The sequence below is a fragment of the Kitasatospora sp. NPDC094028 genome (assembly GCF_049543595.1).
In the GTDB taxonomy this organism is placed as follows: domain Bacteria; phylum Actinomycetota; class Actinomycetes; order Streptomycetales; family Streptomycetaceae; genus Kitasatospora.
This window is the reverse complement of sequence record NZ_JBMVFA010000017.1, coordinates 1-54,893: the sequence shown is the minus strand read 5'-3', so window position 1 is coordinate 54,893 and position 54,893 is coordinate 1. Positions and strand designations below refer to the sequence as shown.

At 75.0% G+C, this 54,893-nt stretch carries 53 protein-coding genes and 1 pseudogene (1 of these 54 running past the window's edge); 37 read left to right on the top strand and 17 right to left on the bottom strand.

Annotation, left to right across the window (positions count from 1 at the left end; all coding sequences use genetic code 11):
* A protein-coding gene (locus tag ACPC54_RS24385; protein ID WP_498967648.1) for an FAD-dependent monooxygenase crosses the window boundary here: on the bottom strand, positions 1-738 show its 5' portion. Its footprint begins 447 nt before the window's first position; the window shows 738 of its 1,185 coding nt (coding positions 1-738); the start codon lies at positions 736-738; its stop codon lies beyond the left edge, outside the window.
* 171 nt (positions 739-909) lie between these two features.
* Here ACPC54_RS24385 and ACPC54_RS24380 point away from each other — a divergent pair, with 171 nt between their 5' ends.
* Positions 910-1,509 carry a TetR/AcrR family transcriptional regulator gene (locus tag ACPC54_RS24380; protein ID WP_498967647.1) on the top strand — a complete coding sequence of 200 codons (600 nt, stop codon included), beginning with the start codon at positions 910-912 and terminating at the stop codon, positions 1,507-1,509.
* A gap of 33 nt (positions 1,510-1,542) precedes the next feature.
* Here the strand turns inward: ACPC54_RS24380 and ACPC54_RS24375 are convergent, their stop codons facing one another.
* On the bottom strand, positions 1,543-2,217 hold the full coding sequence (locus ACPC54_RS24375; protein WP_498967645.1) for a TetR/AcrR family transcriptional regulator C-terminal domain-containing protein: 675 nt from the start codon (positions 2,215-2,217) through the stop codon (positions 1,543-1,545).
* Between the two features lie 136 nt (positions 2,218-2,353).
* On the opposite strand from ACPC54_RS24375, the gene ACPC54_RS24370 reads away from it, so the two are divergent.
* Both ACPC54_RS24370 and ACPC54_RS24365 read left to right on the top strand, forming a co-directional pair.
* On the top strand, positions 2,354-2,686 hold the full coding sequence (locus ACPC54_RS24370; RefSeq protein ID WP_498967643.1) for a hypothetical protein: 333 nt from the start codon (positions 2,354-2,356) through the stop codon (positions 2,684-2,686).
* Between the two features lie 254 nt (positions 2,687-2,940).
* Positions 2,941-4,554: an alpha/beta hydrolase gene (locus ACPC54_RS24365; protein WP_498967642.1), complete on the top strand. Its 1,614-nt coding sequence runs from the start codon at positions 2,941-2,943 to the stop codon at positions 4,552-4,554.
* A gap of 393 nt (positions 4,555-4,947) precedes the next feature.
* Here ACPC54_RS24365 and ACPC54_RS24360 read toward each other — a convergent pair whose 3' ends face one another.
* A complete protein-coding gene (locus tag ACPC54_RS24360) occupies positions 4,948-5,673 on the bottom strand; it encodes an ABC transporter ATP-binding protein (RefSeq protein ID WP_498967640.1) in 726 nt (241 codons plus the stop codon).
* Between the two features lie 397 nt (positions 5,674-6,070).
* On the opposite strand from ACPC54_RS24360, the gene ACPC54_RS24355 reads away from it, so the two are divergent.
* From ACPC54_RS24355 to ACPC54_RS24345, 3 genes are all read left to right on the top strand, one after another.
* Positions 6,071-9,472, top strand: a complete 3,402-nt coding sequence (locus tag ACPC54_RS24355) for an ABC transporter permease (protein WP_498967639.1) — start codon at positions 6,071-6,073, stop codon at positions 9,470-9,472.
* Positions 9,469-12,264: a hypothetical protein gene (locus ACPC54_RS24350; RefSeq protein ID WP_498967638.1), complete on the top strand. Its 2,796-nt coding sequence runs from the start codon at positions 9,469-9,471 to the stop codon at positions 12,262-12,264. The genes ACPC54_RS24355 and ACPC54_RS24350 overlap by 4 nt, the downstream gene beginning before the upstream one ends.
* Before the next feature lie 136 nt (positions 12,265-12,400).
* A complete protein-coding gene (locus tag ACPC54_RS24345; protein ID WP_498967637.1) occupies positions 12,401-13,393 on the top strand; it encodes an ABC transporter ATP-binding protein in 993 nt (330 codons plus the stop codon).
* 44 nt (positions 13,394-13,437) lie between these two features.
* Here the strand turns inward: ACPC54_RS24345 and ACPC54_RS24340 are convergent, their stop codons facing one another.
* Positions 13,438-13,650 carry a hypothetical protein gene (locus ACPC54_RS24340; RefSeq protein WP_498967636.1) on the bottom strand — a complete coding sequence of 71 codons (213 nt, stop codon included), beginning with the start codon at positions 13,648-13,650 and terminating at the stop codon, positions 13,438-13,440.
* A gap of 153 nt (positions 13,651-13,803) precedes the next feature.
* Positions 13,804-15,360 carry an AMP-binding protein gene (locus tag ACPC54_RS24335; RefSeq protein WP_498967635.1) on the bottom strand — a complete coding sequence of 519 codons (1,557 nt, stop codon included), beginning with the start codon at positions 15,358-15,360 and terminating at the stop codon, positions 13,804-13,806.
* A gap of 133 nt (positions 15,361-15,493) precedes the next feature.
* Here ACPC54_RS24335 and ACPC54_RS24330 point away from each other — a divergent pair, with 133 nt between their 5' ends.
* From ACPC54_RS24330 to ACPC54_RS24250, 17 genes and pseudogenes are all read left to right on the top strand, one after another.
* Positions 15,494-16,231 (top strand): AAA family ATPase, encoded by a 738-nt coding sequence (locus ACPC54_RS24330; protein WP_498967634.1) that lies wholly within the window; start codon positions 15,494-15,496, stop codon positions 16,229-16,231.
* On the top strand, positions 16,228-16,803 hold the full coding sequence (locus ACPC54_RS24325) for an O-methyltransferase (RefSeq protein WP_498967632.1): 576 nt from the start codon (positions 16,228-16,230) through the stop codon (positions 16,801-16,803). The genes ACPC54_RS24330 and ACPC54_RS24325 overlap by 4 nt, the downstream gene beginning before the upstream one ends.
* A 107-nt stretch (positions 16,804-16,910) precedes the next feature.
* Positions 16,911-18,146: a serpin family protein gene (locus ACPC54_RS24320; RefSeq protein WP_498967630.1), complete on the top strand. Its 1,236-nt coding sequence runs from the start codon at positions 16,911-16,913 to the stop codon at positions 18,144-18,146.
* 78 nt (positions 18,147-18,224) lie between these two features.
* The gene (locus ACPC54_RS24315; RefSeq protein WP_498967629.1) at positions 18,225-18,989 is read left to right on the top strand and encodes a thioesterase II family protein; all 765 of its coding nucleotides are present in this window, start codon (positions 18,225-18,227) and stop codon (positions 18,987-18,989) included.
* A 156-nt stretch (positions 18,990-19,145) separates the two neighbouring features.
* Positions 19,146-20,384 carry a styrene monooxygenase/indole monooxygenase family protein gene (locus ACPC54_RS24310; protein WP_498967627.1) on the top strand — a complete coding sequence of 413 codons (1,239 nt, stop codon included), beginning with the start codon at positions 19,146-19,148 and terminating at the stop codon, positions 20,382-20,384.
* Positions 20,385-20,522: 138 nt separating this feature from the next.
* On the top strand, positions 20,523-20,930 hold the full coding sequence (locus ACPC54_RS24305) for an archease (protein ID WP_498967625.1): 408 nt from the start codon (positions 20,523-20,525) through the stop codon (positions 20,928-20,930).
* 20 nt (positions 20,931-20,950) lie between these two features.
* Positions 20,951-22,411, top strand: coding sequence for an RtcB family protein (locus tag ACPC54_RS24300; protein ID WP_498967624.1), 1,461 nt, complete (start codon positions 20,951-20,953; stop codon positions 22,409-22,411).
* Between the two features lie 87 nt (positions 22,412-22,498).
* Positions 22,499-23,446 (top strand): ABC transporter ATP-binding protein, encoded by a 948-nt coding sequence (locus tag ACPC54_RS24295; RefSeq protein ID WP_498967622.1) that lies wholly within the window; start codon positions 22,499-22,501, stop codon positions 23,444-23,446.
* On the top strand, positions 23,443-24,276 hold the full coding sequence (locus tag ACPC54_RS24290) for an ABC transporter permease subunit (RefSeq protein WP_498967621.1): 834 nt from the start codon (positions 23,443-23,445) through the stop codon (positions 24,274-24,276). Before ACPC54_RS24295 ends, ACPC54_RS24290 begins: the two co-directional genes overlap by 4 nt.
* 367 nt (positions 24,277-24,643) lie before the next feature.
* Positions 24,644-24,799, top strand: a complete 156-nt coding sequence (locus ACPC54_RS24285) for a hypothetical protein (protein WP_498967619.1) — start codon at positions 24,644-24,646, stop codon at positions 24,797-24,799.
* Positions 24,800-25,145: 346 nt separating this feature from the next.
* Positions 25,146-25,820 carry a DUF1963 domain-containing protein gene (locus ACPC54_RS24280; RefSeq protein WP_498967617.1) on the top strand — a complete coding sequence of 225 codons (675 nt, stop codon included), beginning with the start codon at positions 25,146-25,148 and terminating at the stop codon, positions 25,818-25,820.
* 365 nt (positions 25,821-26,185) lie between these two features.
* Positions 26,186-27,760, top strand: coding sequence for an adenosine deaminase family protein (locus tag ACPC54_RS24275; protein ID WP_498967616.1), 1,575 nt, complete (start codon positions 26,186-26,188; stop codon positions 27,758-27,760).
* Positions 27,761-27,909: 149 nt separating this feature from the next.
* Positions 27,910-29,001 (top strand): TIGR03617 family F420-dependent LLM class oxidoreductase, encoded by a 1,092-nt coding sequence (locus tag ACPC54_RS24270; RefSeq protein WP_498967614.1) that lies wholly within the window; start codon positions 27,910-27,912, stop codon positions 28,999-29,001.
* A 189-nt stretch (positions 29,002-29,190) separates the two neighbouring features.
* Positions 29,191-29,385, top strand: a pseudogene (locus ACPC54_RS24265) (GMC oxidoreductase); the annotation flags it as partial.
* Between the two features lie 143 nt (positions 29,386-29,528).
* Positions 29,529-30,371, top strand: a complete 843-nt coding sequence (locus ACPC54_RS24260) for a hypothetical protein (RefSeq protein ID WP_498967613.1) — start codon at positions 29,529-29,531, stop codon at positions 30,369-30,371.
* Positions 30,372-30,442: 71 nt separating this feature from the next.
* A complete protein-coding gene (locus ACPC54_RS24255; protein ID WP_498967612.1) occupies positions 30,443-30,892 on the top strand; it encodes a hypothetical protein in 450 nt (149 codons plus the stop codon).
* A 90-nt stretch (positions 30,893-30,982) separates the two neighbouring features.
* Entirely contained in the window at positions 30,983-32,104 is a 1,122-nt protein-coding gene (locus ACPC54_RS24250) for an alpha/beta hydrolase (RefSeq protein WP_498967611.1), read from the top strand.
* 51 nt (positions 32,105-32,155) lie between these two features.
* On the opposite strand, the gene ACPC54_RS24245 is transcribed toward ACPC54_RS24250, so the two are convergent.
* A complete protein-coding gene (locus ACPC54_RS24245; RefSeq protein ID WP_498967609.1) occupies positions 32,156-33,028 on the bottom strand; it encodes a class I SAM-dependent methyltransferase in 873 nt (290 codons plus the stop codon).
* A gap of 187 nt (positions 33,029-33,215) precedes the next feature.
* The gene (locus ACPC54_RS24240; RefSeq protein ID WP_498967608.1) at positions 33,216-33,764 is read right to left on the bottom strand and encodes a PadR family transcriptional regulator; all 549 of its coding nucleotides are present in this window, start codon (positions 33,762-33,764) and stop codon (positions 33,216-33,218) included.
* Positions 33,765-33,980: 216 nt separating this feature from the next.
* On the opposite strand from ACPC54_RS24240, the gene ACPC54_RS24235 reads away from it, so the two are divergent.
* Together ACPC54_RS24235 and ACPC54_RS24230 are read left to right on the top strand one after the other, a co-directional pair.
* The gene (locus ACPC54_RS24235; protein WP_498967607.1) at positions 33,981-35,363 is read left to right on the top strand and encodes an MATE family efflux transporter; all 1,383 of its coding nucleotides are present in this window, start codon (positions 33,981-33,983) and stop codon (positions 35,361-35,363) included.
* A 322-nt stretch (positions 35,364-35,685) separates the two neighbouring features.
* Entirely contained in the window at positions 35,686-36,393 is a 708-nt protein-coding gene (locus ACPC54_RS24230) for a DinB family protein (protein WP_498967606.1), read from the top strand.
* Here the strand turns inward: ACPC54_RS24230 and ACPC54_RS24225 are convergent.
* Entirely contained in the window at positions 36,380-37,708 is a 1,329-nt protein-coding gene (locus ACPC54_RS24225; protein ID WP_498967605.1) for an MFS transporter, read from the bottom strand. The two genes, ACPC54_RS24230 and ACPC54_RS24225, sit on opposite strands and share 14 nt — an antisense overlap.
* 56 nt (positions 37,709-37,764) lie before the next feature.
* Positions 37,765-38,355 (bottom strand): TetR/AcrR family transcriptional regulator, encoded by a 591-nt coding sequence (locus ACPC54_RS24220; protein WP_498967604.1) that lies wholly within the window; start codon positions 38,353-38,355, stop codon positions 37,765-37,767.
* A gap of 75 nt (positions 38,356-38,430) precedes the next feature.
* Here ACPC54_RS24220 and ACPC54_RS24215 point away from each other — a divergent pair, with 75 nt between their 5' ends.
* The 4 genes from ACPC54_RS24215 (at position 38,431) to ACPC54_RS24200 (ending at position 42,547) form a co-directional block, all read left to right on the top strand.
* Positions 38,431-38,589: a hypothetical protein gene (locus ACPC54_RS24215; RefSeq protein WP_498967602.1), complete on the top strand. Its 159-nt coding sequence runs from the start codon at positions 38,431-38,433 to the stop codon at positions 38,587-38,589.
* 193 nt (positions 38,590-38,782) lie between these two features.
* The gene (locus tag ACPC54_RS24210; protein WP_498967795.1) at positions 38,783-40,264 is read left to right on the top strand and encodes a M28 family metallopeptidase; all 1,482 of its coding nucleotides are present in this window, start codon (positions 38,783-38,785) and stop codon (positions 40,262-40,264) included.
* A 200-nt stretch (positions 40,265-40,464) separates the two neighbouring features.
* Positions 40,465-41,871 (top strand): dihydrolipoyl dehydrogenase, encoded by a 1,407-nt coding sequence (gene lpdA / locus ACPC54_RS24205; protein ID WP_498967601.1) that lies wholly within the window; start codon positions 40,465-40,467, stop codon positions 41,869-41,871.
* A 235-nt stretch (positions 41,872-42,106) separates the two neighbouring features.
* Positions 42,107-42,547 (top strand): DUF5709 domain-containing protein, encoded by a 441-nt coding sequence (locus tag ACPC54_RS24200; RefSeq protein ID WP_498967793.1) that lies wholly within the window; start codon positions 42,107-42,109, stop codon positions 42,545-42,547.
* Between the two features lie 45 nt (positions 42,548-42,592).
* Here the strand turns inward: ACPC54_RS24200 and ACPC54_RS24195 are convergent, their stop codons facing one another.
* The 3 genes from ACPC54_RS24195 to ACPC54_RS24185 form a co-directional block, all read right to left on the bottom strand.
* Positions 42,593-43,348 (bottom strand): sigma 54 modulation/S30EA ribosomal C-terminal domain-containing protein, encoded by a 756-nt coding sequence (locus tag ACPC54_RS24195; RefSeq protein ID WP_498967600.1) that lies wholly within the window; start codon positions 43,346-43,348, stop codon positions 42,593-42,595.
* Positions 43,349-43,652: 304 nt separating this feature from the next.
* Positions 43,653-43,991 carry a GNAT family N-acetyltransferase gene (locus tag ACPC54_RS24190; RefSeq protein WP_498967599.1) on the bottom strand — a complete coding sequence of 113 codons (339 nt, stop codon included), beginning with the start codon at positions 43,989-43,991 and terminating at the stop codon, positions 43,653-43,655.
* Positions 43,992-44,079: 88 nt separating this feature from the next.
* Positions 44,080-44,433, bottom strand: a complete 354-nt coding sequence (locus ACPC54_RS24185) for a zinc ribbon domain-containing protein YjdM (protein WP_498967597.1) — start codon at positions 44,431-44,433, stop codon at positions 44,080-44,082.
* A gap of 278 nt (positions 44,434-44,711) precedes the next feature.
* Between ACPC54_RS24185 and ACPC54_RS24180 the strand changes: the two genes are divergently transcribed.
* A complete protein-coding gene (locus ACPC54_RS24180) occupies positions 44,712-46,340 on the top strand; it encodes a SulP family inorganic anion transporter (RefSeq protein WP_498967791.1) in 1,629 nt (542 codons plus the stop codon).
* Positions 46,341-46,356: 16 nt separating this feature from the next.
* Here the strand turns inward: ACPC54_RS24180 and ACPC54_RS24175 are convergent, their stop codons facing one another.
* The gene (locus ACPC54_RS24175; RefSeq protein WP_498967596.1) at positions 46,357-46,842 is read right to left on the bottom strand and encodes an FBP domain-containing protein; all 486 of its coding nucleotides are present in this window, start codon (positions 46,840-46,842) and stop codon (positions 46,357-46,359) included.
* Positions 46,843-46,922: 80 nt separating this feature from the next.
* Between ACPC54_RS24175 and ACPC54_RS24170 the strand changes: the two genes are divergently transcribed.
* Positions 46,923-47,492: a TetR/AcrR family transcriptional regulator gene (locus tag ACPC54_RS24170; RefSeq protein WP_498967593.1), complete on the top strand. Its 570-nt coding sequence runs from the start codon at positions 46,923-46,925 to the stop codon at positions 47,490-47,492.
* An 18-nt stretch (positions 47,493-47,510) separates the two neighbouring features.
* Here ACPC54_RS24170 and ACPC54_RS24165 read toward each other — a convergent pair whose 3' ends face one another.
* A complete protein-coding gene (locus ACPC54_RS24165) occupies positions 47,511-48,590 on the bottom strand; it encodes an AI-2E family transporter (RefSeq protein ID WP_498967592.1) in 1,080 nt (359 codons plus the stop codon).
* Positions 48,591-49,725: 1,135 nt separating this feature from the next.
* On the opposite strand from ACPC54_RS24165, the gene ACPC54_RS24160 reads away from it, so the two are divergent.
* Positions 49,726-50,193 carry an ATP-binding protein gene (locus tag ACPC54_RS24160; protein WP_498967590.1) on the top strand — a complete coding sequence of 156 codons (468 nt, stop codon included), beginning with the start codon at positions 49,726-49,728 and terminating at the stop codon, positions 50,191-50,193.
* Positions 50,194-50,446: 253 nt separating this feature from the next.
* Here the strand turns inward: ACPC54_RS24160 and ACPC54_RS24155 are convergent, their stop codons facing one another.
* Positions 50,447-50,713, bottom strand: coding sequence for a hypothetical protein (locus tag ACPC54_RS24155; protein WP_498967589.1), 267 nt, complete (start codon positions 50,711-50,713; stop codon positions 50,447-50,449).
* 165 nt (positions 50,714-50,878) lie between these two features.
* On the opposite strand from ACPC54_RS24155, the gene ACPC54_RS24150 reads away from it, so the two are divergent.
* The 3 genes from ACPC54_RS24150 (at position 50,879) to ACPC54_RS24140 (ending at position 52,401) form a co-directional block, all read left to right on the top strand.
* Positions 50,879-51,223, top strand: a complete 345-nt coding sequence (locus ACPC54_RS24150) for a hypothetical protein (RefSeq protein WP_498967588.1) — start codon at positions 50,879-50,881, stop codon at positions 51,221-51,223.
* Between the two features lie 11 nt (positions 51,224-51,234).
* A complete protein-coding gene (locus ACPC54_RS24145) occupies positions 51,235-51,513 on the top strand; it encodes a DUF6296 family protein (RefSeq protein WP_498967587.1) in 279 nt (92 codons plus the stop codon).
* A gap of 135 nt (positions 51,514-51,648) precedes the next feature.
* Positions 51,649-52,401, top strand: coding sequence for a VIT1/CCC1 transporter family protein (locus ACPC54_RS24140; RefSeq protein ID WP_498967586.1), 753 nt, complete (start codon positions 51,649-51,651; stop codon positions 52,399-52,401).
* A gap of 45 nt (positions 52,402-52,446) precedes the next feature.
* Here ACPC54_RS24140 and ACPC54_RS24135 read toward each other — a convergent pair whose 3' ends face one another.
* On the bottom strand, positions 52,447-53,406 hold the full coding sequence (locus tag ACPC54_RS24135) for a DUF6098 family protein (RefSeq protein ID WP_498967790.1): 960 nt from the start codon (positions 53,404-53,406) through the stop codon (positions 52,447-52,449).
* A 73-nt stretch (positions 53,407-53,479) separates the two neighbouring features.
* On the opposite strand from ACPC54_RS24135, the gene ACPC54_RS24130 reads away from it, so the two are divergent.
* Entirely contained in the window at positions 53,480-54,094 is a 615-nt protein-coding gene (locus ACPC54_RS24130; RefSeq protein ID WP_498967584.1) for a hypothetical protein, read from the top strand.
* Entirely contained in the window at positions 54,091-54,624 is a 534-nt protein-coding gene (locus tag ACPC54_RS24125) for a PB1 domain-containing protein (RefSeq protein ID WP_498967582.1), read from the top strand. The genes ACPC54_RS24130 and ACPC54_RS24125 overlap by 4 nt, the downstream gene beginning before the upstream one ends.
* Positions 54,625-54,713: 89 nt before the next feature.
* Here the strand turns inward: ACPC54_RS24125 and ACPC54_RS24120 are convergent, their stop codons facing one another.
* Entirely contained in the window at positions 54,714-54,881 is a 168-nt protein-coding gene (locus ACPC54_RS24120; protein WP_498967789.1) for a hydrophobic protein, read from the bottom strand.
* Positions 54,882-54,893 lie beyond the last annotated feature (12 nt).

The window sequence follows — 54,893 nt, the reverse complement described above, 5'->3', positions numbered from 1 at the left end:
CGGCTCGTGCCAGCGGGCGAAGCGGCGGCGGAGCACGGTGAGCGGGTCCCTGGGGCGGACCCCGGCCGGGGCGTTCAGCACGGCGTGCCACTCGGCCCGGCCGTCCGGGAAGGCGATGTGGCCGAACTCGGCGCCGGGGCCCCAGGTGAGTTCGAAGTCGGCGGTCAGGCCCTCGATCGGACGGTCGGTGATCGCCCGCAGGACCGTCGAACCGCTGTACACCGCGCCGGGGTGGCCGGGGAACAGCCGGCGCCGGATGCGGCTGTGGATGCCGTCCGCGGCCACCACCAGGTCCGCGTCGAGGGTCGTGTCGCTGAACCGGACCCGGGGGCGGTCGGGAGTCCCGGATACCTCGGCCGGTTCCCCGCTGATCACCAGGGCCCCCGCGGGCAGCGCCTCGCGCAGGATGCGGTGCAGGTCGGCGCGCGGGATGCCGACGATCGGGGCGCCCAGTTCGCGCTCCAGCGCCCGGCCGTCCATCGCCGCCAGGCGGCGGCCGTCCGGCGTGCGGGTGCCGCCGGTGTACTGGCGGCGCGAGGCCGCCTCGATCCGCTCGCCGACCCCGAGGGCGGCGAGCGCGCGCATCCCGTTGGCGGCCAGCGAGATGCCGGCGCCCGCGTCGTCCAGGACGGCGGCCCGCTCGACCACGGTGACGTCCCACCCGGCCAGGCGGAGGCCGATCGCGGCCGCCAAGCCGCCGATTCCGCCCCCGACCACCACCGCGCTGTTGCTGCTCATGCCCGGTCCTTCCCCTGTTGCGGCGCTGTTTTCTACAGCTGTAGAAGGAGCGTACTCCCGGCTCGTCGGGCAGTGATCGAGGGGGGTGGGGCCGGGCTCCGGGCGGTGCGGGGTACGGGCGGCGGACGGCCGGTTCCGCGGGGGGGCGGGTGGGGCCGGTAGAAAGGGGGCATGCGGCGAGAAGAGGAGCAGGGTGCGGGGCGGCCGGATCGGCGGACGGTGCTCGCGGACGCGGCGATCGGGGTGCTGGCCGACGCGGGGGTGCGCGGGCTGACCCACCGGGCCGTCGACGCGGCGGCCGGGCTGCCGATCGGCACCACCTCGGCCTACCTGCGGACCAGGCAGGCGCTGCTGACCGCGCTGGTGCGGCGGCTGGTGGAGCTCGACCAGGGCGAACTGCAGGCCGCGGGGGAGCGGGCGGCGATCCGCTCGGCGGAGGAACTCGCCGGAGGAATCGGCGAGTTGATGCGTCAGCGGCTGACCGGCGAGGGGCGCCGGCGCTCCCTCGCGCGCTACGCCTGCGCGGTGGAGAGCGTGCGGGATCCGGAGCTGCGGGAGATCCTCGTCCCCCGGGAGAACGCGGGGCGCGCCGCCGTCCGGGCCTTCCTCGCCGGGCAGGGGGTGCCGGACCCGGACGGGCGGACCGCCACCCTGCTGGCCTGCGTTGACGGCCTGGTCTTCGACCGCTTGGTGGGCGGGGGAGGGGTGCGGGCCGAGGAGATCGAGGGGCTGGTGGCGGCCGCGCTGCGCCCGGCGGTGGCCGGGCGTTAGGGGCCGGGCCCTGGGTGCCGGACGCCGGGCGGCTCAGGCGCCGTCGTCCCGGGGGCGGTCCAGCTCGGCGGCGTAGCCCGCGAGCAGGATGGTGAGGGTGCGGTGGAAGCGGGCCTCGTGGTCCAGGCCCGCGCCGGTGTCGAAGGCGCGGGTGAGGTGGGGGTAGGCGTCCGGGTCGAGGGCCGCGAGCTCTTCGGGGGCGGGTTCGGTGTCCTCGTGGTGCGGGGTCCGGCCGGCCTCGGCCAGGGTGTGGCCGAGGGTCCACTGGACGACGGAGTTCAACACGTCGATCGCGTCGCCGAGTTCGACGCCGCTGTCGGTGAGCAGGGTGATGCCGCGTTCGAGCAGGGCCATCGCGGCGGGGGTGGCGGCCGGTCGGGTGGCGAGGACGGTGAGCATGGCCGGGTGGGCGAGCAGCATCCGGCGCAGGGCGACGGCGAAGTCCCGGATGGTCTCGGGCCACGGGCCGGTGGGTTCGGTGAACAGGTCGCCGGCGGACAGTTCCAGGAGGCGTTCGGCCATGCCGTCGAGCAGGGCGGCCTTGCTGGGGACGTAGTAGTAGAGCGTCATGCCCTCGACGCCGAGCGCCGCGCCGAGCTTGCGGTTGGAGAGTGCGGCGAGGCCGTGCCGGTCCACGTGGGCGAGGGCGGCGTCGATGATCTTCTCGCGGGTCAGCCCGGACCGGGGGCGGGTGCGGCGGACGGTCATCTGCGGTGTCTCCTCCGATTGGTGACGGTCCATCCGGCCGTTCCGGAACGGATCTTGACAAGTTTTGCACTGCAAGAGAACACTAGTCGACGTCAACTTCTTGCGGTGCAAGAAGTTCCATTGGGGGAGGAAGCACATGCGACTGATCGCCGTGATGGTGCGCAAGCTCAACGAGGGCGTCTCGTACGAGGAGTTCCGCAAGGCGTGGATCCCTGACGAGGTCCTGGAGGGTGACCCGCGCACCAAGGTGATCTCCGCGACCGCGCTGGAGGACTCGCGGGAGCTCATCACCGTCGCGCTGATGGAGGGGGACCACACTCCGGCGTCGATGCAGGAGTGGATGGAGCGGATGGCCCCGTCCGAGGCGCGCCGCTACGAGCGGATCAAGGACCTGGTCGGCCCGCCGACCCTGAACGCGGTCTACCAGGTGCAGGCCGACGACAACCTGGCGCAGCCGCTGACCGCCTGAGGACGCCTCAGCAAAACCGCCCGCCGACCGTGGAGCGCACCGAGCGCCACGGCCGGCGGGCGGTTCGGCGTTCCGGGCCCCGGGCCACGGAGGATCAGTGACCGTCGGGTCAACGGAGCGTCAAGCTCGTTCATTCACAGAATATTCAGGTGCGTTTAAGGCTGCTCATAAGAACATTTGTGATGTCTCAAGGTCTTCACACGGAGATCTTCGGCTGACAGGCTTGGGCCGCCCTTTCCTACGGAGGAGGTTCCTTGACCCGCATATCCACGTTGGCCGGTGCCGTCACCTGCGCGCTCGCCCTCGTCACCGGCACCGCCGTCGCCGCGTCCGCGGCGCCGATCGACCAGGCGCCGGGCACGGCCGAGGCGAAGGTCGATCCCGTCGCCTGGAAGCCTTGCAACCCCGACCCGAGCAAGCCGGACCCGGGCATCTACGACTGCGCCGTCTACCCGGTGCCGCTCGACTACGACAACCCGGACGGCGAGAAGGTCGGCATCGCCATGATGCGGCGGCGGGCGAGCGACCCGTCGAAGCGGATCGGCTCGCTGTTCATGAACCCGGGCGGGCCGGGCGGCAGCGGCTACATGTGGGCGACCACCACCCGTTTCGGCGCCGAGGTGCAGTCGAAGTTCGACCTGGTCGGCTTCGACCCGCGCGGTGTGGCCCGGAGCAATCCGCTCAAGTGCTTCAAGACGCAGGAAGAGGCCGACGCGGTCAACAACCGCATGGTCGGCGTGCCGGTCACCAAGGCCGAGATCGCCGAGACCCTGGACGCCGACCAGGACTACACGGACGCCTGCAGCAAGAACGCCGGCCCGCTGATCGAGCACATGTCGACCATCAACGTGGTCCGCGACCTCGACCGGATGCGCCGCGCGGTCGGCGACTCCCAGCTGACCTTCGCGGGCTTCTCCTACGGCACGCTGATCGGCGCGACCTACGCCAACATGTACCCGAACAAGGTGCGGGCGATCATCATCGACGGCAACGTCGACCCCAACCTGCGCCTGCACAACGGCCTGGAGTACGACCGCCAGCGCGCGGGCGGCTTCGAGCTGGCCCTGGACGAGTTCCTGAAGCGCTGCCAGACCGCCGGCGCCCCGCGCTGCGCCTTCGGCGAGGGCGACACCCGGGCCAAGTTCGACGAGCTGCGCGACCACCTGCGGACCAGCCCGGTCACGCTGCCGAGCGGCAAGACCGTGACGCTGAGCAGCTTCACCAGCGAGGTGGCCAGCGCGCTGTACTCGCAGGCCAAGCTGGCGCCGCTGGCCAAGTCGCTGCAGGCCTCCTACCAGGCGATGACGCCGGCCCCGGCCGCTCTGGCGGCGCCGAAGGCGGTCGCCGCGGACGCCGACGCCGACCTGCTCTCCGTCGAGGTGCCGCGCGCGCTGCGCGAGGCCCCGGCCGACTCCGAGTACGCCGCCGACGACTCCTACATGGGCGTCAACTGCCAGGACAAGCCGTACCCGTCGAACGACAAGGTCTTCGCCAACGTCGCCAAGGCGTGGGAGAAGGAGGCGCCGACCTTCGGCCGCTACCAGGCCTTCGACGCGCCGGCGTGCGCGAGCTGGCCGGCCCCGGCCCGGGACGCCGAGCGCTTCAAGGGCCCGTGGAACAAGAAGACCTCGAACACCGTCATGGTGATCGGGAACCTCTACGACCCGGCCACCCAGTACAAGTTCGCCGAGCGGATGCAGCAGGAGCTGGGCAACGCGGTGCTGGTCAGCGTCGACTCGATCGAGCACTGCGCGGTCGGCCGCAGCAAGCCGCTGAACGCGCTCGTCACCCGCTACCTGGTGGACGGCACCGCGCCGCAGCCGGGCCAGCTGCTGAAGCCGGACCTGGAGATCTTCCCGGCGGTGTGACGGACGGTGGGATGAAGCGGGCCCCGCTCGACCGGGGCGCGTGAGGACGGATGTGGTGGCCGGCGGTACTGCCGGCCACCACATCCGCCTTTTTCCGAGCGCGAAGCGGCGGGAGGGTACGGGGAAGCGGAATGCGGAACGGATCCGGCGGAAGATCGTCAACGAATCTCCTGGGGTGCGGTGAACCGTCGACGGATTTCCATCCGTTTCCGGCGAGTTGTCGGCGACCATAACAGGGGTCACTGACAATCGCCTTCCGCGCCGAACGCGGAACGCCGGACACGGAACACGGAACGCGGGGCCGAGAACGCGGATCGCGGGAGAACGCGAATGTCCCGGCCGCCGTCGCGTCCGGGACATTTCGCAAGGCCCCCGAAAAGGGGGCCGGAGGACCTAGGCGGCCCGCTCCGCCTCCTCCTCGACGATCCGCCCGTCCCGGAGTTCGACCACCCGGTCGGCGAGCCCCATCAGCGTCGGGTCGTGGGTGGCGACCAGGACGGTCACGCCCTCGCTGAGGACCACCGCGCGCAGCAGCTCCATGATGGAGCGCCCGGTCTCGGAGTCCAGCTGCCCGGTCGGCTCGTCGGCGATGATCAGCGCGGGCTCGTTGGCGAGCGCGCGGGCGATGGCGACGCGCTGCTGCTGGCCGCCGGAGAGCTCGCCGGGGCGCTGGTTGGCGTGGTCGGCCAGCCCGACCAGGGCGAGCAGGGTGTGCGCGCGCTCCTCGCGCTCAGCCGGGGAGACCTTGCGCAGCCGCATCGGGACGCCGACGTTCTCGGCGGCGGTGAGCATCGGGATCAGGCCGAAGGACTGGAAGACGAAGCCGATCCGCTCGCGGCGCAGGGCGAGCCGGCCGTCCTCGTCGAGCCCGGCGAGGTCGGTGCCGTCCAGGGCGATGCTGCCGCCGGTCGCCGTGTCCAGGCCGCCGACCAGGTTGAGCAGGGTGGTCTTGCCGGAGCCGGACCGGCCCTTGAGTGCGGTGAGTTCGCCGCGGCCGATGGTGAAGGAGACCCCGCGCAGGGCGTGCACGGTCCGGTCGCCCGTACCGAAGCTGCGCCGGAGGTCGGTCACGGTCACCATCGGCGTGGTGCTGGCGTCGGCGGCCTGGTCCTGGGTCATGCGGCGTCCCCCTGTGGGCGTGTCTGTCCGGTTCTACGGCTGTGGCGGCTCCGCGGGTTCACCCTCCCGGCGGGGAATTCCGCGGGGGCGGAACTTCCCCTCCCGAGGGCGTGCGCGGAGACCGCGTTTCTGAAGTGTCCATGGCGTATATCGGCGGCGGGCCCGCGTGCGGGTGCTTCCAATGAAAGGAATTTGCTCACTACTTACTTGTTTCGCGCAAGTCCCTTCCGTTTCCGGATCACATCTGACAGCATCGTCCGCTATCCGGTGATCAAATGCCGGAGTTCACCACATCGGTATGCCCGAAGAGTGTCCATCTGTGGCCGAGTCGTGCTCGGATCGGATCGATGGGCGGGCCGGGATCGTTACCGGAGAAGTCACCCGGGGGAGGAACCTGATGCTCGGCTTCGTCGTGCGTCGGCTGCGCGGGCGACTGCCGCTGGCCGCCGCCGTCCTGCTCGCGGTCCTGATCACCACGGCCGTACTGACCGCGCTGGTGGCGTTCAACGCCGGCGTCGGCCAGGCCGGCCTGCGGCAGTCGCTGCAGGGTCAGGGCCACACCCGCACCACCGTCGTGGTCACCGCGGAGCACGGGCTCGACGCCCGGGCCAAGGACGAGCAGGCGCTGGCCGACTACCGCGCCGCCCTGTTCGGGGACCTGCCGGTCCACACCGACACCCTGCTGCGCAGCCGCTCCTACGGCCTGCCGGCCGCCGCGGCCGCCAACGGGACGCCCGGCGCCGAGGGTTCGGGCACTCCCGGCACGGCCGGCGCCAACCCCGCCCCGCCCGCGGCTGGTTCGCCCGCCGCCGCGCCCGGCGCCCCCGCCGGGTCGGGCCGTGACGCGCAGCCCGACCTGACCGTCCTCGCCGACCTGGACCGCGCCAAGGTCCGCCTGGTCGCCGGGGCCTGGCCCGCCGCCACCACCGCGCCCGTCCGCACCGCCGCCCCGCAGGCCGCCGTCCCGCAGGCCCTGCTGGCCCGGCTCGGCCTGACCGAGCAGTCCCTGCCCGCCGACGTCCCGCTGGCGGACCGGCTCGGCGGCGACCAGCTCACCGTGCGGATCACCGGCGTCTACCGGGCGATCGACGCGGCCGACCCGTACTGGCGGACGGACCCGGTCGGCGGCCGCGAGGTCGACATCCGGGCCTTCACCACCTACGGCCCGGTGATGGTCGACCAGAGCGCCTTCACCGCCGGCGCACTGGTGCAGAGCAGCCGCGGCTGGGTGCTCGACGCCGACTTCCGGGGCATCGACCAGTCGACCGCCGAGGCGATCGGCGACCGCGCCCAGCGCCTCGGCGACGACCTGCGGACCCGGGCCTCGCTCAACTCCCAGACCGAACTGCCCGACGTCATGCGCGAGTTGTCCTCCGGCATGATGGTCGCCCGGACCACCCTGCTGATCGGCGCCCTGCAACTCGCCGTCCTCGCCGCGGCCGCCCTGCTGCTGGTCGTCCACCTGATCGCCGCCCGGCAGGAGGGCGAGAACGAACTGCTCGCCGCCCGCGGCGCCTCGGGCGCCCGGCTCGGCGCCTTCACCGCCCTCGAATCGCTGCTGCTCGCGCTGCCCGCCGCGCTGCTCGCGCCGCTGCTGACCCCGCTGCTGGTCCGCGCCCTGGCCGGCTTCGGCACCGGCCACCAGGTGCACCTGGACACCGGTATCAGCTGGACGCTCTGGCCGGTCGCCCTGCTCTGCGCGCTCGCCTCCATCACGCTGGCCACCGTGCCCAGCCTGCTCCGCGGCGCCGGCGCGGCGCTGCGCCGCAAGGCCGGCCGCCGCCAGGCCGTGGTCTCCGGCATCGCCCGCAACGGCGGCGACCTCGCCGTGCTCGCCCTGGCCGCGCTCGCCTACCAGCAGCTCAGCCAATACGGCAGCGGCATGTCCGCCGACTCCTCCGGCGACCTGGGCGTGGACCTGCTGCTGGTCGCCACCCCGACCCTCGCGCTGTGCGCCGGCACCCTGGTGGTGCTGCGCCTGCTGCCCTTCGCCGCCCGGCTCGGCGCCCGGACGGCCGCCCGCGGCCGCGGCCTCGGCCCGGCCCTGGTCGGCTGGCAGCTGGCCCGCCGCCCCGCCCGCGCCACCGGGCCCGTGCTGCTGCTGGTGATGGCCGTGGCCACCGGCGTGCTCGCCCTCGGCCAGCACGCCACCTGGACCGCCTCGCAGCGCGACCAGGCCGCCTTCGGCACCGTCGGCGGCCTGCGGATCTCCGGCTCGCACAACGCGGTGATGGGCCAGGGCGGCCGCTTCGGCGCCCTGCCCGGCGGCGACCGGATCGTCCCGGTCGTCCGCGAGGAGCAGTCGCTGCCCAACGGCAAGGGGCAGCTGCTCGCCGTCGACGCCAAGGCCTTCGCCGAGCGCGTCCCGGTCCGCGCCGACCTGCTGGACGGGCACGGCCGGGCCGACCTGTTCGCGCCGCTCGCCGAACCCGCCCCCGCCGGGGCGGCCGCCGGGCTGCCGCTGCCGGGCCACCCGCTGCGGATCGACGCCGACCTCACCGTCAGCCAGGCGGAGCCGCCCAAGCAGGGGTTCGGCTCGTTCTCCCTCGCCGTCCACCCCGAGGTCCGGCTGCTGGTGCGCGACCGCTACGGCTTCGTGCACAAGGTCCCGTTCCCGACCCTGCCGTTCAACGGCGACGTCCACGTCTCGGCCGCACTCGACCCCCTGGTCGACGCCCCGGTCGGCTCGGCCGCCGCGCCGCTGACCGTGGTCGGCGCGACCGTCACCTTCAGCGACCGGATGGACGGCACGGTCACCGTGCACCGCCTCGCCGTCTCGGACACGGCGGACGGCCCCGCCACCGCCGTCTCCGTCCCGGCCGGCTTCGGCTGGACCGCGACCTCCCCCGCCGTCCGCGCCTCCGGCGTCACCGGCAGCGCCGCACCCGGCCCCGCCGCCCGCCTCGACCCCGAGACCACCGACACCGACCGGCTGTTCAGCCTCCGCTACCGCTTCGCCAACGGCGTCGGCAGCAGCATGCGCGCCATCCTCGGCACCGCCGGCGCGAACGCCCCGGCCGCCATCGGCGGTGTCGCCACCCACGACTACCTGCGCACCATCGGCGCCGAGGTCGGCGACACCGTCCAGGTGCCGTTCGCCGGGACCGTCCTTCCGGTCAAGGTCAACGCCGCCGTCGAGGCCGTGCCGGTGGCCGGCCGCAGCGCCCTGGTCGTCGACCTCGGCACCGCCGCCCGGCTGCTCGCCGCCCAGGGCAACGACCTGCCCACCCGCACCGAGTGGTGGCTGCCCGCCACCGGGCCCGGCGACCGGACCCCCGCCGAGGCCGCCGCCGCCCTGCGCGCCGGCCCCGGCGCCCAGGACGTCCAGCTCTACGACGAGGCGGCCGCCGCCCTCCTCGACGACCCGGTCGGCGCCGCCCCGCAGAGCGCGCTGCTGGTGATCGCGATCGTCACCGCCGTGCTCGCCGCCATCGGCTTCGCCGCCGCCGCGGCCGGCTCCGCCCACGAGCGCTCCCGGGACTCCGCCCTGCTGTTCGCCCTCGGCGCGCCCCGCCGCCAGGTCGCGCGGACCGTCGCCGCGGAACAGGCGCTGCTGGTCGCCCTCGGCGGCGCGGTCGGCCTCGCCCTCGGCACCCTGCTCGTCCACCTGATCGTGCCGTACGTGGTGCTCACCTCCGCCGCCCGCCGACCCACCCCCGAGGCGCTGGTCGAACTGCCGGTGGGCCAGACGCTGCTGCTCACGGCCGCGATCGCCGTCGTCCCGCTGCTGTCCGCCTTCCTCGTCGGGCGCCGCCGTCGCGACGTCGCCGCCCGGCTGCGCCACGTGGAGGAAGTGTGACCACCGAGGCCGGCACCCCCGTGCCCACCCCCCGGGCCGACCACCGGCCCGCACCCTGGATCCGCACCCGGCTGCGCGCCACGCCGCTGGCCGCCCTGCTCACGGCGGCGCTCGCGTTCGTCACCGTCTTCCTGGCGGCCGCCTTCCCGCGGCTCTCGGACCGCAGCACCGACGACGCGCTGCGCGAGTTCACCCGGAAGATCGGCGTCAACGCGACCAGCCTGGAGGCCGTCGCCCAGTCCGCCCCCGCCGACACCGCCGCCGACCTGCAGGCGACCCAGGACAAGCTGGTCGGCGAGATCGGGCCGAACCTGCCGCTCAGCCGGGAGGGCCGGGCCCACGGCATCCGGGTCAAGCAGGACCGCGGGATGCTGAACAAGGGCTACACCAGGCTCTCGGAGGACTCGCCGCCGCTGCTCGGCCTGCTCTACCTGAACGGCCTCACCGAGAAGGTGACCCTGACCGCCGGCAGCTGGCCCGCCGCCGGCGAGCCGGTGCAGATCGTGGTCAGCGCGGACTCCGCCGCCACCATCGGCATCAAGGTCGGCGACGTCGTCGACAGCGGAGACCTGGGGACCGGCCGGATCACGGCCACCGTCGTCGGCCTCTACCAGGTCAACGACCGGACGGACCCGCTCTGGGAGAACCTCGGCTGCCCCGTCCGGGCCTGCCTCGACGGGACGGCCGGCAAGCTGCACTGGCGCACCACCGGCTTCGTCGCCGGCGGCGCACTGTCGCAGCTGGTCAGCTGGGGCGGCGGCGGGCAGGACTTCTGGCGGCTGCCGATCGACACCGGCTCCCTGCGCGCCGACCAGCTCGACCGGACCCGCGACACCGTCGCCTCCTACCTGGCCGGTCGCGGTGCCAGCACGCTCAGCCGGGTGACCAACCGTGCGGACCTGCACGTCGTCTCCCAGCTGCCCGAATCCTTCCAGCGGGCCATCGACCGCCAGCGGGCCGTCGCGCCGCTGTCCGCGATCGGGCCGGTCGGCGTCGCCGGCGTCGCCACCGTGGTGCTCTGCCTCGCCGCCGCCCTCAGCGCCGACCGGCGCACCGGCGAGATCAAACTGCTGCAGGCCCGCGGCGGTTCGCGCGCCGGCGTGCTGCGGCGGCTGCTCGGCGAGGGCGCGGTGACCGTCCTGCCCGCCGCCACGCTCGCCACCGGGCTGGCCCTGGTGCTGCTGCCCACCCCCCGGTGGGGCAACGCGGTGCTCGCCGCGCTGGCCGCCACCCTGCTCGCCCTGCTGGCCTTCCCGCTCCGGGCCGCGCTGCTGTGGTCCAAGCCGCGGGCGGCCGGCGGCCGGCGCCGCCTGGTCGGCGAACTCGCCGTCCTCGCCGTCACCGCGGCCGCCGTGGCCGAGGTCCGCCGCCGCGGCGTGGCCGCCTCCGGCGCCGACCTGGACCCGCTGCTGGTGCTCGCCCCGCTGCTGCTCGCGCTCAGCGGCGGCCTGGTGCTGGCCCGCCTCCAGCCGTTCCTGGTCGGCCGGTTCGCCGCGCTCGCCGGGCGCGGCCGGGGCCTGATCGGCTTCCTCGGGCTCGCCCGCGCCGCCCGGGACAACACCGGCCGCCGCCGGCCGTCCGTGCTGCCGCTGCTCGCCCTGCTGATCGCCGTCACCACGACCGGCTTCGGCGCCACCGTGCTGGACACCGTCGACCACTCCCGCACCCGGGCCGCCCGGCTCGCCACCGGCGGGGACGCGGCCGTCACCATCCCGATCTACGCCACCCTGCCGGAGGCCTTCACCAAGGCCGCCGGCGACCTGCCCGGTGTCGACGCGGCGACCGGCCTGTGGGTCGAGCCGACCGCCTTGTTCATCGGCGGCGACGGGGACACCACCAAGGCCGTCCTGGTGGTCGCCGAACCGACCGCGTACGCCGAGATCGCCCGCAGCCTGGGCGCCGGCGCCTTCGACCCGGCGAAGCTCGCCGGCACCCCCGGTGGCCCGGACACCCCGGTGCCCGCCCTGTTCAGCCACGACCTCGCCAAGCGGCTGGCCACCGGCCCGGCCCGGGTGCGCACCCCCAACGGGGGCCAACTGCACACCACCGTCGCCGCGACGGTCGCCCGCACCCCCGCGCTGCCCGACCCGGGTCAGCCCTTCGTGGTCGTCCCGGTCGGCCCCGCCTCCGAGCGGCTGCCCGAACTGAAGCGGACCAACACGTGGATCGCCACCGGCGACATCGACCCCGGACAGCTGCGCGGCCTGGTGGCCGAACAGGGCCTGACCGCGGCGACCGGCACGGCCAAACTGATCAACGACGTCGCCCAGGCGGCCGGCAAGTCCAGCCACGGACTGCCGCCCGGCTACGCCGTGCACAGCAGCCGGGAGACCGCCGCCGAGCTCGCCGACGACCCGCTCCAGCGCGCGGCCGGCTCGATGTTCTGGTACGCGGGCTTCGCCGGCGCCGGATTCGCCCTGCTCGCCGTGCTGCTGACGCTCCTACGGGCCGCCCCGGACCGCACCGCGCTGCTCGCCCGGCTGCGCACCATGGGCCTGCGGCCGCGCCAGGGGCTGGCGCTGATCATCGCCGAGACGCTGCCGCAGACCCTCGCGGCGGCGGTCGGCGGCGGGCTGGTCGCCCTGGCGGCGGTCGCCCTGATCGGGCCGGCCTTCGACCTCTCGGCCCTGGTCGGCGCCAAGGTCGCCGAGGTGCTGGAACCGGTGGTCGCACCGGTGCTGCTGCCCACCGCCGGGCTGGCGCTGATGGTCTGCCTCGGCGTGGTCCTGGAGACCGCGGTCTCCGGGCGGCGCCAGATCGCCACCGAACTGCGGGCGGGGGAGCAGGCATGAGGCCCGCACGGCCGTCCGGGCCGACCGGGCCGACCGGGCCGACCGGGAGGCCCGGGAGGACGGATCCCGGCCGTACGGGAACGACGGCCACCCACGAGATGAAGCGCAAGCGGACAGTCGAGACAGGAGTCGAGCGGTGAAGAGCACCCCCCAGGAGGAGCGCCGGGCCGCCGAGGCCCCCAGTCTGCAGGAGCTCCGGCAGCGGGCCCTCGCCGCCGCGGCGCCCAGGGCGCACGGTACGGACGCGGCCATCGTCTGCGACCGGCTGGTCCGGATCTTCAGTGCCGAGGGCGTCGAGGTGCAGGCCCTCCAGGGCCTCGAACTGACCATCCAGCAGGGCGACCTGGTGGCCCTGGTCGGCGCCTCCGGCAGCGGCAAGTCGACCCTGCTGACCATCCTCGCCGGGCTCGACGTGCCGACCGCCGGCACCGCCACCGTGGCCGGCCGCGACCTGCTGGAGATGTCCGCCAAGGAGCGGCTGCGCTACCGGCGCGAGGTGGTCGGCTTCATCTGGCAGCAGACCGCCCGCAACCTGCTGCCCTTCCTCACCGCCGCGGAGAACATCGCCTTGCCCATGCAGCTGCGCGGCCGCCGCTCGGGTGGCCTGGGTGCGAAGCAACAGGCCGCCCGGGCCGCCGAGTTGATGGAGGCGCTGGAGATCGGCGACCTCGCCCACCGGCGGCCCGGCGAGCTGTCCGGCGGCCAGCAGCAGCGGGTCGCGATCGCGGTGGCGATGGCCAACAACCCGCCGGTGCTGCTCGCCGACGAGCCCACCGGCGAGCTGGACTCGGAGACCGCCGGGGTGATCTTCGAGTCCTTCCGTACCGTCAACCGGGAGCTCGGCGCCACCGTCGTCATCGTCACCCACGACCCGATGGTCGCGGGCGAGGTCCGCCGCACGGTCGCGATCCGGGACGGGCGGACCAGCAGCGAGGTGCTGCGCCGCACCGTGACGGACGAGCACGGCGAGGAGTCGATCAACGAGCGCGAGTACGTGATGCTGGACCGCACCGGGCGGGTCCAGCTGCCGGTCAAGTTCCTGGAGGCGCTGGGAATGGAGCACCGGGTGGCGGTCGACCTCGCGGCCGACCACATCGAGGTCCGGCCGGACGACCTGGCGGGGCACTGATCCCGGCGGGGTGCTGATCCCGGGGGGCGCCGACCCCGGCGGGGTCAGTCCTCGCCGCCCGTCCGCGGGAAGAGGCCGCTGCCCTCGGCGTCCGTACGGAGGCCGGGGGCGGTGTCGCGGTCGGTGGGCCGGTCGCGCCCGCGGCGGGGGCCGTGCTCGCCCCGGGCCGCGGGGGAGGTGCAGCGGGCGAAGACCAGCAGGGCGCCGGCCGCGACGGCGAGGATGCCCAGCGCGGTCAGGACGCGTAGCCAGCTCATGGGTGGTGCCTCCGGGGGACGGTGCGAGGGAACGCCGTCGCAGCTGTATCGGCAGTTCGGCCCGCACGGTCGAGCTGTCCACCGCCGGTTCTTCCCGCCGGCTGCCGCGCGAGCGGTCGTCCGCGCGGGCGCTCGACGCATCCGGAGGGCGTGTCAGGCTCCCTCGCGCGCCCCCAGGGTGGCGACCGGGGTGGCGACCGCCCGCCCCTCGGGACCCGCCAGCAGGGCCCGCAGCGCCGCCAGATCCGGCTTCCCCAGGCCGGTCAGCGGGATGCCCGGCAGCACCAGGACGGTGTGCGGAGCATGGCGCCCGCCCCCGTGCTCCACGCTCCAGCGGCGCAGCTGCTCCGCCGTCACCGCCGAGCCCGGGACGACGCACACCGCGGCATGCACCCGCTCCAGCCGGTCCGCGTCGGTGGAGGCGAACATCACCGCCTCGCGCACCTCCGGGTGCGCCCGCAGCGGCTCCTCGACGTCCCGGGGGAACACGTTGTGCCCCTCGACCACGGCCATCGGGTCGCGCCGCCCGGCCACCGTCAGATAGCCGGAGGCGTCCAGGCAGCCCAGGTCGCCGGTGCGCAGCCAGCCGTCCGTCAGCACCCGCTCGGTCAGCTCCGGGTCGCGCCAGTAGCCGGCCATCGCGGTCGGCGTGCGCACCTGGATCTCGCCCGTCCCGCCCGGCGGCAGCGGCGTGCCGTCCTCGTCCACGATCCGCACCCCGGTGTCCGGGAACGGGCGCCCGGCGGTGGTCAGCAGGCGCGGGGCGAGGTGCTCGTCCGGGCCCAGCCGGGACACCGGGCCGCACTCGGTCAGGCTGTACGTCTGGTGCAGCACCCGGCCCAGCCGCCGCGTCCCCTCCGCCAGCCGCCGCGGCGACGGCGGACAGCCGGTGTAGGTGACCCGGCGCAGACTGCCGGTGTCGGCCGTGGACAGCAGCGGATGGTCCAGCAGCCGGTAGAGCAGGTGCGGCGGCAGGTACGTCCGGGACACCCGGAAGCGCTCGACCGCCGCCAGCACCGCCCCCGCCTCGAACCCGTCCTGCAGCACCACCGTGCCGCCCGCGGCCAGCGCGAGGTCGGCCGTGGTGCCGCCGCCGTGGCAGAGCGGGGTGCACAGCAGGAACACCGAACCGGACAGCAGCGGCGGGCGCGGCGGCCGGGCGAAGCGCCGCATCACGGCCTTCGGCCGGCCGGTCGTGCCGCCGGTGAACTTCAGCGCCATCACGTCCCCGGCCCGGTAGCGCGGCTCCAGCGGTGCGGGGGAGCGGGAGGCGGCGAGGTCCAGCAGGTCGGTGCCGAGGGCGGTCGGCCCGAGCGCGAACAGGCCGGCCGAGGGCAGCGCCCGGGACACCGCGACGGCCGCGGGCAGGCAGCGGTCGGGGTCGAAGACGAGCGCCGCGGTCTCGGCGAACTCCGCCAGCGCGACCAGCTCCGGGACGGGCGCGTCCGGGAACGGCATCGCCACCCGGCACCCAAGCAGGTTCGCGGCCAGCCGCACCAGCAGCGCCTCCGGGCGGTTCCCGGCGAGCACCGTCACCCCGTCACCGGGCCCGAGGCCAGCCCGCTCCAGGGCGCGGGCCAGCCGGTGGACGGCGTCCAGACAGTCCTGCGCGGTCAGCGCCGCCTCGCCGAAGCGCACCGCCACCCGGCCCGGATCCCGGGCCAGGCCGGCCAGTACCAGCGCGGTGTACGTGGGCTCCTCGTCCGCCATGTCCCCGCTCTCTCCCCGGCCCCCTCTGGCCTGACGGGGCGTCAGCGTAGCGGGGTCGGGGGCGGTGGGGTGCGGCGGGGCGGGCGTGGTTGTTGTTAGGGTTCCCGGTCGGACGGCGACGGGGGCAGGACAGGTGGACGGCGGAGTGGACGCGGTGGTGGCGCCGCGCGGCGTGGTGGACCTGCGGGGCGCCGCCGGGGCGGAGTTCGCCGTGGCGTACCCGGACGACGCCGTGGTCGTGGTCTCCGGACTGCCCGGCGCCGGGAAGAGCACCCTGCTGCGCCGCTGGTCCGGGCCGCAACCGGGCGCGCCGGGTGCTGCCGAAGCGCGCGCTGCCGGGCCGCGCACCGTCGACCCGCGCACGGTCCACGAGGCCTGCGAGGCCGTCATGCCCGCGAGCCTGCCGTACGCCGTGTACCGGCCGTGGGCCCGGCTGGAGCACTTCCGGCTGCTCCGCGCCTCCGTCCGCGGCGGCGGGCCGCTGCTGGTGCACGACTGCGGCAGCCGGGCCTGGATGCGCCGCTGGCTGGCCCGCGAGGCGGCGCGGCGGGGCCGCGAACTGCACCTGGTGCTGCTGGACGTCGGCGCCGCCGCCGCACTCGACGGGCAGCGCGCCCGCGGCCGGCACGCCTCGGCCCGGGTCTTCGCCCGCCACCGCCGCGGTCTGGAGCGCCTGCTCGCCGCCTTCACCCGGCAGGTCCGCGCCGGCGGGCCGTCGCCGGCGCCGGAGGCGGCGTCCGTCCTGCTGCTGGACGCGGCCTCCCGGTCCCGGGCACGGGCGGTGCGCTTCGGGGCGGCCTCCCGCCGACCGGGCCGGTCATGGGAGCATCCGGACGAGGGAGTCGAGCACGTGATCAGGGGGATCGAGTGACCGGATCGGGGGAGCGGCCCGTCCCCGCGGAGGTACTGGCCGCCGAACGGGCCGCCGCCGCACGCGGGTTCACCAAGAGCAGCCGGCGCGAGGTGGGCCGGCTGCTCGCGCTCGCGGCCGCCGCCAAGCCGGGCGGGACGATCGCCGAGAGCGGCACCGGAACGGGCGTCGGCACGGCCTGGCTGCGCAGCGGTCTCGGGCCGGGCGGGCGGCTGTTCACCGTCGAGCGGGACGCGGAACTCGCCGCCACCGCGGCGGAGTTGTTCCGCGACGACGAGCGCGTCCGGGTCCTGCACGGGGACTGGCGGCTGCTCGCCGGGCACGCGCCGTTCGACGTCTTCTTCTGCGACGGCGGCGGCAAGCGCGACGACCCGGACGGCGTGGTGGACCTGCTGGCCCCCGGCGGACTGCTCGTCCTGGACGACTTCACTCCCTCCCCGCACTGGCCGCCTCGCTTCGAGGGCGCGGTCGACGAACTGCGGCTGCGCTACCTGACCCACCCCGCCCTGGAGGCCGCCGAGGTGCTGACCACGCCGACCAGCGCCGCGGTCCTGGCCACCCGCCGCGGCTGACCGGGCAGGGCAACCGTCGGACGAGTCCGTACGGAAATTCGTTCGCCCCGCGCCCGGCCGGGCCCTACGCTCGGCGCGCACGCGCGGAACGAGTCGCAGGGGGACGGATGAGCAGGGCGGAGGCCGTACGGGCCGCCAACGCGCTGGGCGCACGCTGGGCCGAGCGGGCCGCCACCGGCCCCGGCACGGTGCTGATGCCCGCGGGCGTCTGGCCGCTGCTCGGCCTGCTCGCGCCGACCGGCAGCCCGCAGGTGCGGGGCGAACTGGCCGAGGTGCTCGGGGCGTTGCCGGAGGCGGCCGCCGAGCAGGCCCGGGAGCTGTTCGGGCTGCTGCGCGCCGCGCCGGGCGTGCGGGCCGCGCTCGGGCTGTGGTCCTCGCCGCTGCTGCGCCCGTACCCCGAGTGGCTGGCCGGCCTCCCCGCGGACGTGCACGGGCGGCTGACCGGTGACGAGGAGCGGGACCGGAAGGAACTGGACGGCTGGGCCCGGCAGTGCACGGACGGCATGGTCGACGCGATGCCCGTCCCGCTGGACCCGGCGACCCGCCTGGTGCTGGCCGCCGCGCTCACCGTGCGCACCGACTGGATCAGGCCGTTCAGCGACTTCGGCGGCCCGCCGGAGGAAGCGGACGAGGACTGGCCCCAGCCCGTCCACTACCTCTCCCGCTCCACCCGGATGCTGGACCGGGCCGCCCTGCTGGAGACGCCGGACGGCCCGGTCACCGAACTGCGGGTGCTCGGCGACCGCGACATCGACGTGCGGCTGCTGCTCGGCGAGCCGGACGCCCCGGCCGGCCGGGTGCTGGCCGCCGGCATCGAGGCCCTGGCCGGCCGGCACCGGCGGACCACCGCGGACCGGCTGCCGGTGGGCACGACCGGCCCCGGTCTGCGGATCGGCGAGGTCCGAGCCTGGTGCCCGGATCCCGAACTGTACGTCAGCGTCCCGAAGTTCACCGTCGAGGCCGACCACGACCTGCTGGCGCGGCGCGAGCTCTTCGGCCTGCGGACGGCGAGCAGCCCCTCGCTCACCGAGCACCGGCTGCCCGGCCTCGCGGACGGCGAGCCGCTGTACATCGGCAGCGCGGCCCAGCGCGCCACCGCGACCTTCGGCCGGCTCGGCTTCCGCGCCGCCTCGGTCACCGCCTTCGGCATCGCGGCCGCCGGAGCACCCGTGCTGCCGCCGTACCGGGTGCGGGAGGCGCGGGTCTGGTTCGCCCGGCCGTTCGGCTTCCTCGCCGTGCACCGCACTTCCGGGCTGGTCCTGGCGGCGGGCTGGGTGACCGAGCCGGACCCGTACGTCGACCGCTTCGCGTGCTACGGGGACCAGGACGAGGACGACTTCTGATCAGGGCGGCGGGCGGCGCCCGTCCGGCTGGGAGACTGGGAACACCAGCGTCCGTTCCGGAGAGAGGCCCCACCCCGCATGCCCAGCCGCAGTGCCGCCGTCGAAAGCCCGTGGTTCCGCCGGTTCGCGCCGAACGACGCCGCACCCGCCCGGGTCGTGATCTTCCCGCACGCCGGCGGGTCGGCCGGCTACTACCTGGACCACGTGAACGCCCTCGCCCCGTACGCCGACGTCCTCGCCGTCCAGTACCCGGGCCGGCAGAACCGGCTCGCCGAGCCGGGCATCCGCTCGGTGCCGGAGCTGGCCGAACGCGTCTACCAGGAGCTGCGCGCCTGGGCGGACCGTCCGCTCGTCCTGTTCGGGCACAGCATGGGCAGCGCCGTGGCCTTCGAGGTGGCCCGGCGCTTCGCCCGCGACGGCGTGCCCGGCCCGTGGCTGCTGTTCGCCTCGGCGGGCCGCGCGCCCTCGCTGCCCCGGGACAGCGAGATGTACCGGCTGTCGGACGACGGGCTGCTCCAGGAGATCGCCCGGCTCGGCGGCACGGACGAGCGCATCCTGGCCGTCCCCGCGCTGCGCGAGGTCATCCTCCCGTCGCTGCGCGCCGACTACACCGCCATCGAGACCTACCGGTGCGAGCCGGACGCCACCGTGCCGCAGCCGATCATCGCCCTGGTCGGGGAGAGCGACCCGAACGCCACCGTCGACCAGGCCGCCCAGTGGGCGCGGCACACCACCGGCGGCTTCGACCTGCGGGTCTTCCCGGGCGGTCACTTCTACGTGGCGGAGCAGGTCGAGGCGGTGGCCGGGCTGGTCGCCGCCTGCCTGCCGGGGTGGAACGGCTGAGCCGGCCGGCGCGGACGGTTCCGGCGGGGTGCACGGCGGCTCGCGGCGGGTTCGCGGCGGGTCGGTCCGTTCCGGTGACGGGCCCCGCCCGCTCGGCTACTGTGCGAAGCCTGACATTCCGTCAGGACTGATCGGGAGAGCCCTCGGGAGGCCATCGTGCGCCGGATCGCCGTCGTCGGAGCGGGCCAGGCCGGCCTGCAGCTCGCGCTCGGGCTGGTGGCCGACGGGTACGCGGTGACGCTGGTCGCCGAGCGGACGCCCGAGCAGGTGCGCGGCGGGCGAGTGCTGTCCACCCAGGCGCTGTTCGGCCCGGCGCTGCGGATCGAGGCGGCCGCCGGGCTCGACCTGTGGGCCGACCGGACGCCCGCCGTCCGTGGCGTCCGCGCGGTGCTCGCCGCGCCGCCCGGCGTGAAGGCGCTCGAATTCACCATGGCGCCGGACGATCCGGTCCAGTCCGTCGACCAGCGGCTCAAGCTGGCCCACTGGCTGGAACTGCTCGCCGAACGCGGCGGCCGGATCGAGTACCGCTCGCTCGACCGGGACGGGCTGCGCGAACTCGCCCGCCGGCACGAGCTGACGGTGGTCGCGGCCGGGCGCGGCGAGCTCGCCGGGATCTTCGAACGCGACGCCGCCCGCTCGCCCTTCGACCGGCCGCAGCGCGCGCTGTCCTGCCTGTACGTGCACGGCGTCGGCTCGCCCGACCCCGCCACTGAGCCCGAGGCCCGGATGCACGCGCTGCCCGGCCTCGGCGAGCTGTACCTGCAGCCGGCGCTCACCCTCTCCGGCCCGTGCGACATCCTGCTCTGGGAGTCGCTGCCCGGCGGGCCGCTCGACGCGTTCGGCGACCACCCCGCGCCCGACGTCCAACTCGCCCGGATGCGCGCGCTGTTGGCCGAGTACCTGCCCTGGGAGGCGGAGCTCTGGACGGAGGCCGAGCCGACCGACGCGCTCGCCGGGCTCTCCGGGGCCGTCACCCCGGTCGTGCGCCGGCCGGTGGCGGAACTCGGATCCGGCGTCGACGGCGTCCACGTGCTCGGCCTCGGCGACGCCGTCGTCGTCAACGACCCGATCACCGGCCAGGGCGCCAACAGCGCCGCCCGCGCGGCCGAGGCCTACCGGCGTGCGATCGTCGAGCACGGCGACGCGCCCTTCACCGCCGACTGGATGTGCCGCACCGCCGAGCGGTTCTGGCAGCAGCACGCCCGGCACGGCGTCCGGCTCACCGCCGACCTGCTCGACATGCCCGACCACCTGCAGTCCGTGTTCGCCGCGGCCGTCGAGCACCGGGTGGTCGCCGACCGGTTCGCCAACACCTACGCCGAGCCGAGCGACCACGAGGCCTGGCTGGCCACGCCCGAGCTGACCGCGGCGTACCTGGCGTCGGTGCGCGGCTGACCGGGGCGCCGCCTTCGCCGCCGCCGCTTGCCCCGGGCCGTCCCACGGGACCACGCTGGGAGAGGACGGACGCCTGCCCCCGGGAGGCGAGTACGGATGGACGGCCCCGGGCCGACCGGTAGCAGCGGGCACCGGAGCGTGCCGCACACCGCAGACCTGCGGGTGGAGGCGTGGGCGCCGACGCCCGAGGGGTGCATCGGCGAGCTGGTGCACGCCGTGGTGGGCAGCTTCGCCGACCTGGCGGATGCCCGGATCGTGGGGGAGCGGGCCTGCACCGTCCTCGGGGTGAGTGACGCCGACCTGCTGGCCGGCGTCCTGGAGGAGGTGGTCTACCGGATGGACGCGGCCGGCGAGCTGCCCGCCGCCCTGGCCCTGGGCCCGATCCGCGGCCTGGACGGCGCCCGCAGCATCGAGGTGCGCTTCCGGATGGCCGACGCCGCCACCGCCGCCCTGGTGGGCGCGGTGCCGAAGGCGGTCTCGCTGCACGACCTCGACCTGAGCGGCGGGCCGGACGGCTGGACCTGCCGGGCCACCGTCGACGTGTGAACAGGCGCGTGAACAGGCGTGTGAACCGACGTGTGAACAGCCGGGTGAGCGAGATGGAGATCGTCCTGGCCGAGGCGGGCCGCAACCGTTGGCGGATCGACCCGCGCCCGCCGATGCGGGTGCCCGGCGTGGTGTTCGCCACCGGCGCGCTGCTGCCGCAGGCCGCCGGGGACAAGGCGCTGGAGCAGGTCGCGAACGTGGCGGCGCTGCCGGGCATCGTCCGCGCCTCCTACGCGATGCCGGACGTGCACTGGGGCTACGGCTTCCCGATCGGCGGGGTCGCGGCCACCGACGTCGAGCGGGGCGGGGTGGTCTCGCCGGGCGGCGTCGGCTTCGACATCTCCTGCGGGGTCCGGCTGCTGGCGGCCGGCGCGACCCGGGACGAGATCGGCCCGGAGCGGATCGCCCGGCTGATGGACCTGCTGGACCGGATGGTGCCGCGCGGCCTGGGCCGGGGCGGCCTGTGGCAGCTGGACGGCCCGGCCGAACTGGACGAACTGCTGCTCGGCGGCGCCCGCTACGCCGTCGAGCACGGCCACGGCGTGCCGCGCGACCTGGAGCGCTGCGAGGACCACGGCGTGCTGGCCGGCGCCGCCCCCGGCGAGGTGAGCACCCGGGCCGTCGAGCGCGGGCTGCAGCAGGTCGGCAGCCTCGGCTCGGCGAACCACTTCCTGGAGGTGCAGGCCGTCGACCGGGTGCACGACGCGGAGACCGCCGCCGCCTTCGGGCTGCGGCCGGGCCAGGTCTGCGTCATGATCCACTGCGGTTCGCGCGGCCTCGGCCACCAGGTCTGCACCGACCACGTCCGCGCCATGGACCGCGAGCTGCACCGCTACCGGATCGAGCTGCCGGACCGCCAACTCGCCTGCACCCCGGTCGAATCCGCGCGCGGCCGGGCCTACCTGGGCGCGATGACGGCGGCTGCCAACTACGGCCGGGCCAACCGCCAGCTGCTCTCCGAGGCGGCCCGCCGGGCCTTCACCGCCGCCCTCGGCGTCGGCCTGGAGCTGGTCTACGACGTCTCGCACAACCTCGCCAAACTGGAGACCCACGACGTGGACGGCGCGGCGCACACCCTGTGCGTCCACCGCAAGGGCGCCACCCGGGCCCTGCCGCCCGGCGACCCCGAGCTCCCGGACGACCTGCGCGCTGCCGGGCAGCCCGTGCTGGTGCCGGGCACGATGGGCACCGCCTCGTACGTGATGGTCGGGCTGCCCGGCAACGAGGCCTTCCGCTCCGCCTGCCACGGCGCCGGCCGGGTCTGGAGCCGCCACCAGGCGCTGCGGGAGGTGCGCGGCGAGCGGCTGAAACAGGACCTGGAGGCGCAGGGCGTGGCCGTGCGCCCCGCCTCGCTGCGGGCGCTGGCCGAGGAGACACCTCAGGCGTACAAGGACGTCGACGCGGTGGCGGCCGTCACCGAGGCGGCCGGGCTGGCCCGGCAGGTGGCCCGGCTGGTGCCGCTGGGCGTCGTCAAGGGCTGAGCGCGGCGTGGCTCTCCAGCGGCCCCGACCCTGCGCGCTTGGATGACCGCGCGCTCGGCACACGCGGATCGGCGACAGGAGGCGGCCATGCCAGGGAACGGAACCGGACCGGTGATCGAACTGCGCTCGCTCACCAAACGCTACGGCGACACCGTCGGCATCGAACAACTGGACGTCGCCGTCGACGCCGGGGAGGTGTTCGGCCTGCTCGGCCCGAACGGCGCCGGCAAGACCACCACGCTGCGCTGCCTGGTCGGCCTGCTCGGCCCCACCTCCGGCCAGGTCCGGGTGCTCGGCCTCGACCCGGTGGCGGACCACCGCCGCCTCGCTCCCGCTCTCGGCTACCTGCCCGGCGAGCTGCGCCTCTACCCCGAACTCACCGGGCAGCAGACCCTCGACCTGCTCGCCGCCCTCCAGGGCGCCGCGGTGCCCCGCCGGCGCGAGCTGTGCGAGCGGCTGAGGCTCTCCCCTGCCGAACTCGCCCGCCCGGTGGGGGAGTACTCGCGCGGCATGAAGCAGAAGCTCGGGCTGGTCCAGTCGCTCCAGCACCAGCCCGCCGTGGTGGTGCTGGACGAGCCGACCGAGGGGCTGGACCCGCTGGTCCAGGAGACCTTCTTCGAACTGCTCGCCGAGGAGACCGGGGCCGGGCGGACCGTCCTGCTCTCCAGCCACGTGCTGCCCGAGGTGCAGCGGACCTGCGAGCGGGTCGCCATCGTCCGGCACGGCCGGCTGGTCACCGTCCGGTCGGTGGCCGAGCTGCGCGAGGCCCGGGCGAGGCGGGTCCGCCTGGTGTTCGCGGACGGCCGGGGCGCTCGGCCGCTGGGGGGCGCCGAGCGGTGGTCCCCGCGCTGGGACGGGCACCGGGTCGAGCTGCTGGTGCCGCCCGACGACGTCGTGCCGTCCGTCCGCGCGCTGCTCGCCGAGCAGCCGGTGGCCGACCTGACCGTGGAGGAGGCCGGGCTGGACGAAGCCTTCCTCGACCTCTACCGCTCGCCCGAATCGCCCGCCCCGGACGGAACGGAGGACCGGTCGTGACCCCGAGCACCGTCAGCCGTCGCCTGCCCCTGGTCTGGCTCGCCCTGCACCGGCGCCGCCGGATGCTCCTCACCCTGCTGCTCGGCATGGTCGTCTTCGAGACCCTGATCGTGGTGATCGCCGGGACCGTTCCGACCGGCGAGCTGTTCGGCGCCCGCCGCAACCCGCCCGGCGCCTTCAGGGCCTTCAGCGGCTCCAACGGCGACGTCACCATCGCCAGTTACCCCGGCCTGCTCGGCGCCGGGCTCACGCACCCGTTCTGGATCGCGCTCCAGCTGACCGTGATCGGCTCGCTCGGCGCCGCCGCCGTCGCGGCCGACGTCGAGTCCGGGACCATCGAGTTGCTGATGACCCGCCCGGTCTCGCGCCGCCGTCTGCTCGCCGAACGGGCCGGCGCGCTGGTCGCCGCCTCCGTCCTGCTCAACGCCGCCGCGACGCTGACCGTCGCGCTCGGGGTGGCGTTCTCGGCCAAGCTGCGCGCCGCCGTCCCGGAGGGCGCGGTGTTCACCGCCGGGCTGCTCGGCTGCGCCTTCGCGTTCAGCCTGATCGGTCCGGTGCTCGCGGTCTCCGCGCTCAGCCGCCGGCGGGCGCACGTGATCGGCGCGGCGGTCGCCTTCGGCGCGGTCGGCTTCGCGCTCAACTTCGTCGCCCTGGCGTGGTCCCCGGCTCGGCCGCTGCGCTATCTGAGCCCGTTCCACTACTACGCGCCGGGCGATGTGCTCGCCCATGGCGGCTTCCCCTGGGCGGATGCGGGGGTGCTGGCCGGAGTCGGGCTGCTCGGGCTGGCCGTTGCCTTCCGGCTGTTGGAACGGCGGGACCTGGCGATCTGACGTGCCAAGGCGCGGTAGCTGTCACCGGACAGTCCGGCGACCGGGGTGAAGCTGCGAGACGGAACCGGCTGCGTAGGTGAGACCTGAGAGCACTTTCGAACGGTGCTGCTCGGCGCCGACTGGCGGCTGGTCGGGCCGCCGCTGCGCGCCGTCTCCGACTGGGCGGCCGATGGTGCGGAGGGCCTGATCGCTGCCGCCCGCGGCCTCGACGGCCGGTGCGGCTACCTGGATCGCGAGGGCCGCTGGGTGCGCGGCCCGGAGTTCGACCGGCCAGTACCCCTTCCTCGACGAGGAGTACGCCGAGGCCTACAGCGAACATTTCGAGGTCCTGCGCGACCGTCTCAGCACGCATGACGGCGAGCCATCGGTGCACGACGAGGACGACGACGGGCTGAGGTCGTCGGATTCGGACCGCCTGGCGGTGTGGCCGGTCGATGACCGGAAGCTGTATCTGCAGGAGTTCTCCGTCTTCGGCGACGGCGACTTCGAGTACCAGCTGTGGCTGGCGGTGGCGGCGGTGTGAGAGGTGAAGGGCCGGCCCGATGACCTGTACCTTGGCGCGACGCTTGAAGGTCACGTCCGGCTGAGTAGTGGAAAAGGTCTTCGTCCAGCCTGTCCTGCGGTCCCGGATCAAGCACCCGAGCGCTCTCAGAACTCAGCGACATCACTCACCTGGAGCATCGGGCGCGCTCGCCGCCGACCGACAGGTGCTCTCGCAACTCGCTTATGGAGCCAACGGGGGCTGGATCAGCGAGATAGCTGACGACTGGTGATCACCGGGGGTGCAGATCCTGGCAAGGCAGTGGCCGCGGTGGCGAAGGAGGCAACCCGCAGCAGTGATGTCCGCCATCGCTGGCAGGATGCCGGGCATGGTGAGATCACTGCGCATCGAGGGCTTCTCCATGGCCGGCAAGCCGGTCGGCTCGCCGGCCACCAAGTTCGGTGGCCAGCCCGTGTGGCTGACAGGCCCGCAGTGGCCGATCAGCACGGCATGGGACCGGCCGATGCGGTTCGTCGCCCAGATCGAGTTGGGCTCGGTACTCGAAGCGGCCGGCCAGGGGAAGATGGCCTACGTCTTCGTGACCCACGCCGATCACGAAGAGGCCGACTTCTTCGACCCCGACGTCATCGACCCCGACGGCGGCGAGAACGCTGTCATCGTGCAGCCGGGCGGGGACTACACCGGTCCGCTGCGCCCACTGGCGACCGGACCCGGACTCTACGGCCGCGACGGGTCGGCGGTGGAGTTCACCGTCGACCTCCGCCCGGTCGACGAGCCCGATTCCATGACGGATGCGGAACTCGAAGCCCTGCCCTCTGCCGACCGGGACGGCTACGTCGAGCGGATCGACGGCGACAAGATCGGCGGAACACCGCTGTTCTTCCAAGGCGACGATTGGCCGGACGGCGGCCCCTGGCGGCTGCTGCTGCAGTTGGACTCGAACTGGGTGCCGTTCCACCTCAACCTCGGCGCGTCGCCGAGGGTGTTCGCCTTCGTGTCCGAGGACGGCGCCCAGGGCAGGCTGCTCGTCCAGGACTCCTGAGCACAGGGCCCCGGTCATCGGGGCGAGGATTCTTGGGAACCCACACCTACCTGCCGCCCTCGACGCCGGCTCCGGCAAGCGCGTCTGGGACGACAGATGACGTGCTGACATGACAGCTAGCGTGCCGAGTCACACATCGCGGGCTACTCGATGCCAGCTGGTGACATGTATCGCGTTGAAGTGACAACCATCGCGTTCCGGCACATCTGACGGCGTGGTGGCCCGCCGTCGACGGTTGGAATCGAACAGGTGGGTGAGAATGCGCACAAAGGTTCGCATGTTCTGAGCATCTGATCACTCGACTGAGTGGTGTGTTCCGAACACATAGTGATCATGGTCGTCATGCTCCCGGCGCGGCCGCGAGCATGACGACCATGATCACACCACGCCGGTTAACCCTTGCCGCTGCCGCCGCCTGCGCCGTCCTGCTCACCCCCCTGCTGCCCACCGCCGCCCAGGCCGCGCCCACCCAGGCGCCGCGCACCCACAGCGAACGCCGGGTCGACGCGTACCTCGACCGGATCCGGGACGACCCGGAGCAGCTGCGCCGCTTCCTGCACGACCTGCCCAAGGGCGGTGACCTGCACAACCACCTCTCCGGAGCCGTCACCACCGAGCTGCTGATCCGGCTGGCCGCCGACGACGGCCTGTGCATCGACACCGCGACCCTCACCGCCCAGCCCGCCCCCTGCCCGGCCACCGCCCGCCCGGCCGGCGACGCCGTCACCGACCAGGCGTTCCGGCAGCAGGTCGTCCGGGCCTGGTCGATGCAGGACTTCACGCCCGGCGCGGAGTCCGGGCACGACCACTTCTTCGCCACCTTCGGCAAGTTCGGCGAGGCCAGCTGGCGCCACCCCGGCCGGATGCTCGCCGAGGTCACCAACACCATGGCCGACCAGCACCAGAGCTACCTGGAGACGATGCTCACCCCGGCGTCCCCCGGCGCCGCGGCGCTCGCCGCCAAGGTCGGCTGGGACCCGGACCTCGGCAAGCTGCGCGACAAGCTGCTCGCGGACGGCGGCATCGCCAAGCTCGTCGACCAGGCGCGCTCGGACGCGGACGCGATGTTCGACGAGTACCGCACCACCGAGAACTGCGGCACCGACCGGGCCGCCGCCGGCTGCGCCGTCACCGTCCGGATCGTCTCCCAGGCCTCCCGCGCCGCCGCCCCCGCCCGGGTCTTCACCCAGCTGCTGCTCGGCATGGAACTCGCCGACCGGGACGACCGGTTCGTCGCCGTCAACCTCGTCCAGCCCGAGGACTACCAGTCCTCGCTGGACAACTACGAGCTGCAGATGCGGATGCTCGACTACCTGCACCCGCTCTACCCGAAGGCCCACATCAGCCTGCACGCGGGCGAGTTGACCGGCGGCCTGGTCAAGCCGCAGGACCTGACCTTCCACATCCGCGAGGCGGTGCTCACCGGCCACGCCGAGCGGATCGGCCACGGCGTGGACGTCGCGAACGAGAGCGACGCGGCCGGGCTGCTCGACACCCTCGCCGACCGGCACGTGCTGATCGAGGTGCCGCTGACCAGCAACGAGCAGATCCTCCAGGTCTCCGGCCAGGAGCACCCGTTCCCGCTCTACCGGCGCCACGGCGTGCCGACCGCGCTCGCCACCGACGACCCGGGCGTGTCGCGCGGCGACATCACCGAGGAGTACCTGAAGGCCGCCACCCGCTACGACCTCGGCTACCGCGACCTGAAGGACCTCGCCCGGAACTCCCTGGAGTACGCCTTCCTGCCCGGCCGCAGCCTCTGGGCCGACCGTGACCGCTTCCGCCCGGCACCCGAGTGCGCCGGCGAGCGGCTCGGCGCCCCGAACCCCCGCAAGCGCTGCGCGGCGCTGCTCGCGGCCAGCCCGAAGGCGCAGCAGGAGTGGCAGCAGGAGCGCGGCTTCGGCGCGTTCGAGGCGGCGGTGCTGAACGGCGGCGCCTGACCGGACGGTCCGCCCCCGCCGCCTCCGCCCGTCCGTCCGGTTCCGGGCGCGGGCTGAGGTGGCGGGGGCCGGTCGGGGTCGGGACGGGGCGGCGCTGACGGCGTGGCAGGCTGTCCGGGTACCCGCAGCCCGCGACCAGGAGCACCGCCATGGACCGACCCGCCGCGCCCCGACCCGCCGCGCCCCGACCCGCCGCGCCCCGACCCGCCGCGCTGGGCCTCGACGCCGTCGCCTCCGGCCACCCGGCGGGCATCCTCGACGCCGCCGAGCGGGCCGAACGCCGGGGCATGGACCGGCTGGTGGTCGCCGAGACGGCGTACGACCCGTTCCTGCAGCTGGCCCGGGCCGCCGACCGGACGTCCCGGATCGAGCTGGCCACCGGCATCGCGGTCGCCTTCGCCCGCACCCCGATGACGCTGGCCTACCAGGCCTGGGGCCTGCACGCGGCCTCCGGCGGACGGGCGGTGATCGGGCTCGGCTCGCAGGTCAAGCCGCACATCGAGAAGCGCTTCGGGATGCCGTGGGACCGTCCGGCGGCCCGGATGCGCGAGTACGTGCACGCGGTGCGGGCGATCTGGCACAGCTGGCAGACCGGCGAACGGCTGCGCTTCCGGGGCGAGTTCTACACCCACACGGTGATGACGCCGGTCTTCGCGCCCGACCCGGTCCCGGCCGGGGCGCCGCGCATCCTGCTCGCGGGCGTCGGCCCGCTGATGACCCGCACCGCAGGGGAGGTGGCGGACGGCTTCCTCGGCCACCCCTTCTCTTCCACCGCCTACCTGACCGGGCAGGTGCTGCCCGGCCTGACCGCCGCCCGGGCGCGGGCCGAGGCCGAGGGCGCGGCGTGGACGGCGCGGCCGTTCGAGATCGTCGGCAACGTGCTCACCGCGACCGGGCGGACCGAGGAGGAGCTGGCCGCCAACCGGGCAGGGGTGCGCGAGCGGCTGGCCTTCTACGCCTCCACCCCGGCCTACCGCCCGGTGCTGGCGCAGCACGGCTGGGAGGCGCTGCAGGAGGAGCTGCACGCGCACTCGGTGCGCGGCCGCTGGGCCGAGATGGCGGAGCTGATCGACGACGAGGTGTTCGACACCTTCGCGGTGTCCGGCCCGGTGGAGGAGGTGGCCGAGGAGATCCACCGGCGGTACGCGGGCCTGGTCACCCGGCTGTCCGTCAACCTGCCGGAGGACGCGGACCCGGAGCTCGGCCTGGACGTGCTGGCGGCGGTGCGGGCGCTGGGCTGACGCACGGGGCCGGTCGCCCGCCGGGCCGGTCGGGCGTGGGTGGGCGCGCCCCCGGCGGGAAACGGTCGCCGATCGAACCGGGACGGCCGCCTCCCGGTCACGAGGTGACCGGGATCGGGCACCTTCGGGCAAACGGTTCCGGGCGGCGGACGGCGGGCGGCAGGATCGCGGGGACGGCCCGGGCATGTCATGACCCGGCCATCCGCTGCCGATCACGGGGGTGCCCGCGTGTCCGAGTCCGACCACCGAGCCACCGGCGCGGGGCCCGAGCCCGGCACCTCGGTGGTCGACCACTGGCAGCGCAGCTGGGAGCACCCCAACCTGTACGCGGTCGGCTGCGGCTCGATGCCCTCCCTCGGCACCTCCAACCCCTCGCTCACCATGGCCGCCCTCGCGCTGCGCAGCGCCGAGCGGATGCACCGGGACCTGCTGGAGCTGCACCGGCCGGCCGCGCCCACCAGCCCTGTTCCGCCCCGACCTTCCCGACCTTCCCGACCTTCCCGACCTTCCCGACCTTCGGAGACGCCATGGCCGGCCTGCCGCTGCCGCCCGTACCGGAGCCCTACCACCTGCTGTTCCACTACGGCGCGCTGCACAACATCGGCGTCGACTACCTGGTCGAACCGCAGCGGGCCCGCGAACTGCTCGCCAAGCGCCACCCCGGCCTGGCGGCCGCCGAGTTCGACGGCGCGGCCTGCGTCTCCCTCAACTACCAGCTCTACTTCGCCCAGTACCCGGGCGGCGGCGGCATCACCGAGGAGCTGGAGATCAACCTGATCGCCCATCCGGCGTGCGCCGAGGAGCGGATCCCGGCCCTCGACTACCGCCAGTACGCCCGGGGTCACGACCAGACCAAGCTGCTCGGCATCGCCCGGCTGCACGTGCTCTGCGACAACCCGCTCGCCATCGACGCCGGCCGCCGCCTGTACGCCGAACCCAAGTACCCGGGCTGGTTCGAGACCACCCTGCCCTCGCTCAACGCCCCTGCGGTGCACGAGCGTTGGTCCGTCTCCTGCCGCCGGGCGAGCCTCGGGGCGGACGGCCTCACCCGGCACGGCGAGGAACTGCTCGCCCTCGACGTCGACCTGACCGGCCTCACCCCCGAAGTCGTCACCAACACCCCGATCACCGGCTACGGCACCGACGACGAGGGCCGGCTGCTCGCCGGGCCGCTCAACGTCTACCAGCCGTACCGCTCCTACGCGTTGGACGACCGCACGGCCGGCCGCGTCCGCCTCGACCTCGGCAACCCGGCCGAGGAACCGGCCCGGGACCTCGCCCACCTGATCGCCGACGCCCCGGCGGTCGGCGTCTGGACCTACCAGTCCGCGCCGGTCGCCGCCCACAACCGGGCGTACTACGTGCGGTGAGCCGCCCGGCGGCGGGGCCGCATTCAGTGCGTTGAGCCGCCCCGCCGCCCGCCTCTAGGCTGACGGCCGACATGGACGACACCCAGGCCCTGAACCACCTGCACACCGGCGCCGACTACCTGCGGCTCGCCGAACGGACCGCCGACCCGGCGGTGCTGGGCGAACTCGCCCGCCGCGCCGACTACGCGTTCGTCTGGCAGGCGATCGCCCGGAACGCCGCCACGCCCACCGCGGTGCTCGCCGCGCTGGCCGGCCGCCGGAACAGCGACTACAACGACAACCGGCTGCTGTGCCTGATCGCCGCGCACCCCGCCGCCACCGGCGACGCCCTGGACGCGGTGGTCGACTCGGTGGCGACGCTCCTCGCCGAGGGCGAACGCCCGTACGCGGCGACGCTGGTGCTGGCCGCGCGGCCGGATGCGGCCGCCGAGCGGATCCTGGCGCTCGGCCGGCTCCCGGGCGCCTCCGCCCGGCTGCGGCGCGGCATCACCCGGGCCCTGGCGGCCCGCCCGCCCCGGTAGGGCTCGCCCTCGGGGCTCTTGGGTTGGCTTTTCCAACCTACCTCTCTATGGTGAGTCCGAGTTTCCAACTCACCTAGGGAGACGATGGGCATGGATGACCTGATCGCACAGGGCGTCAGCACGGCGACGAACGCCGCCGGTACCCGGACGACCCCCGCGCCCGGGGGCGTCGCGTTGACCAGGGCCACGGCGGTCGGCGGCGGCCACACGACCGCCTACCTCGCGGCCGGCCCCGAGGACGGTCCGATGCTCGTCCTCGTCCACGGCTGGCCGGCCAACGGCCTGACCTGGAAGCACCAGCTGACGGCCTTCGCCGCCCTGGGGTTCCGCGTGATCGCGCCCGACCTGCGCGGGTACGGAGGCTCGACGGTGCACCGGGCGCGGGACGCGTACGCCCAGGAGCGCCTCGTGGGCGACATGGTGGCCCTGCTCGACCACCTCGGCCGTGACCGGGCCGTCTGGATCGGACACGACTGGGGCAGCGCGACCGTCTGGGGCCTCGCCGCTCACCACCCCGAGCGCTGCGCGGCCGTGGCCAGTATCTGCGTCCCCTACCGCACGCTCGAACGCGGCATGGCCGACCTGCTCGCACACGTCAACCGCTCGATCTATCCGCCGGACACCCATCCGTACGCCCAGTTCGACTACATGCACTACTACGCGTCCCGGGCGGAGCGGGCCGCGCGGGTCTTCGACGCGCGGCCGGCCGACTCGGTGAAGGTCTTCTACCGCGGGGGCGTTCCGGCCGCGCACGGCACGCGGGGACGGACCTCGGAGATCACCGCGGGCGGGGGATGGTTCGGGGGTGCGGACGCGGCCCCGGACGTCTCGGTCGACACCGCGGTCCTGGACGAGGACCTGCTCGCCGACCTGACGTCCTCGCTGACCCGAACGGGCTTCGCGCCCTCGATCGCCTACTACCTCAACGACGAGGCCAACCGCGCCTACAGCGACACGTCGCTGAACGGCGGACGGCTGGACATGCCGGTCCTGTTCCTTGAAGCGTTCCACGATCAGGTCGCCGACACCTCCGTGTCCCGCCTCGCCGAGCCGATGCGGCGTCACTGCACCGATCTCACCGAGGAGTCGATCGACGCCGGGCACTGGGCCCAGCTCGAACGGCCCGCCGCCGTCAACGCCGCCCTCGCCCGCTGGCTCGCCACCAGGGCCCCGGGCCCGTGGTCCCGGCCGGCCCGCCGGTCGGTGGCCTGACGCCGGGTCGGCCGGGCCCGCCCGGGGCCGCCGCCGCGGCCCCGGCCCCGGCTACGGCGCCGGGCGGGTGGCGCGGCGTTCGCGCAGGGTGCGCAGGACCCGGCGGGTGGCGCGGGTGGCGACCGGTGGCAGCAGGTCGAGCGCCAGCCGGCGCGGGGTGGAGCGCTGGGGCGCCTGGACGGGCGCCTTCACCCGGTAGTTGAGCCGCAGCACCCGCGCCCCGGCGATGGTGTCCTCGTCGACCGTGTAGCCCTCGGCCAGCCAGTCGCGCCCCAGCAGCACCTCGCGGGCGGCTCCGGCGTCGCCCCAGGTGCCGTAGAACTTCATCGGGGTGAGCAGCACCGGCCGCAGTCCGCCGGTGAAGACGGCCTCCCAGACGGCGGCCGAGACGCCCGGGGTGTGCTCGGAGCGGTAGTCGTCGAGGGCGATCAGGCCGTCCTCGACCAGGGCGGCCCGGGCCACCGCGATGTCGCCCGCCACGTGCTCGTACAGGTGCGAGGCGTCGACGTGGACGAACCGGCAGCTGCCGGCCGGGATCCGGCCGTCCGCCAGGACGGAGGTCGGCGCCTGGACGATCTCGGGCAGCTCGCCGTGGAAGGCCAGGTAGTTCGCCTCGAAGGCGCTGCGGGTGAGCGTCCGGCGGTAGGACATCTCCATCTCGGCGGCGTTCTCGGTGTCCCCGGCCTCGGAGTCGAACAGGTCGCAGACGGTCAGCCGTTCGCCGGGCGCGAGGTGGTCGCCGAGCAGGACGGCGCTGCGCCCGAGGTAGCTGCCCAGCTCCAGGAGGTCGCCGGTGAGGCCGGCCGCGGTCTGGGCGGCGAGCAGATGGTGGAAGGCGGCCCGGTCGAGGCCGAAGAACCAGCCGGGGATGTCGTCCCGCTTCAGCGGGGCGGGCTGGTCGGCCGCGGTCTCGGCAGTGGGCACGGCAGCCTCCAGGGGTGGGACGGACGCGGCGACGGTGCACGCCGCGGCGGGTGAGCGCCGGGGTCGTGGCGGATCATCATAGCGACGGCGGGCCGTGCCCGGACCAGGGGTCGAACACATGGATCCGCGCAGCCCAGGGGGTTCGCCCGCCTGTTCGGAACGGGTCACTCCGGGGGGTGTCGCGCGGCTATTCCGGCCGGGGGCGGGCGGTCGATTCGAGCTCCGCGATCGTCTCGGCCAGCCAGGCGCGCTCGGCCGCGGTGGAGGCGCGGGCGACCAGCAGCATGCCCCGGCGGAACGGGTTGGGCTCGGTCTCGGCGCGGACCGGCCGGCCGTCGCCCTCGTAGAAGAAGCTGCTCGGTTCGTCCAGGAAGGCCAGCCGCCGCCGCAGCACCGCGCTCTGGCGGGCCGGGTCGGCGAGGTGGTGGAGGAAGGCGGCGAGCGCGAAGAAGCGGATCTGGTCGGTGATCTCGGCCTGTTCCGGGTCGGCCAGCCGCCGCTGGAGCTCGGCCCGGCCCTCGTCGGTCAGTTCCAGGGTCTGCCGCGGGGCGGCTCCGGTGCCCGGTTCGGTCCGGCGCCGGAGCAGTCCGGCCTTCTCCAGCCGGGTGATGGCCGGGTAGAGCGCGCCGTCGCTGACCGGGCGGACGTGCCCGGTCAGGCCGGTGATCCGGGACTTCAGCTCGTATCCGTGCAGCGGCTGGTCGTACAGGAAGCCGAGGATCGCGAGGGTCAGCACGCTCGGGGCCCTTTCGTCGGGTGCGCCGGTGGTCCGGGTGGGGCGGTGGTCCGGGTGGGGCGGTGGTCCGGGTGGGTCGGTGGTCCGGGTGGGGCGGAGTGCCGCCATGCTACCTCTTGCCGATGTGCATCGATTCGATGTATCTCCTATCGTGGCACCTCGCTTCGAGGTATTGGAAGCGGAACACCGATGAATCAGCGATCCTCAGGGGGGACCATGCGCGGACACCTGCGACGACTGGGCGCACTGGCCGGACCGGTCTACGTCGAACTGCTCTCCGGCGTCCTCGCCACGGTGGTGAGCACCTTCTGGGTCGCCCGCCTCGGCGGCGCCGCCGTCGCCGCCGTGACCCTCGCCGGCACCGTCGAGAACCTGCTGCTCGGCGTCATCCTGGTCGTGGCCTCCGGCACCAGCGTCCGCCTCGCCCGCGCCCGCGGCGCCGCCGACCCCGCCGAGACCGCCCGGACCACCCGCGCCGCCTGGTGGCTCTGCGCCGCCGCCACGCTCGCCCTCGCCGTGCCCGGCTCCCTGCTGCGCCGGCAGCTGGCCGGAGCCTTCCTCGACGGCCGGGCCGCCGCCCTCGCCGCCGACTACTTCGCCGTCGCCCTGCCCGCCCTCGGACTGTTCTTCGCGCAGCGCGTCGCCGACGAACTCTTCAAGGGCGCGGGCGACACCCGTACCCCGATGCGGATCGCGCTGCTCTCCAACGCCCTGCTGCTCGTCCTCGACCCGCTGCTCGTCCTCGGCGCCGGGCCGCTGCCCGCCCTCGGCGTCACCGGCGCGGCGCTCGCGCTGACCGCCGCCCGGGCGATCGCCCTCGCCGTCACCCTGCGGCTGCGGCCCCCCACGGTCCCCGCGGCCGCCGGCGCGCCCACGGGAGTCGGCACCGCCGCCGGACGGATCCTGCGCGCGGGGCTGCCGTTCGGCCTGGACTTCACCGCCCGGATGGCCGTCGGCACCGCCCAACTCGCCCTGACCGCGGGCTTCGGCGTCGCGGCGGTCGCCGGGTACGGGGTCGGCTACCGGCTGCTGCTCGTCGCCACCATGGCCTTCTACGCGCTGCGCCAGGCCGCCGCGATCGAGGCCGCCCGGCTCGGCGGCGCCGGCGCGACCGGGGCGCTGCGCGCACTGCACCGGGCGGTGGGCCGGTCGGCCGCGCTGGTCGGGGCCCTCGCGGCCGTCCTCGCCGCGACGGCGGCCGGCCCGCTGACGGCGCTGTTCACCCGGGACGAGGCGGTGGCCGGGCAGGCGGAGACCTTCCTGCGCACGGCGGCGCTCTACCTGCTCCCGTACGCGCTGGTGGTCGCGCTCGGCGGCGTGTACCAGGGGGCGGGCGCCGGGCGGCCGGTGGTGGTCTCCGTGCTGCTCGGGCTGGGCGCCCAACTCGCCGCCTCGGTCGGCCTGTCGGGGCCGCTGGGCGTGGTCGGCGTGTGGGCGGGGCCGGCGGTCGGGGCGGTCGTGCAGCTGGCGGTGCTGACGTTGCGCAGGGCCCGGATCGGTGAGGATCCAGGCCCTGCGGTGGGTCGGAGCGTCAGCCCCGCGGGTGCCGGAACCGGCCGGGCCGGCAGCCGTCCGCGGCCGGGCGGGCTCGGCTCGTAGGTTCCGGACCCGGCCGCGGAGATCGCGGTGACGTGGCCGCCGCCGTCGAGGAGCGCGGCGCCGTTCCAGGTGCCGTTGGTGTTGCGCTGGTTGTCGAACACCATCCCACCGGACAGGGTCTGCACCTGCATCGTGCCGTTCGGCAGGGCCGCCGCGGAGACGGAGCTCACGCTGCCGCCGCCGTCCATCAGGGCCGCGCCCGACGGCCGAGATCGGTGCACAGCTGCGCACCGCCCCGGCGCTGCCGCCCCGGCTGCTCATCGTCGACCGGGCCACCGCCCTCGTCCCGCTCGACCCGCAGGCGGGAACGTCCAGCGCCGTCGTGGTCACCGCGCCCGGGATCGTGGCGGCGCTCGCCGAACTGTTCGACCGGATCTGGGAGATCGCCGTCCCCTTGGAGGACGCCCCGGTCCCCGACGAGGCCACCGGCATCACCCCCCACCGAACGGGAACTCCGTTCCAATCCCGCCGGTGGGCCCGGCGGCGTGCCAAGGTGGCCGGTATGCAGACGCTCCCGGACGGGCGGCCGATTCCGCCCCCGCACGCCGATGAACGGGCCATGCTGGAAGCCTGGTTGGACTTCCACCGGGCGACGCTCGCGCTCAAGGTCGAGGGCTTGGACGAGCATCAGGTGCGGATGGCCTCGGCCGGGCCCTCGGCGATGACCCTGCTCGGACTGGTCCAGCACCTCGCCGAGGTCGAACGCCAGTGGTGCCAGCGGGTGTTCGCCGGCCTGGACGCGCCCGCCCCGCACGGGGACGACGGCCGGGACGGCTTCGCCCTGACGCCCGACCGCGGCATGGCCGACGCGGTCGCCGAGTGGGACGCCGAGGTCGAACGCGGCCGCGCACTGATCGCCGACGCCTCGCTGGACGACCCCGGGCACCTGCCGCCGCGGGACGCGGCCGCGCTCGGCTCCGCGACCGTCTCGCTGCGCTGGATCCTGCTGCACCTGATCGAGGAGTACGCCCGCCACAACGGCCATGCCGACCTGCTGCGGGAGGGCATCGACGGGGTCACCGGGGTGTGAGCACCGGCTCGGGCTCCCCGGCGGGCACCCGGGCGGCGAGCAGTACGCCGAGCGCCGCCACGGCGGCCAGCGCCGACACGCCCGGCGCGAGCGCCGCGCCGGGCGCCGTCCGCCCGGCGACGGTGGTGGCCAGGGCGACGCCCAGCGCCGGGCCGATGTTGAGCACCGTCTGCTGCAGCCCGCCCGCCACCCCGGCCTCGGCCGCGGGCGCGCCCCGGACGATCGCCACCGTGGCGGTGGCCATCACGGTGCCGAACCCGGCCCCCAGCAGCAGGAAGCAGCCGCCGACCTCGACGGCCCCCGCGCCCGGGCCCAGCCGCGCGACCAGTAGCGCGCCCGCCGTGACCAGGGACGTCCCCAGCAGCAGGGTGGCGCGCGGGCCCCGGCGCTTCGCCTGCTTCGCCGAGGCCGGCGCCGCGAGGACCATCGCCAGGGCCAGCGGCACCGCCCGCACCGCGCTGCGCAGCGGGCTCAGCCCGAGCACGTCCTGCAGGTAGTAGGTGGCGAGGAACAGTGTGCCGAAGAGCGCCGCCGAGGCCGTCAGCAGGACGCCGAGCGCCGGGGCCACCGCCGCCGAGCGGAGCAGCCCGAGCGGCAGCAGCGGGCGGGCGGCGCGCCGCTCCTGCCGGAGCAGCGCCAGGCCGAACCCGGCGGAGGCGGCCAGGCCGAGCGCGGTGGCGGCCGACCAGCCGGTGTCCGGCAGGGCGGTGAGCGCGTGCACCAGGCAGGCGAGCGCGAGCGCCAGCAGGGCCGCGCCCGGCAGGTCGAAGCCGGCGCGGCGGGCCGCCGGCTCGGGCGCCTCCGCCGGGACTGCCAGGGCGAGCAGCCCGGCGGCCGCGGCCAGCGGCACGCCGAGCAGGAACACCGCCCGCCAGCCCAGCTGGGTGGTCAGCGCGCCGCCGACCAGCGGCCCGGCGGCCGCCGCCAGCCCGATCGCGCTGGTGCGGGCCGCGATCGCGCCGGGCAGCCGCTCGGCGGGCAGCGCGGTGCGCAGCAGGCCCAGGGTGGCCGGTTGCAGCAGGGCGCCGGCCACGCCCTGGAGGGCCCGCAGGGCGATCACCCAGCCGATGCCGGGGGCGAGCGCGATCCCGGCGGAGGCGGCGGCGAAGCCGGCCACGCCGAGGGTGAAGAGGTGCCGGTGCCCGTAGCGGTCGCCGAGGCGGCCGGCCGGGACGAGCAGGGCGGCGACGGTCAGCAGGTAGCCGGTGCTGGTCCACTGGACGGCGGCGACGGAGGCGTGCAGGTCGTGCTGGAGGGTGGGTTGGGCGACCGTCAGGACCGTTCCGTCCAGGGCGACGAGGACGGCGCCCGTCACGCTCGCGGCGAGGATCGGCCCGGGGCGGGGCGCCTGCTCCGTCCGCCGTCCGGGCCTCATCGGGCGGCCGGGCCGAGGTGGGCGTCCAGGGTGGCCCGAAGGACCGGTTCGAGCGCGTCGCCGCCGGTGGCGAGCCCGAGGCTGCCGGTGGCGCGCAGCTGGGCGAGGCCGTGCAGGTTGGCCCACAGGGCGGCGGTGGCGGCGGTCGGGTCGTCGGACTGCGGGTGGCACTCGCCGACCAGCCGCGCCATCGTGCGGAACAGCGGCAGGGTGGTGCGGCGCAGCTCGGCGCCGCTGCCCTCCAGCAGGTCGTGGCGGAACATCAGCTCGAACATGCCGGGGCCGGCCGCCGCGAAGGCGAGGTAGGCGCGGGCGAGCGCGTCGAGCCGGGTGCGGGCGTCCGCGCCGGTGCCGGCGGCGAGCGAGTCCGCGCCGGCCAGGGCGTCGGTGAGGCGGCCGAAGCCCTGGCGGGCGATGGCGGCGAGCAGGTGCCGGTGGGTGGGGAAGTGGCGGCGCGGTGCGCCGTGCGAGACGCCGGCCCGGCGGGCGATCTCCCGCAGGCCGAGCGCGTGGACGCCCTCGCTGTTCACCAACTCGACGCCGGCGGCCACCAGTCGGGCCCGCAGGTCCAGCTCCTGATCGATCATGGGCCCTTGTCTAGCAGAAGGGCGTAGACACTGTCTACTCGCGGGCGGGGGAGGGTGGGGAGCAGAATCGGCGGCATGGACGAAGGCGGAGAGTCGGCCTGCCGGCTGGACCGGGTGTGCCCGGAGTGCGGACGGCTGCGCGAGCGGCCCGGCCCCGAGCCGTGCGAGAACTGCGGGGCGGGCGGCGGCCGGGAGGAGACGGGCGACGACGATGGGTCCGCCGGCCCGCGTTGACCGAATCGTGTGATGGGCTTGGCAAGGGCTTTGCCGTCCTGTCCAATCGTGACCTCACGGACCGTCGGAAGGAGCCCTCGTGAAGTCGCGCACCCGTCAGCCGGCAGTCGCGTCCGGACGTCCCACCCCGCTCGACAGATCCGCCCCCACCGCACGCCCGCCCGGCGCCGCCGCCCGGCGCCGCGCCGCGGCCGTGCTGACCGCCGCCGCCCTGGCCGCCGCACTGCTGCTCGCCGGGGCCGGCCCGGCCGCCGCCGACCCCGATCCGGCGCGCAAGGCCGCCAGGCTCGCCGCCCGGCTGGTGGCGGCCAGCAGCGCCGAGGACGCCCACGACACCCTGGCGGCGCTCCAGCGCATCGCGGACCGCAACGGCGGCACCCGGTTCGCCGGGTCGAAGGGCCACGACGAATCGGCGCGGTACGTCTACGAGCAGGCACGCCTGGCCGGGCTCAAGGTGTCCCGGCAGGAGTTCGTGTACACGTTCTTCGAGGCCCGCACGCAGCGGCTGGAGGTGGTCTCGCCGCAGGCCGAGAGCGTGCCGGTGATCGCGATGACCTACTCGGTGAGCGGCCCGGACGCCGGCCTGACCGCCGAGCTGGGGGTCGCGCCGGTCGGCGCGGCGACCGGCTGCACGGCCGCCGACTACCCGGCCGGCTCGGTCGCCGGGAAGATCGCGCTGATCAGGCGCGGCGGGTGCGGCTTCGCCGCCAAGCAGGCCGCCGCGGCCGGGGCGGGCGCGGTCGGCGCGCTCGTCTACAACAACGCGGACGGCGACCTCAACGGCACCCTCGGGGACCCGGCCGCGGGGAAGGTCCCGACCGGCGGGATCAGCCGGGCCGCCGGTGAGGCCCTGGCCGCGCAGGCCGCCGCCGGGCCCGTCCGGGTGACGCTGGACATCCGCACCTTCATGGAGCCGCGCAAGACCTGGAACGTCCTCGCCGAGACCAGGGGCGGCGACCCGGACAACACCGTGATGGTCGGCGCACACCTGGACTCGGTGCCCGCCGGGCCCGGCATCAACGACAACGGCTCCGGCTCGGCCGGCATCCTGGAGGTCGCCCGCAACCTGAGCATCCACCCGGTGAAGAACAAGGTCCGCTTCGCCTGGTGGTCCGCCGAGGAGTTCGGCCTCAAGGGCTCCGAGGCGTACGTCGACTCGCTGTCCGACGCGGATCGGAAGAAGATCCGGCTCTACCTCAACTTCGACATGATCGCCTCGCCCAACTACGCGCAGTTCGTCTACAACGGCTCCGGCAGCACCGGCGGCGGCGCCGGCCCCGAGGGATCGGCCCAGATCGAACGGGACCTCACCGGCTACCTCGACGGCCGGGCCGTCCCGCACGAGCCGACCGCCTTCAACGGCCGCTCCGACTACGGCCCGTTCATCGACGCGGGCATCCCGGCCGGCGGCACCGACACCGGCGCCGAGGTCGTCAAGTCCCCGGAGCAGGCGGCTCGTTACGGCGGCACGGCGGGTACCGCCCTCGACCCGTGCTACCACCAGGCCTGCGACGACCTGGGCAACCTCGACCTGGGCGCCTTCGACGTCAACATCGACGTGATCGCCCACGCCGTCGGCACCTACGCCTGGGACCTCTCCTCCCTCCGGCTCCCCGCCCCGGCCCAGCGCCAGGCCGTCGCCGCCCCGGCCGGCGGCCACGGCCTCACCGCCTGACCCGCGCCAGGGCCCGCCGCCCACCGGCGGCGGGCCCTGGCGGGCGCCACCGTAGCGGAGGCCACTGACAATTCACCCTCCGGACGGGTACGGTTCCGCGCGGTGCGCGTCCGCCGAGACCCGGTGGGTGCGCCAGGTCCGGTCCTGACACCATGGGACCGAGATCACGACACCGTGACACCCTCGGAGGAGTCAGGAACATGAGCACGCACTACGACGTCGTCGTCCTCGGCGCGGGCCCCGGCGGGTACACCGCCGCCGTCCGTTCGGCGCAGCTGGGCCTGAAGACCGCGATCATCGAGGCCAAGTACTGGGGCGGCGTCTGTCTCAACGTCGGCTGCATCCCCTCCAAGGCCCTGCTGCGCAACGCCGAGCTGGCGCACATCTTCACCAAGGAGGCCCAGACCTTCGGCATCAAGGTCGAGGGCACGGTGAGCTTCGACTTCGGCGAGGCGTTCAAGCGCAGCCGCTCGGTGGCGGACGGCCGGGTCAAGGGCGTCCACTACCTGATGAAGAAGAACGGCATCACCGAGTACGACGGCTGGGGCACCTTCGTCGACGACCACACGCTGCAGGTCGCGCTGAGCGGCGGCGGCTTCGACGTCGTCACCTTCGACCACTGCATCATCGCCGCCGGTGCCACCACCCGTCTGCTGCCGGGCACCGAGCTGAGCGACCGCGTGGTGACCTACGAGGAGCAGATCCTCACCGAGGAGCTGCCGGGCAGCATCATCATCGCGGGCGCCGGCGCGATCGGCGTCGAGTTCGCGTACGTGCTGCACAACTACGGCGTGAAGGTCACCATCGTCGAGTTCCTGGACCGCATGGTGCCGCTGGAGGACGTCGAGGTCTCCACCGAGCTGGCCAAGCAGTACCGCAAGCTGGGCATCGAGGTGCTGACCTCCACCCGGGTGGAGTCGATCGACGACAGCGACCCGAACGCCAAGGTCCGGGTCACCGTCACCAAGGACGGCCAGCAGCAGGTGCTGGAGGCCGACAAGGTGCTCCAGGCGATCGGCTTCGCGCCGCGCGTCAACGGCTACGGCCTGGAGAACGCCGGGGTCAAGCTGACCGACCGCAACGCCATCGCGGTGGACGGCCGGGGCCGCACCAACGTGGACCACATCTTCGCGATCGGCGACGTCACCGCGAAGCTGATGCTGGCGCACGCCGCCGAGACGATGGCCGTGATCGCCGCCGAGACGATCGGCGGGGCGGAGACCATGGAGGTCGACTTCGCCATGATCCCGCGCGCCACCTACTGCCAGCCGCAGATCGCCTCCTTCGGCTACACCGAGGCCCAGGCCCGCGAGCTGGGTCACGACGTCAAGGTCGCCAAGTTCCCGTTCACCGCGAACGGCAAGGCGCACGGCCTCGGCCACCCGATCGGCTTCGTGAAGGTGATCAGCGACGCCAAGTACGGCGAGCTGCTCGGCGCCCACCTGATCGGCCCGGAGGTCACCGAGCTGCTGCCCGAGCTGACCCTGGCGCAGCAGTGGGACCTCACCGTGAACGAGGTGGCGCGCAACGTGCACGCCCACCCGACCCTGGGCGAGGCGGTCAAGGAGGCCATCCACGGCCTGGCCGGGCACATGATCAACATGTGACGCGGATGCTTCCGCCGCCGCCCTGCCGAGCGACCGCCCGGCAGGGCGGCGGCGTGTCCGGGCCCGGCCGCAGCCCCTGCGGAGATCGCCGCCGCATGGGACTCTGGGGAGTGAAGCCGGACGGACCGCCGCCGTCCGGGCCCGGCGGTCGCCCGTCGTACGGACGGGCAGTGGCCGGGCGCCGGTGCGGTCGGCTCGGCCGGCGAAGGAGGAACTCGTGTCGGACGAAGCGTTGATGGGCGACCAGGTGTACCAGCCGGACGGCTCGGAGGTGCAGGACGACATCGGGCCCCTGGAGCCGGAGGACACCCTGGAGGACCGCGGCCTCGACTCGGCGCTCGACGAGGGCTACGCGCCCCCGGAGCGCCCGCTGGCCGTGCGGCGCCACGGTGTGACCGCGGCGGAGCAGCGGGTGCGCGAGAGCCTGGACCAGCGGCTGGCGGAGGAGCTGCCGGAGGTCGCGGCGCCGGACGGGGACGGCATCGGCGACTGCTACGGCACCGATGGCGAGCCGCTCGACCCGGAGGCCGGAGAGGTGCGCACCGGGCGGCTGGTGCTGTCCGCGGGGTCGCGCAGCGACCTGATCGCGGAGGACGTGGGGATCTCGGGCGGCGCCGCCTCGGCGGAGGAGGCGGCGATGCACACCACGGACGACCCCGAGGCCATCATCGAGTGACGGGCGCCGGGTGACGGCCGTCCGATGACGCGCGCCCGGCGGGGGTCAGTCCCGGCCGGAGACCAGCCCGAGGTGCCCGTCGAAGCGGCGGTAGAGCACCCGCCCGCGCCCGCTGGCGGGGTGGGCGAAGAACAGGAACGGCAGTTCGGCGGCGGCCAGCCTGTCGACGGCCTCCTCCTCGGTGAGCCGGGGCGCGCCGTGCGGGCTGAGCGTGATCGGTGAGCTGCGGCGGGCCGCCGGGCCGGCCGGGAGGGTGCGGGCCAGCCGGTAGCCGGTCGGCCCGACCCGGTAGACGACGGCGTCGGTGCCGGTCGCCGGGTCGGTGAACAGGTGGATGTCGTAGTCCATCGCGTCCATGGTGCGGGCGGCCGCCTCCGGCGTGCACCGGACGAGCCGGGGCCGCTTGCGGCGTGCGATGCGCGGGGCGCCGTCCGGCGGCGGGGCGGCCGCGACGGACGCGGCACGGACGGCGGGGACCGCCCAGGGGCGGGGTGCCCAGGCGCCGGTGGCGGCCCTGATCCGGGCGCGCAGTGCCTCGACGACCCGGTCCAGCGGGTCGCCCGGGCCCGTCGCCGTCGCCTGGACCCGGATGCGGCGCCCGTCCACCTCGGCGTTCACCTGGGCCAGCACGGCGTCGTGCGCCCGGAGGCCGCCCGCCGCGGTGGCGAGCCGGACCCGCAGCGACTCCACCAGGGTGCCCTCCTCGGCGGCGGCCGCGACGGCGGCGACCCGGGCCCGGGCCTCGGCCAGGACCTCACCGGGAACCACCCCGAACGCCCGCACCGTCACCAACTCGCCCATCGTCCAGGCCCTTTCGCCACACCGGCACGGCCGCTCGGCGCGCGCGGCGACCAGCATGACCGACCCCGCGCCGCCCGGTCCAGGGTCCAACGGCCCCAGGGGGGCGCCGATCGCGAGCGCGGTCGGCGCACGGAGGCACCACCCGGTGCGGCGGCGTGCGCCCGGCGGGATCCGGCCGTCACGCGGCCGGTGCCACGGTGAACGGGGGTGCCGGGAGGGGCTGTTGGGACGGGAACGGCCGGCCCGCCGGGCGGCGGGTGCCGCGCCCGGCGGACCGGCCGAGGAGGTTCCGGTCCGGTGGCGGTCAGCGCAGCCGCGTGCGCAGCCACCCGGTGACCTCGGGGGTGACCGGGTCGGTGATGTCCGCGAACTCCTGGTGCTTGACCAGGAACTTGGCCACGTACGGGCAGACCGGCACGAGGCGCAGGCCGTTCGCCCGCACGTCGGTCAGCGCCTCCTGGACGAGCTTTCCGGCCAGGCCCTGGCCGGCGTACGCGTCGTCGATCTCGGTGTGGAAGAAGACGCGCTGCGCGTCGCGGTCGCGGTACTCGGTGAAGCCGGCGAGCCCGCCGTCGACGTGGATCTCGTACCGCTGCCGGTCCGCCGCGTGCTCGACGACGACGTTGCTGCTGGGCGTGGACATGGGCCGCCTTCCGCTGGGGCGTTCGCCGGGGCTTTCGCCGGACGCCCGGTGGACGTCCGGTGGGACGGGGGTGCCGGTCGGGGGCCGGTCAGGCCTTCTTGACCACGCTGGACTTGAGCTGCATGGCGCCGAAGCCCTCGATGCGGCAGTCGATGTCGTGGCCGTCGACGCCGTCGACCAGGCGGATGTTGCGGACCTTGGTGCCGGCCTTGATGCCGGAGACGCTGCCCTTGACCTTGAGGGCCTTGACGACGGTGACGGTGTCGCCGTCGTTCAGCACGTTGCCCACCGCGTCCTTGATGACGCGCTCGCCCGAGCCCGACTCGGCGCCGGCCGCGGCGGGCTCCCACTCGTGGGCGCACTCGGGGCAGACCAGCAGCGCGTTCATCTCATAGGTGTACTCGCAGGAGCACTGGGGGCACGGGGGCAGGTTGTCACTCATGCGACGAGGGTAGCCGACCTGCGGAAAGTCCGAATCCATCAGATGTCGAATGTGTGAGTTGCGAAATTCTTCAAGTCCGCACATGATGTGGGGCTGTCCGACCGGTTCAGGGCGCCCGCGACGGCCCAGGCGGGCCGGCGGGCGAGGAAAGGGTTTCAGCGCATGGCAAGGGTCGTCCAGCATCAGCCGCGGGAGCACGGAAGCGCCGTGGTCCGGTCGTGAGCGCCGTCCTCGACCGGGTGCGTGCCGTCCTGCCGAACCGGCGGATCCTCGCCACCATGGGCCGCTCCCCGCGCAAGGACGTGCTGGCGGGCCTCACCGTCGCCGTCGTCGCGCTCCCGCTGGCGCTCGGCTTCGGCATCTCCTCGGGCGCGGGCGCCGAGGCGGGACTGGCCACGGCCGTCGTCGCCGGGGCGCTCGCCGCGTTCTTCGGCGGCTCCCACCTCCAGGTGTCCGGCCCGACCGGCGCCATGACCGTCGTCCTGGTCCCGATCGTCGCCCGGTACGGCAGTGGCGGGGTGCTGACCGTCGGGCTGCTGGCCGGCCTGATCCTGGTCGCCCTGGCGCTGCTGCGGGCCGGGCGGTGGATGGCGTACGTGCCGGTACCGGTGGTGGAGGGCTTCACGCTCGGCATCGCCGGGGTGATCGGCCTGCAGCAGGTGCCCGGCGCGCTCGGCGTGCAGAAGCCCGCGGGCGACAACCCGGCCGTCGTCGCGGCCAGGGCGCTCGCCGGCTTCGCCTCGGCGCCGCACTGGGCGGCCCTCGCCGTCGCCCTGGGCGTGGCCGCGCTGATGCTGGTCGGCGCGCGGCTGCGGCCCGCGCTGCCGTTCTCGCTGATCGCCGTCGTCGCCGCGACCCTGGCCGCCAGGGCGGCCGGCCTGCCGGTCGCCACCATCGGCCACCTGCCGGCCGGCCTGCCGGCGCCCTCGCTCGCCTTCCTGGACCTCTCGGCCGTCCCCTCGCTGCTGCCCTCCGCCGCCGCGGTGGCGGCGCTGGCCGCGCTGGAGTCGCTGATGTCGGCGACGGCGGCGGACGCGATGAGCGTGTCCGAGCGGCACGACAGCGACCGGGAACTGTTCGGCCAGGGCCTGGCCAACCTCGTCGCGCCGCTGTTCGGCGGCGTCGCCGCCACCGGCGCGATCGCCCGCACCGCCGTCAACGTCCGCTCCGGCGCCGTCTCCCGGCTCGCCGCGCTCGTCCACGCGGGCGTCCTCGCGGTGATCGTGCTCGCCGCCGCGCCGCTGGTGGCGGGCATCCCGCTCGCGGCCCTGGCCGGGGTGCTGATCGCCACCGCCGTACGGATGGTCGAGGTCGGCTCGCTGCGCGCGATCGCCCGCACCGGGCGCGGGGAGGCGGTCGTCCTGGCCCTCACTGCCGCCGCCACGCTGGCCTTCGACCTGGTCACCGCCGTCGTGGTCGGCCTGCTGGTCTCCGGGGTGCTGGCGCTCGCGGCGGTCGCCCGGGCGGCCCGGGTCGAGCAGGTCCCGCTGCACGCCGACCTTCCCGCGGCCGACCACCACGCCGAGGAACAGGCGCTGCTGGCCGAGCACATCGTCGCCTACCGGATCGACGGGCCGCTGCTGTTCGCCGCCGCCCACCGCTTCCTGCTCGAACTCACCGAGGCCGCCGAGGTCAGGGTCGCGATCCTGCGGATGTCCCGGGTCAGCGCGATCGACGCCAGCGGCGCGACCGTCCTCGGCGACGCCATCGCCAAGCTGCGCCGGCGCGGCACGCTCGTCCTGGTCTCCGGCATCCGGGACGAGCACCACCGCCCGCTCGACGCCCTCGGCGTCCTCGACGGGCTGCGCGCGGACGGCCACGTCTTCGACGGCACCCCGGAGGCCATCGCGCACGCCCGCGCCCACCTGCACGGCCACCCGGCCTGCGCGGGCGCCCCCGCCGGGTGAGCGGGGTGCGTTCCGCTCAGGCGGTGACCTTGGCGACGAAGGCGGCGATGTTGTCCACCGTGCGGCGGACCTTCTCCTCCAGGCTCAGCGACTCGTGCAGCTTCGTGCCCACCTCCCGCTTCCCGCGCACGTAGAGCGAGCACGCGAGGTCGGCGCACATGTAGGCGCCGACTGAGTCGCCCTGCTTGCCGGCCTTCCCGGCGCGCGGCGCGACCAGCAGCGAGACGCCGCCGGTGTGCGTGGTGACGCAGAGCGAGCAGATGCTGCGCCGGGCCTGCCAGGATGCGGCGCCGGAGGAGCGCAGCGCGACGGCGACGGTACGGCCGTCCAGTTCGGCGGCGAGGTAGGCGCGGTCGGGCGCCTGCGGGTCGCGCCAGCCGAGGAAGTCGAGGTCCTCCCACGGCCGTTCGGCCAGGTCGTGCGGGATGTGCAGGCGCTTCGCCTCGCCCTTGGTGCAGTTCACGAAGGCGGCGCGGATCTCTGGTGCGGTCAACGGCTTCATAGGAGCCAACGTAAATTACCTAGGAGTCTTAGGCAAACGTATAATGGCCTCAGGCGGGAGACGGCGCGGAAGGGAACGGCATGGCACGGGTAGGGCTGAACACGGAACGACTCGCCCGGGCGGGCGCGGAACTCGCCGACCAGGTCGGCTTCGACAAGGTGACGGTCTCGGCGCTCGCCCGGCAGTTCGGCGTCAAGGACGCCAGCCTGTACTCGCACGTCAAGAACTCCCAGGACCTCAAGACCCGGATCGCGCTGCTCGCCCTCGAAGAACTCGCCGACCGGGTCGCCGCCGCCATCGCCGGCCGGGCCGGCCGCGACGCCCTCACCGCCTTCGCCGACGCCTACCGCGACTACGCCCGCGAACACCCCGGCCGCTACGCCGCCGCACAACTCCGGCTCGACCCCGAGACCGCCCGCGCCAGCGCCGCCGTCCGGCACTCCCTGATGACCCGCGCCATCCTGCGCGGCTACCACCTCGACGAACCCGACGAGACCGACGCCGTCCGCCTGCTCGGCAGCACCTTCCATGGCTACGTGACCCTGGAACGGGCCGGCAGCTTCCAGCACACGCCGCGCGGCACCGAGGCCACCTGGCCGCGCATCCTGGACGCCCTCGACACGCTGCTGCGCAACTGGCCGAAGGCCTGACGGCGCGCTGGGGCGGGCTCAGCCCCCGGGCGGGCCGTGGTCCCGCAGCTCGCCGATGACGGCCCAGGCCACCGACACCACAGGCACCGCCACCACCGCGCCCAGCACCCCGGCCAGCACGGCGCCGCCGGTCACCGACAGCGCGATCGCCACCGGGTGGATCCGCACCGACCAGCTCATCACCAGCGGGTGCAGCAGATGACCCTCGATCTGGCCGATCACCACGATCAGGGCGAGCACCAGCAGCGCCACCACCGGCCCCCGGGTCGCCAGCGCCACCAGCGCCGCCACGGCCAGCGCGATCGGCGAGCCGATCAGCGGCACCAGCGCCGCCACGAACTCCAGCACCATCAGCGGCAGCACCAGCGGCACCCGCAGCACGGCCAGCGCGATGCCCACCAGCACGGCGTTGCTCGCCGCCACGATCAGCACCCCGCGGGTGTAGCCCGCGAAAGTCCGCCAGGCGGCCCGCCCCGCCCGGTCCCAGGCCGGGCGGGCGCCGGCGGGCAGCAGGGACTCCGCCCAGCGCCACATCCGGTCGCCGGAGTGCAGCAGGAACACCGAGCAGAACACCGCCAGCGCCAGCCCGGTGACCAGCTCGACGATCCGGCTCGCCTCACTGATCGCCGTGCTCAGCAGTGCCGAGCGGTGCGCCGCGACGAACTCGCCGATCTTCGCGCGCAGGTCCGTGACCGTGCCGGGCCGCAGGTGGAAGGGGGCGCCGGTGAGCCAGCGGTCGATCCGGCCGAGACCGCCGCGCAGCTCGGCGCCCAGCCGGCCCCACTCGTCGGCGACGGTCGTGCCCACCAGCGCCAGGACCCCGCCGACCAGCACCCCGGCCAGCAGGAAGGCGAACAGCACCGCGAGCGAGCGGGGCAGCACCCGGGCGAGCAGGTCCACCAGCGGGCGCAGCACGGACGTGATCACCAGCGCCACGAAGACCGCCACGACCGGCAGGACGAGCCGGGTGAGCACGTCGACGGCCAGGTACGCGGCCACCCCGAGCAGCAGCAGCCGCCAGGTGTACCCGGCCGCGGTGCGCAGCCCCGGCGGCACGTGGTCGCCGGGCGGCGCCGGCCGGGCCCGGCGCGGCGGCATCCGGGGCGTTGTCCGGGGCGTTGTCCGGGGCGGACGGCTGCCGGGCGGCCGGGGGCGCCGGGCCGGGCGCCGACTGCCGGGTCCGTTTGTTGCCACGGACGACCTCCCTCACGCTCGGCCCGGTTCGGACACCGGCCCGACTCGAACAGCGGAGCCGGCTCGGGCGCCGGCCCGACGCGCACACCGGCTCAGTCGGGCGGCTCGTGCGGCTCCGGTTCCCGGGCCGGCTCGGTCTGCCCAGGGGCCGGCCCCTTCCGATCGTCCCGCTCTTTCGGCCCGGGCGCCGTTTTGCCGCCGCCCTCACCGGTCGCCCGTGACTCCGGCGTCTCGACCGGCGCCGGAGGGTCCTTCGGAACGGGCGGGTGCTGCGGTTCGGGCGGGCCCTGCGGTACGGGCGTGTCCTGGTCGGTCATGGATCAACCTCCGGATCGGATACGGGGGTCGCGCGGGGCGGCCGCCGGGCCGGTGTCAACGCTTGAGCTGCTCCTGCGCAGGCTGCTGCAGGTCGTCCCTCATCTTTCGACCGCGTTCCTCGGCCTCGTCCACACACTCCTCTCGGCGGCGGGGGCGAGGTCCGCACCGGGCGGCGTGTGCCCGGGAAGCGGAGTTCCATGCACGGCCCGGTCCGCCCGTGCCGCCGCCCGGGACCAGTCGGCGGGTGTGGCCACGGCGAGACCGGGCAGACGCCGGGGTGGACGAGCGGCCCGTGGCGGCCCCGGACCCACCCGGGATCGCCCGGCGGCCCCGGCCGTCCGCGTTCCAAACCGGAAGCTGAGCGTCGCGGTGGTGGACGAAGGGCCGGTGCGGATCGTCACCTCGGCCGACCAGGATCCGTTCGAGGCCGTCCGGCAAAGGCTCGGAGAGCGCCGTGCCGAGCCCGTCCGCCGTGTCGACGGCCCGCGGTTCTGCGATTCGACCGGCCTGAACATCCTGCCGCGCGCCCGCCCCGCCACGCAGGCGGCCCGGCGAACCCTCGAACTCGCCGCGCCGGGCCCGGCCGTGGCCAGGCTGTTCGCGATCACCGGAGCCGACAGCGTGCTGCGGATCCCTCCCCGATCGCGCGACGGCGCTCGGCCCGGCGGAGCCGCCCGGCCCGCCCGCTGGCCCGCCGGCCCGCAACGAGAGGAGGCGCGTCATGGACCCCGTCGCGAGCACGCCACTGCCTGGCCCCGGCCCCGGGCAGACCAGGCGGCTCGCCCTGGCGGGCAGCGAAGGTGCCGTGCGGCACTGCCGCGACTTCAGCCGGCGGGCCCTGCTGTCCTGGCACTGGCTGCCCACGATCGACGAGGAGCAGCTGGCCGTCGTGGAGGACGTCCTGCTGATGGTCTCCGAGCTGGTCACCAACGCGTGCCTGCACGCCCCCGGGGGGCCGCGTGAACTGCGGTTGCACTGGGACGGCGACCGGCTGCGGGCGGAGGTCACGGACGCCAGCCCGGTGCCTACCCGGTTGCGTCCGAACGCGGACCCGGGCCGCCCGGGCGGTCACGGCCTGCGGGTGGTCGACCGGCTCGCCCGGGCCTGGGGCTCGCTGCCGGACGGGGGCGGGAAACGGGTCTGGCTGGAGGTGTCGTCGCCGCTGGACGGGCACTTCCCACGCGGCTGAACGCCGCAGGTCGAGCCGGTCGGGCCGGCCCGGGATCCGGTTGGGGCGCCGGCGCCGGCGCCGGATCGGGGCCCGGGAAGGGATCGGGGAAGGGCTCGGGCCGGGGAAACGCCGGAATCGGCGGCGGTTCGGGGCGGGGATGGGTGGGGTGGGGTGGGGCGTCGGAACGGCCATGGCCTCGCCCTCCTCGGTCGCCGAGGCTGATGCGCGACCGCCAGGGCCGATCAGGAGGATTCTCACCCGGCCGCGGCGGTCATCGGGCGCGCAGGGCGTGCTCGCACTCGCGGCAGCGCCGGGCGGCAAGCGGGGGCGGGTACCACGGCTCGCCCGGCCGGGCCGGCCGGTAGTGCGCGTGCTCCATCGGGGCGCTCTCCAGCCCGCACAGCGTGTACGGCTGCGGGTCCTCCGGCGCATCGGGATCGGCCCCGGCGGCGTGCACCGCGATCAGAGCGGGCCCGACGCCCTCCGGACCGAGCTCCCCCTCCGGTTCCAGCTCGAAGAGCACGACGATCGATCCCATGCGTCGAGGCTCGGGCACCGCCGACGCTCCCACATCCGGGGTGGGCCGTCCGGGGCCGCGCGAGCCCTCGTGGGGCGGGTCGTCGGATCCCGTTCACCACCTGGCGTTCGTCGGGACGGCATCCCCCGCCTGCACGCGGGCCCGGTGCGACGTAGCGTCCGTGACATGAATGGCGACAACGCTGCCGTCCGGACCGTGGGCGTCCGATCCCTCCAGGAAGTCTTCGACGCGCTGACGCGGACCGGCTGCCTCCCCGGCCCCTCCAGCCGCTACCGGCTCGGCGTGACGAACGCCTACCGGTGGGCGCTCGGCACCCAGGTGGCCGGGCCCATCACCCGCGCGGCCGTCGTGGGCGCCACCATCCCCTCCCGGACCCGACTGCTGGCCGAGTGCCAGGCCGCGGCCGTCGAGATCGGACCCGGAGCACCGGCGCGGACCGATCCCGACTACGCACTCGGCGCCTACGAAGCGATGGCCTGGCTGTGCGGTCACCACGACGAACACCCGTAGGAGCCACCGCCATGCACCCCACCACGCGCCACGCCCACCGCGACCTCCAGGGCCGGCCCGCGCACCCGGCCACGGCGAAGGCCGTCCGCGGCTTCCTGCTCTGCCTGCGCGACGACGCGGGCCGCAGTCGGACGGTCCCGGTGGCCGCCACCGGCCGCGTCGGCCCCGCCGGCCACCCGGTGTACGCGGACCAGCACGGCACGGTGCACGTCGAGATCACCGACGACGGCCGCCACCGCGTCCTCACCTGGGGCTCCGCCCCGATCGTCGCCGCCACGCCGTTGGTGTGACGGCAGCACCCGCGCCGTCGAGCACCGGCGCCGGAAGCCGTGCCGGGACCGTCGAAGCACCAGGAGGTGGTGCCCGACCCGGACCGCCTGTGCGTCTTCCGCTCCCGTCAGCCGTGGGAACGCCATACTGCGAGGATGAGCAGCTCTGGCGACGACCGGCGGGAGCGGGTCACCGACTCCGGCGGGCACACCGGCGAGCCGCACGCGGCGGGGGACCTGGGTGGCCGGCTGAACTGGCTTCGTGCCGGCGTCCTGGGGGCCAACGACGGGGTGGTGTCGACCGCCGGTCTCGTCGTGGGCGTGGCGGGCGCGAACGCCGGTGCCAGTGAGTTGTTGACGGCCGGACTGGCCGGCCTGCTCGCCGGATCCCTGTCGATGGCCGCCGGGGAGTACGTGTCCGTCAGCACGCAGCGCGACTCCGAACGGGCGGCGCTCGCACTGGAGCGCCGCGAGCTGGCCGCCACGCCCGCGGCGGAGCTCGACGAGCTGACCGGCCTGTACGTGGCCAAGGGACTGACGCCGCACCTGGCACGCCAGGTCGCCGTGGAGCTCACCGCGCACGACCCGCTGGCCGCGCACGCCGAGGCCGAACTGGGCATCGACCCGGAGGAACTCACCAACCCCTGGCACGCCGCCTGGGCCAGCTTCACGGCTTTCACGGTCGGAGCGGTGCTTCCGTTGCTGGCCATCGTGCTGCCGCCGGTCGGCCTGCGGATCCCCGTGACGGCCGTCGCGGTACTGGCGGCGCTCGCGGTGTGCGGCTGGGTCTCCGCGCGACTGGGAAGTGCGCCCGTGCGCCCGGCCGTCGCCCGGAACGTCGCCGGCGGCGCCCTGGCCATGGCGATCACCTACGCGGTCGGGGTCCTGCTGCACGCCTCCACGCGCTGAAGGTCGCCCGGCGAAGGTCGGCCGCCCGTCCCGTCGGCCGTCCGGTCAGGGCGACTGCCCCTGCTGTGACGAGTCGTGTCCGGTGAGGTGGTCCCGGACGGCGGCGATGGCGCCGGTGCCGGGCGGGAGCCCCCACACGGGCCGGGGCGGATTCGCCGGCGGGGTCTCTCGCACGCGCCGTGAGCAGCGCCGCAGTTCCTCGGCCGGGGCGCGCAGGCGCAGGGCGGGGAAGAGTCGGTCCTCCGCGCCGCGCAGGTGGGCGCGGAGGACGAGGAGCAGGGTGTCGGTTGCGTGGTGGCGCTCGTCGGCGGGGACGCGCCGGTCGAGGGCGCGGTCGATCAGCAGGCGGATCGTGGTGTGGGTGTGGACGGCGGCGTCGGCGAGCGCGCCGCCGGCCGGGAGGTACCGGCGGACCAGCGGGTGCACGTGCTCCTCCTCGACGGACCGGTGACGGTCGAGGAGGTCCCTCAGCGAGCGCAGCAGTCGGATGTCGTCGTCCGGTGCGGGGCCGCTGTCGGTACGGACGGCGTCCAGTCTGCGCAGGAGGGCCTCCACGGCCCGGTGCTCGGCGCACAGTTCGCTCGGAAACGCTTCGGGGCCGTTCATGGCTGCTCCCGTCCGGCCGGCTGGGGGTGGACCGTGAACAGGCACGCTTGCCCCGTTCTCGCCGCCGCATTCCCCGACTCGGCCGGTGGAGTCCCGGCCGGGGGCGAAGCGCTCGCGGTAGCGGTGGGCGGCCTCGTGCAGGACGTCCGGGCCGAGCCAGGCGAGCGGCAGCGGATCGGCGATCAGCGGCTCGTGGTCGGGGCCGGCGCCGACCACCCGGCCGGTCAGCAGCCAGGGCCGCCGCTCCGGGCAACTCGCGGCCAGGTCCGCGTACTTCATGACCCGCCGGGCCACCCGGTCGGCGGGCGGCCGGGTCCACCAGGGCTCGGGGCGCGGGGGTGTCACGGACAGGCCGGGCAGCCGGACGTCGGCCTGAGAAGGCGTGGGCCCGTGTCGGATTCATCCCGATACGGGTGTTTCGATCCTTGCGTTCCGGGCAGTGGCCCGGGACCGAAGAAGCAAGGAGGGCCCGATGTCGACAGGAGAACTCGTCGCGATCATCGTGCCGATCGCCGTAGTAGTGGTCCTCGTCGCCGTGGCGCTGTGGTTCCTCAACCGCCGCCGCCGGCTGCGGGAACGCTTCGGCCCCGAGTACGAACGGACCGTGGACCGGTCGGACAGCAGGCTGGTGGCCGAACGCGAGCTGCGGGAGCGCGAACTGCGCCACCGCGAGCTGGACATCAGGCCGCTGACGGTCGAGGCGAGGCAGCGCTACGGCCAGAAATGGACCCGGGTGCAGCAGGAGTTCGTGGACCGGCCCGGTGAAGCGGTCCAGGATGCCGACCGCCTGGTCACGACGCTCATGCGGGACCGCGGCTACCCGACGGAGGACTACGAGCAGCGGCTGCGCGACCTGTCGGTCGAGCACGGCCGCACCCTGGAGCACTACCGCGTCGCGCACGCCGCCCAAAGCCGGGCCGGGCGCGGCGAGGCCACCACCGAGGAACTGCGGGGCGCGATGGTGCACTACCGCGCGCTGTTCGACGAGCTCCTCGACGGCGGACCGGGCGCACCGGGCGGACCGGGCGGACCGGGCGCACCGGAAAGGGGCGGGACCGAACGAGGCGGAACGGAGCGACCGAGATGATGCCGACGAACCACGGCGACGAGCGACGGACCTCGACCGAGGACATCCTCGCGGGTGTGCGGGCCGGCCAGGAGCCGGAGGCGAGGGAGCGGCCCGTCTACCCGGGCGAGGCCACCACCACCGCGGCGCAGGAGTCGGGCGCGGACGGTCCGGACGGAGGGGCGGGGCCGGCCCGACGAACGGCGGGCCGGGCCGTCGAGGGCGAGCTGCCGGCGGACGGGGCCGAGCCTGCGGACGACGGCGAGCGGGAGGGGCACGACGCCCTCCTGCCGCCGGGCGAGGCGGACGAACTGCGCGCGCGGTGGCAGGAGGTCCAGACCCGCTTCGTCGACGACCCCCGCGAAGCCGTGCGCGACGCGGACGAACTCGTCGCCGATCTGATGCGCCGCCTGGCCGAGTACTTCGCGGGCCGTAAGAACGGACTTGAGAGCCAGTGGAACCGTGACGGGGACGGGGAGACGGACACGGAGGACCTACGGGTGGCGCTGAAGCAGTACCGTGCCTTCTTCGACCGGCTGCTCAGCAGCTGAGACGGCACGCGGATCCGGAGCGGCCCCATCGGGCCGCTCCGGATCCGCCTGCGGGGGCGGACTGCTCCTCCCCGGGGTGGCGCGGATCGTCACCATCGGTACCAGCGGCCGCGACGGCCGCCGGCTCCGGCGGTGAAGACGAAGCCGAGGACCCAGATGACGAGGACGGCCAGGGCGATCCACCACAGGATGTGAATGGCGAAGCCTGCGCCGCCCAGGATCAGGGCGAGGAGCAGGACGAGGACGAGTATCAGCACGGGAATCGACCC

What these genes read in the sequence shown, in the direction of transcription:
- ACPC54_RS24380 (WP_498967647.1), top strand. Translation starts at nt 910, where the DNA reads ATGCGGCGAGAAGAGGAGCAGGGTGCGGGGCGGCCGGATCGGCGGACG.
- ACPC54_RS24375 (WP_498967645.1), bottom strand. Translation starts at nt 2,217, where the DNA reads ATGACCGTCCGCCGCACCCGCCCCCGGTCCGGGCTGACCCGCGAGAAG.
- ACPC54_RS24370 (WP_498967643.1), top strand. Translation starts at nt 2,354, where the DNA reads ATGCGACTGATCGCCGTGATGGTGCGCAAGCTCAACGAGGGCGTCTCG.
- ACPC54_RS24360 (WP_498967640.1), bottom strand. Translation starts at nt 5,673, where the DNA reads ATGACCCAGGACCAGGCCGCCGACGCCAGCACCACGCCGATGGTGACC.
- ACPC54_RS24355 (WP_498967639.1), top strand. Translation starts at nt 6,071, where the DNA reads ATGCTCGGCTTCGTCGTGCGTCGGCTGCGCGGGCGACTGCCGCTGGCC.
- ACPC54_RS24340 (WP_498967636.1), bottom strand. Translation starts at nt 13,650, where the DNA reads ATGAGCTGGCTACGCGTCCTGACCGCGCTGGGCATCCTCGCCGTCGCG.
- ACPC54_RS24335 (WP_498967635.1), bottom strand. Translation starts at nt 15,360, where the DNA reads ATGGCGGACGAGGAGCCCACGTACACCGCGCTGGTACTGGCCGGCCTG.
- ACPC54_RS24320 (WP_498967630.1), top strand. Translation starts at nt 16,911, where the DNA reads ATGAGCAGGGCGGAGGCCGTACGGGCCGCCAACGCGCTGGGCGCACGC.
- ACPC54_RS24315 (WP_498967629.1), top strand. Translation starts at nt 18,225, where the DNA reads ATGCCCAGCCGCAGTGCCGCCGTCGAAAGCCCGTGGTTCCGCCGGTTC.
- ACPC54_RS24295 (WP_498967622.1), top strand. Translation starts at nt 22,499, where the DNA reads ATGCCAGGGAACGGAACCGGACCGGTGATCGAACTGCGCTCGCTCACC.
- ACPC54_RS24280 (WP_498967617.1), top strand. Translation starts at nt 25,146, where the DNA reads ATGGTGAGATCACTGCGCATCGAGGGCTTCTCCATGGCCGGCAAGCCG.
- ACPC54_RS24275 (WP_498967616.1), top strand. Translation starts at nt 26,186, where the DNA reads ATGACGACCATGATCACACCACGCCGGTTAACCCTTGCCGCTGCCGCC.
- ACPC54_RS24270 (WP_498967614.1), top strand. Translation starts at nt 27,910, where the DNA reads ATGGACCGACCCGCCGCGCCCCGACCCGCCGCGCCCCGACCCGCCGCG.
- ACPC54_RS24260 (WP_498967613.1), top strand. Translation starts at nt 29,529, where the DNA reads ATGGCCGGCCTGCCGCTGCCGCCCGTACCGGAGCCCTACCACCTGCTG.
- ACPC54_RS24255 (WP_498967612.1), top strand. Translation starts at nt 30,443, where the DNA reads ATGGACGACACCCAGGCCCTGAACCACCTGCACACCGGCGCCGACTAC.
- ACPC54_RS24250 (WP_498967611.1), top strand. Translation starts at nt 30,983, where the DNA reads ATGGATGACCTGATCGCACAGGGCGTCAGCACGGCGACGAACGCCGCC.
- ACPC54_RS24235 (WP_498967607.1), top strand. Translation starts at nt 33,981, where the DNA reads ATGCGCGGACACCTGCGACGACTGGGCGCACTGGCCGGACCGGTCTAC.
- ACPC54_RS24220 (WP_498967604.1), bottom strand. Translation starts at nt 38,355, where the DNA reads ATGATCGATCAGGAGCTGGACCTGCGGGCCCGACTGGTGGCCGCCGGC.
- ACPC54_RS24215 (WP_498967602.1), top strand. Translation starts at nt 38,431, where the DNA reads ATGGACGAAGGCGGAGAGTCGGCCTGCCGGCTGGACCGGGTGTGCCCG.
- lpdA (WP_498967601.1), top strand. Translation starts at nt 40,465, where the DNA reads ATGAGCACGCACTACGACGTCGTCGTCCTCGGCGCGGGCCCCGGCGGG.
- ACPC54_RS24200 (WP_498967793.1), top strand. Translation starts at nt 42,107, where the DNA reads ATGGGCGACCAGGTGTACCAGCCGGACGGCTCGGAGGTGCAGGACGAC.
- ACPC54_RS24195 (WP_498967600.1), bottom strand. Translation starts at nt 43,348, where the DNA reads ATGGGCGAGTTGGTGACGGTGCGGGCGTTCGGGGTGGTTCCCGGTGAG.
- ACPC54_RS24190 (WP_498967599.1), bottom strand. Translation starts at nt 43,991, where the DNA reads ATGTCCACGCCCAGCAGCAACGTCGTCGTCGAGCACGCGGCGGACCGG.
- ACPC54_RS24185 (WP_498967597.1), bottom strand. Translation starts at nt 44,433, where the DNA reads ATGAGTGACAACCTGCCCCCGTGCCCCCAGTGCTCCTGCGAGTACACC.
- ACPC54_RS24180 (WP_498967791.1), top strand. Translation starts at nt 44,712, where the DNA reads ATGGGCCGCTCCCCGCGCAAGGACGTGCTGGCGGGCCTCACCGTCGCC.
- ACPC54_RS24175 (WP_498967596.1), bottom strand. Translation starts at nt 46,842, where the DNA reads ATGAAGCCGTTGACCGCACCAGAGATCCGCGCCGCCTTCGTGAACTGC.
- ACPC54_RS24170 (WP_498967593.1), top strand. Translation starts at nt 46,923, where the DNA reads ATGGCACGGGTAGGGCTGAACACGGAACGACTCGCCCGGGCGGGCGCG.
- ACPC54_RS24165 (WP_498967592.1), bottom strand. Translation starts at nt 48,590, where the DNA reads ATGCCGCCGCGCCGGGCCCGGCCGGCGCCGCCCGGCGACCACGTGCCG.
- ACPC54_RS24160 (WP_498967590.1), top strand. Translation starts at nt 49,726, where the DNA reads ATGGACCCCGTCGCGAGCACGCCACTGCCTGGCCCCGGCCCCGGGCAG.
- ACPC54_RS24155 (WP_498967589.1), bottom strand. Translation starts at nt 50,713, where the DNA reads ATGGGATCGATCGTCGTGCTCTTCGAGCTGGAACCGGAGGGGGAGCTC.
- ACPC54_RS24150 (WP_498967588.1), top strand. Translation starts at nt 50,879, where the DNA reads ATGAATGGCGACAACGCTGCCGTCCGGACCGTGGGCGTCCGATCCCTC.
- ACPC54_RS24145 (WP_498967587.1), top strand. Translation starts at nt 51,235, where the DNA reads ATGCACCCCACCACGCGCCACGCCCACCGCGACCTCCAGGGCCGGCCC.
- ACPC54_RS24140 (WP_498967586.1), top strand. Translation starts at nt 51,649, where the DNA reads ATGAGCAGCTCTGGCGACGACCGGCGGGAGCGGGTCACCGACTCCGGC.
- ACPC54_RS24130 (WP_498967584.1), top strand. Translation starts at nt 53,480, where the DNA reads ATGTCGACAGGAGAACTCGTCGCGATCATCGTGCCGATCGCCGTAGTA.
- ACPC54_RS24125 (WP_498967582.1), top strand. Translation starts at nt 54,091, where the DNA reads ATGATGCCGACGAACCACGGCGACGAGCGACGGACCTCGACCGAGGAC.